The 55,313-nt window shown below is 71.0% G+C and carries 56 protein-coding genes and 2 riboswitches (1 of these 58 only partly in view); of the genes, 28 read left to right on the top strand and 28 right to left on the bottom strand.

The features are described 5' to 3' along the window. Positions 1 to 943, top strand: the 3' portion of a protein-coding gene (locus tag KFLA_RS03200) for a hypothetical protein (protein ID WP_012918321.1). Its footprint begins 299 nt before the window's first position; only the last 943 of its 1,242 coding nucleotides appear in the window; the start codon falls outside the window, past its left edge; the stop codon is at positions 941 to 943. On the opposite strand, the gene KFLA_RS36400 is transcribed toward KFLA_RS03200, so the two are convergent. Further along, positions 847 to 1,359 carry a GNAT family N-acetyltransferase gene (locus tag KFLA_RS36400; RefSeq protein ID WP_158307257.1) on the bottom strand — a complete coding sequence of 171 codons (513 nt, stop codon included), beginning with the start codon at positions 1,357 to 1,359 and terminating at the stop codon, positions 847 to 849. The genes KFLA_RS03200 and KFLA_RS36400 overlap by 97 nt on opposite strands. 227 nt (positions 1,360 to 1,586) lie before the next feature. Between KFLA_RS36400 and KFLA_RS03195 the strand changes: the two genes are divergently transcribed. From KFLA_RS03195 to KFLA_RS03175, 5 genes are all read left to right on the top strand, one after another. Continuing rightward, on the top strand, positions 1,587 to 2,369 hold the full coding sequence (locus KFLA_RS03195; protein ID WP_237706711.1) for a TolB family protein: 783 nt from the start codon (positions 1,587 to 1,589) through the stop codon (positions 2,367 to 2,369). Between the two features lie 9 nt (positions 2,370 to 2,378). Continuing rightward, entirely contained in the window at positions 2,379 to 2,897 is a 519-nt protein-coding gene (locus KFLA_RS03190; protein ID WP_012918318.1) for a GNAT family N-acetyltransferase, read from the top strand. 9 nt (positions 2,898 to 2,906) lie between these two features. Then, complete coding sequence (locus KFLA_RS03185; protein ID WP_012918317.1) at positions 2,907 to 3,197, top strand: DUF6247 family protein; 291 nt, start codon at positions 2,907 to 2,909, stop codon at positions 3,195 to 3,197. Positions 3,198 to 3,205: 8 nt separating this feature from the next. Further along, positions 3,206 to 3,439, top strand: coding sequence for a hypothetical protein (locus KFLA_RS03180; RefSeq protein WP_012918316.1), 234 nt, complete (start codon positions 3,206 to 3,208; stop codon positions 3,437 to 3,439). Positions 3,440 to 3,552: 113 nt separating this feature from the next. After that, positions 3,553 to 4,059: a class I SAM-dependent methyltransferase gene (locus tag KFLA_RS03175; protein WP_237706710.1), complete on the top strand. Its 507-nt coding sequence runs from the start codon at positions 3,553 to 3,555 to the stop codon at positions 4,057 to 4,059. Between the two features lie 132 nt (positions 4,060 to 4,191). Here KFLA_RS03175 and KFLA_RS03170 read toward each other — a convergent pair whose 3' ends face one another. Continuing rightward, positions 4,192 to 5,619, bottom strand: coding sequence for an MFS transporter (locus KFLA_RS03170; protein ID WP_012918314.1), 1,428 nt, complete (start codon positions 5,617 to 5,619; stop codon positions 4,192 to 4,194). Between the two features lie 85 nt (positions 5,620 to 5,704). Here KFLA_RS03170 and KFLA_RS03165 point away from each other — a divergent pair, with 85 nt between their 5' ends. The 3 genes from KFLA_RS03165 to KFLA_RS03155 all read left to right on the top strand — a co-directional run bounded on the left by KFLA_RS03165 (position 5,705) and on the right by KFLA_RS03155 (position 7,250). Beyond that, positions 5,705 to 6,385, top strand: coding sequence for a TetR/AcrR family transcriptional regulator C-terminal domain-containing protein (locus KFLA_RS03165; RefSeq protein WP_012918313.1), 681 nt, complete (start codon positions 5,705 to 5,707; stop codon positions 6,383 to 6,385). Continuing rightward, on the top strand, positions 6,382 to 6,963 hold the full coding sequence (locus KFLA_RS03160) for a GNAT family N-acetyltransferase (RefSeq protein WP_012918312.1): 582 nt from the start codon (positions 6,382 to 6,384) through the stop codon (positions 6,961 to 6,963). The genes KFLA_RS03165 and KFLA_RS03160 overlap by 4 nt, the downstream gene beginning before the upstream one ends. A gap of 104 nt (positions 6,964 to 7,067) precedes the next feature. Beyond that, positions 7,068 to 7,250, top strand: a complete 183-nt coding sequence (locus KFLA_RS03155) for a YegP family protein (protein WP_012918311.1) — start codon at positions 7,068 to 7,070, stop codon at positions 7,248 to 7,250. A 105-nt stretch (positions 7,251 to 7,355) separates the two neighbouring features. Here the strand turns inward: KFLA_RS03155 and KFLA_RS03150 are convergent, their stop codons facing one another. Next, a complete protein-coding gene (locus KFLA_RS03150; RefSeq protein WP_012918310.1) occupies positions 7,356 to 7,718 on the bottom strand; it encodes a YciI family protein in 363 nt (120 codons plus the stop codon). Between the two features lie 182 nt (positions 7,719 to 7,900). On the opposite strand from KFLA_RS03150, the gene KFLA_RS03145 reads away from it, so the two are divergent. Then, positions 7,901 to 8,869 carry a pyridoxal-phosphate dependent enzyme gene (locus tag KFLA_RS03145; RefSeq protein WP_012918309.1) on the top strand — a complete coding sequence of 323 codons (969 nt, stop codon included), beginning with the start codon at positions 7,901 to 7,903 and terminating at the stop codon, positions 8,867 to 8,869. 241 nt (positions 8,870 to 9,110) lie between these two features. Then, positions 9,111 to 9,298: riboswitch (cyclic di-AMP (ydaO/yuaA leader) on the top strand. Then, complete coding sequence (locus tag KFLA_RS36395; protein ID WP_012918308.1) at positions 9,298 to 10,143, top strand: C40 family peptidase; 846 nt, start codon at positions 9,298 to 9,300, stop codon at positions 10,141 to 10,143. Its footprint overlaps the riboswitch before it by 1 nt. A 143-nt stretch (positions 10,144 to 10,286) precedes the next feature. Here the strand turns inward: KFLA_RS36395 and KFLA_RS03135 are convergent, their stop codons facing one another. Beyond that, positions 10,287 to 10,943: a response regulator gene (locus KFLA_RS03135; RefSeq protein WP_012918307.1), complete on the bottom strand. Its 657-nt coding sequence runs from the start codon at positions 10,941 to 10,943 to the stop codon at positions 10,287 to 10,289. Further along, the gene (locus tag KFLA_RS03130) at positions 10,940 to 12,109 is read right to left on the bottom strand and encodes a sensor histidine kinase (RefSeq protein WP_012918306.1); all 1,170 of its coding nucleotides are present in this window, start codon (positions 12,107 to 12,109) and stop codon (positions 10,940 to 10,942) included. Before KFLA_RS03130 ends, KFLA_RS03135 begins: the two co-directional genes overlap by 4 nt. 143 nt (positions 12,110 to 12,252) lie before the next feature. Here KFLA_RS03130 and KFLA_RS03125 point away from each other — a divergent pair, with 143 nt between their 5' ends. From KFLA_RS03125 to KFLA_RS03115, 3 genes are all read left to right on the top strand, one after another. Then, complete coding sequence (locus KFLA_RS03125; protein WP_012918305.1) at positions 12,253 to 13,140, top strand: ABC transporter ATP-binding protein; 888 nt, start codon at positions 12,253 to 12,255, stop codon at positions 13,138 to 13,140. 27 nt (positions 13,141 to 13,167) lie between these two features. Then, positions 13,168 to 13,980, top strand: a complete 813-nt coding sequence (locus tag KFLA_RS03120; protein WP_012918304.1) for an ABC transporter permease — start codon at positions 13,168 to 13,170, stop codon at positions 13,978 to 13,980. Between the two features lie 216 nt (positions 13,981 to 14,196). Further along, positions 14,197 to 14,388 carry a DUF3073 domain-containing protein gene (locus KFLA_RS03115; protein ID WP_012918303.1) on the top strand — a complete coding sequence of 64 codons (192 nt, stop codon included), beginning with the start codon at positions 14,197 to 14,199 and terminating at the stop codon, positions 14,386 to 14,388. Positions 14,389 to 14,714: 326 nt separating this feature from the next. On the opposite strand, the gene purM is transcribed toward KFLA_RS03115, so the two are convergent. Together purM and purF are read right to left on the bottom strand one after the other, a co-directional pair. Further along, positions 14,715 to 15,791, bottom strand: a complete 1,077-nt coding sequence (purM, locus tag KFLA_RS03110) for a phosphoribosylformylglycinamidine cyclo-ligase (RefSeq protein ID WP_012918302.1) — start codon at positions 15,789 to 15,791, stop codon at positions 14,715 to 14,717. A gap of 119 nt (positions 15,792 to 15,910) precedes the next feature. Beyond that, positions 15,911 to 17,473: an amidophosphoribosyltransferase gene (purF, locus tag KFLA_RS03105; RefSeq protein WP_012918301.1), complete on the bottom strand. Its 1,563-nt coding sequence runs from the start codon at positions 17,471 to 17,473 to the stop codon at positions 15,911 to 15,913. Positions 17,474 to 17,915: 442 nt separating this feature from the next. On the opposite strand from purF, the gene KFLA_RS03100 reads away from it, so the two are divergent. After that, positions 17,916 to 18,782, top strand: a complete 867-nt coding sequence (locus tag KFLA_RS03100) for a helix-turn-helix transcriptional regulator (RefSeq protein WP_237706709.1) — start codon at positions 17,916 to 17,918, stop codon at positions 18,780 to 18,782. 892 nt (positions 18,783 to 19,674) lie between these two features. On the opposite strand, the gene KFLA_RS03095 is transcribed toward KFLA_RS03100, so the two are convergent. From KFLA_RS03095 to KFLA_RS03080, 4 genes are all read right to left on the bottom strand, one after another. Next, positions 19,675 to 21,045: an NAD(P)(+) transhydrogenase (Re/Si-specific) subunit beta gene (locus KFLA_RS03095; RefSeq protein ID WP_012918299.1), complete on the bottom strand. Its 1,371-nt coding sequence runs from the start codon at positions 21,043 to 21,045 to the stop codon at positions 19,675 to 19,677. Next, positions 21,042 to 21,347 (bottom strand): NAD(P) transhydrogenase subunit alpha part 2, encoded by a 306-nt coding sequence (locus tag KFLA_RS03090; protein WP_012918298.1) that lies wholly within the window; start codon positions 21,345 to 21,347, stop codon positions 21,042 to 21,044. Before KFLA_RS03090 ends, KFLA_RS03095 begins: the two co-directional genes overlap by 4 nt. Before the next feature lie 273 nt (positions 21,348 to 21,620). Continuing rightward, a complete protein-coding gene (locus tag KFLA_RS03085) occupies positions 21,621 to 22,727 on the bottom strand; it encodes an NAD(P) transhydrogenase subunit alpha (protein WP_237706708.1) in 1,107 nt (368 codons plus the stop codon). 58 nt (positions 22,728 to 22,785) lie between these two features. Then, positions 22,786 to 24,120 (bottom strand): dipeptidase, encoded by a 1,335-nt coding sequence (locus KFLA_RS03080; RefSeq protein WP_012918296.1) that lies wholly within the window; start codon positions 24,118 to 24,120, stop codon positions 22,786 to 22,788. A gap of 120 nt (positions 24,121 to 24,240) precedes the next feature. Between KFLA_RS03080 and KFLA_RS03075 the strand changes: the two genes are divergently transcribed. Beyond that, the gene (locus KFLA_RS03075; RefSeq protein ID WP_012918295.1) at positions 24,241 to 25,188 is read left to right on the top strand and encodes a hypothetical protein; all 948 of its coding nucleotides are present in this window, start codon (positions 24,241 to 24,243) and stop codon (positions 25,186 to 25,188) included. Here the strand turns inward: KFLA_RS03075 and KFLA_RS03070 are convergent. Continuing rightward, entirely contained in the window at positions 25,185 to 26,621 is a 1,437-nt protein-coding gene (locus KFLA_RS03070; RefSeq protein ID WP_012918294.1) for a serine/threonine-protein kinase, read from the bottom strand. The genes KFLA_RS03075 and KFLA_RS03070 overlap by 4 nt on opposite strands. A 168-nt stretch (positions 26,622 to 26,789) precedes the next feature. Between KFLA_RS03070 and KFLA_RS35275 the strand changes: the two genes are divergently transcribed. From KFLA_RS35275 to KFLA_RS03025, 9 genes are all read left to right on the top strand, one after another. Then, positions 26,790 to 28,013 carry a hypothetical protein gene (locus tag KFLA_RS35275; protein WP_012918293.1) on the top strand — a complete coding sequence of 408 codons (1,224 nt, stop codon included), beginning with the start codon at positions 26,790 to 26,792 and terminating at the stop codon, positions 28,011 to 28,013. Between the two features lie 13 nt (positions 28,014 to 28,026). Further along, complete coding sequence (locus tag KFLA_RS03060; protein WP_012918292.1) at positions 28,027 to 29,157, top strand: WD40 repeat domain-containing protein; 1,131 nt, start codon at positions 28,027 to 28,029, stop codon at positions 29,155 to 29,157. Between the two features lie 72 nt (positions 29,158 to 29,229). Next, on the top strand, positions 29,230 to 29,964 hold the full coding sequence (locus KFLA_RS03055; RefSeq protein WP_012918291.1) for a metallophosphoesterase family protein: 735 nt from the start codon (positions 29,230 to 29,232) through the stop codon (positions 29,962 to 29,964). 17 nt (positions 29,965 to 29,981) lie between these two features. Then, a complete protein-coding gene (locus KFLA_RS03050) occupies positions 29,982 to 31,112 on the top strand; it encodes a histidine kinase (protein ID WP_012918290.1) in 1,131 nt (376 codons plus the stop codon). A gap of 45 nt (positions 31,113 to 31,157) precedes the next feature. Beyond that, positions 31,158 to 31,904, top strand: a complete 747-nt coding sequence (locus KFLA_RS03045) for a LytR/AlgR family response regulator transcription factor (protein WP_012918289.1) — start codon at positions 31,158 to 31,160, stop codon at positions 31,902 to 31,904. 34 nt (positions 31,905 to 31,938) lie between these two features. After that, positions 31,939 to 32,286, top strand: a complete 348-nt coding sequence (locus KFLA_RS03040) for a hypothetical protein (protein ID WP_237706707.1) — start codon at positions 31,939 to 31,941, stop codon at positions 32,284 to 32,286. 28 nt (positions 32,287 to 32,314) lie between these two features. Continuing rightward, a complete protein-coding gene (locus tag KFLA_RS03035; protein ID WP_012918287.1) occupies positions 32,315 to 33,883 on the top strand; it encodes a sodium/solute symporter in 1,569 nt (522 codons plus the stop codon). 253 nt (positions 33,884 to 34,136) lie between these two features. Next, on the top strand, positions 34,137 to 34,478 hold the full coding sequence (locus KFLA_RS03030; RefSeq protein ID WP_012918286.1) for a DUF485 domain-containing protein: 342 nt from the start codon (positions 34,137 to 34,139) through the stop codon (positions 34,476 to 34,478). Then, a complete protein-coding gene (locus KFLA_RS03025) occupies positions 34,475 to 36,118 on the top strand; it encodes a solute symporter family protein (RefSeq protein WP_012918285.1) in 1,644 nt (547 codons plus the stop codon). Before KFLA_RS03030 ends, KFLA_RS03025 begins: the two co-directional genes overlap by 4 nt. Before the next feature lie 277 nt (positions 36,119 to 36,395). Here the strand turns inward: KFLA_RS03025 and KFLA_RS03020 are convergent, their stop codons facing one another. Next, positions 36,396 to 36,860 (bottom strand): MarR family winged helix-turn-helix transcriptional regulator, encoded by a 465-nt coding sequence (locus tag KFLA_RS03020; RefSeq protein WP_012918284.1) that lies wholly within the window; start codon positions 36,858 to 36,860, stop codon positions 36,396 to 36,398. A gap of 88 nt (positions 36,861 to 36,948) precedes the next feature. Between KFLA_RS03020 and KFLA_RS03015 the strand changes: the two genes are divergently transcribed. Beyond that, entirely contained in the window at positions 36,949 to 37,302 is a 354-nt protein-coding gene (locus KFLA_RS03015) for a cupin domain-containing protein (RefSeq protein WP_012918283.1), read from the top strand. On the opposite strand, the gene KFLA_RS03010 is transcribed toward KFLA_RS03015, so the two are convergent. Genes KFLA_RS03010 through KFLA_RS03005 form a run of 3 tightly spaced genes read right to left on the bottom strand, consistent with a single transcriptional unit; the run spans position 37,295 to position 39,772 of the window. After that, positions 37,295 to 38,782: a CYTH and CHAD domain-containing protein gene (locus KFLA_RS03010; protein ID WP_012918282.1), complete on the bottom strand. Its 1,488-nt coding sequence runs from the start codon at positions 38,780 to 38,782 to the stop codon at positions 37,295 to 37,297. The two genes, KFLA_RS03015 and KFLA_RS03010, sit on opposite strands and share 8 nt — an antisense overlap. 10 nt (positions 38,783 to 38,792) lie before the next feature. Further along, entirely contained in the window at positions 38,793 to 38,969 is a 177-nt protein-coding gene (locus tag KFLA_RS38175) for a hypothetical protein (RefSeq protein WP_012918281.1), read from the bottom strand. Next, positions 38,966 to 39,772 carry an L-histidine N(alpha)-methyltransferase gene (locus KFLA_RS03005; RefSeq protein ID WP_012918280.1) on the bottom strand — a complete coding sequence of 269 codons (807 nt, stop codon included), beginning with the start codon at positions 39,770 to 39,772 and terminating at the stop codon, positions 38,966 to 38,968. The genes KFLA_RS38175 and KFLA_RS03005 overlap by 4 nt, the downstream gene beginning before the upstream one ends. Before the next feature lie 181 nt (positions 39,773 to 39,953). On the opposite strand from KFLA_RS03005, the gene pdxR reads away from it, so the two are divergent. Continuing rightward, positions 39,954 to 41,462 carry a MocR-like pyridoxine biosynthesis transcription factor PdxR gene (gene pdxR, locus KFLA_RS03000; RefSeq protein ID WP_237706706.1) on the top strand — a complete coding sequence of 503 codons (1,509 nt, stop codon included), beginning with the start codon at positions 39,954 to 39,956 and terminating at the stop codon, positions 41,460 to 41,462. A 27-nt stretch (positions 41,463 to 41,489) separates the two neighbouring features. On the opposite strand, the gene KFLA_RS02995 is transcribed toward pdxR, so the two are convergent. The 8 genes from KFLA_RS02995 to KFLA_RS02960 form a co-directional block, all read right to left on the bottom strand. Then, entirely contained in the window at positions 41,490 to 42,302 is an 813-nt protein-coding gene (locus tag KFLA_RS02995; protein ID WP_012918278.1) for an ABC transporter ATP-binding protein, read from the bottom strand. 2 nt (positions 42,303 to 42,304) lie between these two features. Next, complete coding sequence (locus KFLA_RS02990) at positions 42,305 to 43,366, bottom strand: FecCD family ABC transporter permease (RefSeq protein ID WP_012918277.1); 1,062 nt, start codon at positions 43,364 to 43,366, stop codon at positions 42,305 to 42,307. Beyond that, positions 43,363 to 44,409: a FecCD family ABC transporter permease gene (locus tag KFLA_RS02985; protein WP_237706705.1), complete on the bottom strand. Its 1,047-nt coding sequence runs from the start codon at positions 44,407 to 44,409 to the stop codon at positions 43,363 to 43,365. The genes KFLA_RS02990 and KFLA_RS02985 overlap by 4 nt, the downstream gene beginning before the upstream one ends. Continuing rightward, entirely contained in the window at positions 44,406 to 45,431 is a 1,026-nt protein-coding gene (locus KFLA_RS02980; protein ID WP_012918275.1) for an ABC transporter substrate-binding protein, read from the bottom strand. Before KFLA_RS02980 ends, KFLA_RS02985 begins: the two co-directional genes overlap by 4 nt. A gap of 30 nt (positions 45,432 to 45,461) precedes the next feature. Then, positions 45,462 to 45,653, bottom strand: a riboswitch (cobalamin riboswitch). Between the two features lie 50 nt (positions 45,654 to 45,703). Further along, a complete protein-coding gene (locus KFLA_RS02975) occupies positions 45,704 to 46,675 on the bottom strand; it encodes a hypothetical protein (protein WP_012918274.1) in 972 nt (323 codons plus the stop codon). A gap of 85 nt (positions 46,676 to 46,760) precedes the next feature. Beyond that, the gene (locus KFLA_RS02970; RefSeq protein ID WP_012918273.1) at positions 46,761 to 48,125 is read right to left on the bottom strand and encodes an aldehyde dehydrogenase family protein; all 1,365 of its coding nucleotides are present in this window, start codon (positions 48,123 to 48,125) and stop codon (positions 46,761 to 46,763) included. A gap of 111 nt (positions 48,126 to 48,236) precedes the next feature. Beyond that, on the bottom strand, positions 48,237 to 49,562 hold the full coding sequence (locus tag KFLA_RS02965) for an MFS transporter (RefSeq protein WP_237706704.1): 1,326 nt from the start codon (positions 49,560 to 49,562) through the stop codon (positions 48,237 to 48,239). Between the two features lie 41 nt (positions 49,563 to 49,603). Further along, positions 49,604 to 49,951 carry a sterol carrier family protein gene (locus KFLA_RS02960; protein ID WP_012918271.1) on the bottom strand — a complete coding sequence of 116 codons (348 nt, stop codon included), beginning with the start codon at positions 49,949 to 49,951 and terminating at the stop codon, positions 49,604 to 49,606. A gap of 86 nt (positions 49,952 to 50,037) precedes the next feature. Here KFLA_RS02960 and KFLA_RS02955 point away from each other — a divergent pair, with 86 nt between their 5' ends. Next, a complete protein-coding gene (locus KFLA_RS02955; RefSeq protein WP_012918270.1) occupies positions 50,038 to 50,664 on the top strand; it encodes a hypothetical protein in 627 nt (208 codons plus the stop codon). A gap of 21 nt (positions 50,665 to 50,685) precedes the next feature. Here KFLA_RS02955 and KFLA_RS02950 read toward each other — a convergent pair whose 3' ends face one another. From KFLA_RS02950 to KFLA_RS02935, 4 genes are read right to left on the bottom strand one after another with little or no spacing between them, the layout of a single operon-like run. Next, entirely contained in the window at positions 50,686 to 52,206 is a 1,521-nt protein-coding gene (locus KFLA_RS02950; RefSeq protein WP_237706703.1) for an alpha/beta hydrolase, read from the bottom strand. A gap of 14 nt (positions 52,207 to 52,220) precedes the next feature. After that, the gene (locus KFLA_RS36390; RefSeq protein WP_012918268.1) at positions 52,221 to 53,486 is read right to left on the bottom strand and encodes a PSP1 domain-containing protein; all 1,266 of its coding nucleotides are present in this window, start codon (positions 53,484 to 53,486) and stop codon (positions 52,221 to 52,223) included. 57 nt (positions 53,487 to 53,543) lie between these two features. Next, positions 53,544 to 54,476, bottom strand: a complete 933-nt coding sequence (locus KFLA_RS02940) for a DUF4190 domain-containing protein (RefSeq protein ID WP_012918267.1) — start codon at positions 54,474 to 54,476, stop codon at positions 53,544 to 53,546. Between the two features lie 29 nt (positions 54,477 to 54,505). Beyond that, the gene (locus tag KFLA_RS02935; RefSeq protein ID WP_012918266.1) at positions 54,506 to 55,165 is read right to left on the bottom strand and encodes a DUF4190 domain-containing protein; all 660 of its coding nucleotides are present in this window, start codon (positions 55,163 to 55,165) and stop codon (positions 54,506 to 54,508) included. Positions 55,166 to 55,313 lie beyond the last annotated feature (148 nt).

The following is a 55,313-nucleotide window of genomic DNA, read 5'->3' as shown; positions in this document are numbered from 1 at the left end:
CGACCGGGCCTTCTGGAAAGCCAGCGCCGAGCGGGCGAGCGACCTGAGCATCAAGCGCAACCTCGGGCTGGTCCTGGCCCGGCTGCGCGGCTGGAGCAAGATCCTGTTTGTCGACGACGACATCTCTCAGCTGCGCCCGCGCGATGTCGCGCGGCTGTCCGGTTATCTCGACCGCCACCCGGTCGCGGCGATGGCCAGCAAGCAGTTTCCGGACAACTCGGTGGTGTGTCACGCCCGCCGCCTCGCGGGGTTGGGACAGGACGTGTTCGTCAGCGGCGCGGTGCTGGGCGTCAACACCCAGCACTCGGCCGTGTCGTTCTTTCCGGACGTCTACAACGAGGACTGGTTCTTCTTCGCCCAGCACGCGGCCGCGCGTTCGCTGCCCAAGGTCGGCGAGGTCCGGCAGGACGAGTACGACCCGTACTTCGATCCGCAGCGGGCCGCCCGGGAGGAGTTGGGGGACCTCCTTGCCGAGGGCCTCTATGCGTTGTTCAACGGAACACCTGGGTGGGATCTTTCCGAACAGCTGCGGGCCGCGACCAGTAGCCGTCACTGGCGACTGTTCATCGAGGACCGGCGCCAGATGATTTCCGAGACTGACAATCGTCTGTCAGCCGTTCCGTACACGAGCGAGTCGGGCACGTCGGCGGTCTGCAAAGCGCAGAAGTCGCTCGGCAAAGCTGCTGAGCAACTGGACATCATCACACCAGAACTGTGTGTCGACTTCATTGAGCGATGGCGCGAGGACGATGTTCGCTGGCAGCAGGTGATGCCGCGGAGAGGCACCGCTCTCAGTGAGCGGGAAGCCATGAACGAACTGCAGGTCGAGAAGTGGGTCTCGTGCGGCTACGGCACCGACCCAGGATCGTCCAAGTCGCGCACAGCTGCTTTCGACTCCAGCCTCATCCGTTCCTCCGATCGCCCCAAAGTACTGAGCAGCTGACGCTCGCCGGTGGACGCGAAACCCAACCGTTCGTAGATCGCGCGGGCCTCGTCATTTCCGTCGAGCACCCAGACCAGCCAGCTGCGGACCTCCGGCTCGAGCTCGGCCAAGTGATGGAGCATTGCGCGCAGCACGCCTTGCCGGCGGTGTGCGGGATCAACCCAGATCGACTCGAGATGCCGTTCGTCCGCCGGCCGATCGAGAACCTTGACGGAGCACACCAGGCCTACCGCCCGATGCTGGTTGCGAGCGACGACCCAGCGGTACGCTAGGCAGCGGTGACGCCAGTACTCTTCGCCCGCGGCCGCCTCGGCCTGATAGCTCGACAGGAACGCGGCCGGGGAATCGTCGAGGGCTCGCAGCCGAACCTGTCGCAGAACTGCCCAATCGTCCTCAGCTAGCACTTCGACGTCCAAGGTCGACCCTCCGTCGGCGCGTCTCAGCACAGGCCGTTCAGCCGCCTTCCAGTGTTGGCCATCCGGTACCGGGCGGCAATTGCGCGCTGAGTGTCGCCGAGGTGAGTTGCTCCGGTGGGCTGGCCAGGCCGATGGTGGATAGGTTGGTGGGTATGCCGCGTCGTTTGCGTTCGGGTCAGCTGGCCGAGGTTTTTGTGGTGGATGTGCGGACTGGGAAAAGTCGGCTGGTGCACCGGTCGACGGAGGTGCTGGTGGAGGCGCCGAACTGGACTCCGGACGGCGAGTGGCTGGTGGTCAACGGGGACGGCAAGTTGTTCCGGGTTGCGGTGACCGGCGGAGAGTTGCAGGAGATTCCGCTCGGTGGAGTGCCGCCGGTCAACAACGATCATGTGCTGAGCCCGGACGGGGCGACTGTGTACGTCTCGGCCGAGGACGGACATCTGTACGCCGTGAGCGCAGGCGTGGCGCGGCGGGTGAGCAACGATCGCGGAGAGGGGTTCAAGCACTACCTGCACGGGGTTTCGCCCGATGGGCGGACGCTGGCTTACATCGGGATGGATCGTCGCGGGATCACCAACGTGTGCACGGTTCCGGCGGCCGGTGGCGACGACGTGCAGATCACCGATGACGCATACGCCGGCGACGGGGCGGAGTACAGCGCGGACGGTCGGTGGATCTACTTCAACTCCGAGCGGGCGGCGAGTGTGCCGGGGCATGCGCAGTTGTTCCGCGTGCCGGCGGCGGGTGGGGTGCCGGAGCAGTTGACGGATGACGAGCGGGTGAACTGGTTCCCGCACCCGGCGCCGGACGGGTCGGCGGTGGCGTACGTCAGTTTTCCGCCCGGGACCGTGGGGCATCCGGCCGATGTCGCGGACGTGCGGATTCGGTTGCTGACGGCCGATGGGGGGATCCGGGAGGTTGCCACGGTGTTCGGTGGGCAAGGCACGATGAACGTGCCGAGCTGGTCGCCGGACAGCAATTCCTTCGCGTACGTCGCGTACCCGCTGTAGGTTCGGCGGATGGTTGTGCTGGAACGGCTGCGGGCGGATCACGAGGCCGAGTTGCTCCGGTTCGAGCTCGAGAATCGGGCGTACTTCGCGCGGGTGATCCCCGATCGCGGCGACGCGTACTTCGCCGAGTTCTCCCAACGGCACAAGGCGTTGCTGGAGTTCCAGGCGGCCGGGTCGGACCACTTCCACGTGCTGGTCGACGGTGCCGAGATCGTCGGCCGGGTCAATCTGGTCGAGGTGGTCGACGGGTCGGCCGAACTGGGTTACCGCATCGCCGAGTCCGCCGGCGGCCGCGGGCTGGCGACGTGGGCCGTGCAGGAGGTCGCGCAGCTCGCCAGTACGGCGTACGGGCTGACGCGGCTGACGGCGGTCACCACGGTGGACAACGTCGCCTCCCAGAAGGTCCTCCACCGCGCCGGCTTCACCCCCACCGGCGACCTGCAACTGGACGGCCGCCCGGGCCTCAGCTACGCCTTGGAGCTGGCACCTGTGGACAATCCACAGCCCAGGAGCCGGCCGACCGGTTAACCTGGCTCCATGACCGCGCAACCGCTCCAGGGACCGGGCGACGACCCCGCCGAGATCCTGCGCGTGCTGCCGGCGAAGTGGCACGAACAATTCCTCAGCGAGTACCACCAGGCGCTCGACGCCGCGCACGAGGTCTGGCGGTTCCGGCAATTGCGCGATGTGCTGCACCTGTGGCAGCTACGGGCAGTCGCCTACTCGAATCCTGATTTCGACAAGGCAGCAGCGGCGGCGCGCCAGGGTTGCGACAGCGAGTTCGTGCCGGCCGACCAGGTTCTTCCGGACTGGCCCACCCGGTCGTGAGCGGCCGCGTGGAGTTCCACGCGGCCGCCCTGGCACAGCTCGACGGACTCCCCGCGGAGGCCTTCGACGCGCTGGTGCGCCGCGCGACGGAGCTGGTCGTCGCCCCTTGGGACAGCATGGCGCTGGGCGCCGGCGAGCCGGCGTTCAGGCAGACGACCTTCCATCCGCTGGGCCTGCTCTCCTTCTACGTCGATGACAGTCGGCAGTTGCTGAGGATCTTCGACGTCACGTGGGTGGGTTGACGCTTCGGCGATGTGCCTGCGTGGTGTGATGAGGCATGGGTGTGTTGGATGCGGTGTTGATGAAGGCGTTCGGGCGGCCGGAGGGGGTGGCTGGGCGACTCGGGGGTTGGGTGATGGCTCGGGGGAACGGGCCGACGGAGAAGTACGTGGTGGAGTTGGCCGCAGTGCAGCCGAAAGAGCATGTGGTGGTGCTCGGGCCGGGGCCCGGGGTGGGGCTGCGGGCGGCCGCGCAGTACGCCGGGATCGTGGTGGGGGTGGACCCGTCGGACACGATGTTGCTGGCGGCGCGGCAGCGGTGCGGGGATCTGGTCGAGGCGGGCAAGGTGCAGCTGGTGCGTGGGGAAGCGGCGGACACGCATCAGCCGGACGAGTCGGCGAGCGTCGTGCTGTCGGTGAACAACGTGCAGTTGTGGGCGGATCGGCCGGCGGGCTTCGCGGAGATCCGCCGGATCTTGAAGCCGGGTGGGCGGATGCTGCTGTCGGTGCACGAGAAGTGGGCGCCGGGTGGGCTCGTGGAGGAGATCGAGACCGCGGGGTTCGGCGGCGTGGAGACGGAGAGCTGGCAGCCGCCGACGCGGACCGCCGGTACGGCGATGATCGTCACGGCACGCAAGTCCTAGCAGGCTCGACGACCGGGCGACGAAGGCAGAAGTCGCTGCTGTTCGTTGCCGTTAGCAATCAACTGGGCGACTGCGGAGAGGCGAGGAGCTGGGCGATCCAGCTCCCCGCCGGAGCGGTTCAGGTGCCAGCGGCTAGGCGGCGGCTGCGGCCTCCGCCAGCTGGTCGGCGGTCGGCTGCAGCTGCGGAGTGAGAATCGTGGCGACGACGTTGGCGATCGCGAACAACGCGGCGATCAGGATGCCGCGCTGGAAGCCCTCGACGAGAGCCTGTTGCTGGGCGACTCCCTCGGCCAGCGCGTCCGTCGTCCGGGTGACGGAGAGGGTGGTGACGATCGCCAAACCCAGCGCGCCGCCGACCTGGTACATGGTGGTGACGGCACCGGAGGCCGCGCCGGCTTCGTGGTGCTCGACCTCGGACACGGCAGCAATCTGAGCCGGTACGCCGACCGCGATGATGCCGACGCCGAACAGGACCAGGCCCGGCAGAAGCTGGGTCGAGTAGGCGCCGGTGGCGTCCGCGCGGGACAGGAGCAGCAGTCCGGCGACACTCAGCACCGTGCCGCCGAGCTGGACGGTCCGGGTGCCGAGCTTCTGGACCAGCTGGGACGCGGCGACCGCGCCGAGCACCGCCGCGGCGCCCATCGGCAAGAAGTGGATGCCGGCGTCGAGCGCGGAGTCGCCGCGGACCTGCTGCAGGTAGATCGCGGTGAGGAAGAACATCGACAGGAAGCCCGCGCCGTTCAGTGCCAGCGAGATGCTGGACACGCTCAGCGCACGGGACCGGAAGAGCCGCAGCGGGATCAGCGGCGCCTTCGACCGCGCCTCGACCGCGACGAACACAACGAGCAGCACCGCGCCGCCGACCAGGAAACCCATCACCTCGGCCGAACCCCAGCCCTCGGGCTCGGCGCGGACCACGGCGTACACGATCGCGAGCAGGCCGCCGGTGCCGAGGATGGCGCCGGCGGTGTCGAAGCCACGCGGGCCGTTCTCGTTGTGCCGGGTGTCGGGCACGAAGACCGGGATCACCGCGACCAGCGCGAGCACGATCGGCACGTTGACGAAGAAGACCCACTGCCAACTGAGCGCGTCGACCAGCACGCCGCCGGCCACCACGCCCAGGGTGCCGCCGAGACCGGCCAGACCACCCCAGACACCCATCGCGATGTTGCGCTCGCGGCCGTGTGCGAAGGTGACGGTCAGGATCGCCAGCGCCGCCGGTGACAGCAGCGCACCGCCGAGACCCTGGACCGCCCGGGCGCCGATCAGGAAGCCGGGCGACTCGGCCAGTCCCGCGACCAGCGAGGTGACGCCGAACAGCAGCAGGCCCGCGACGAACACCCGGCGCGGGCCGAGCAGGTCGGCCATCCGGCCGCCGAGCAGGAGGAAGCCGCCGAACAGCAGGGTGTACGCGCTGATCACCCACTGCAGGGTCTCGGCCGAGAAGCCCAGGTCGGCCTGGATGTCGGGCAGCGCGACGTTCACGATCGTCACGTCGAGCACGACGATGAACTGCGCCAGGGCCAGCACCGCCAGGGTGGCCCAAGGACTGCGTCGCATGGCGACTACCTCACTTGTCTACGTTGTATGTATACGCTGTATGCGGACGCCGTCAACGTAAGGTCTACGATGTAAACTTGTCAACATGCCCACGCTCAGCAAGGAGAGTCCGCGACGGCTCGATCCGGCGAAGGTGGTCGACAGCGCGCTGCTGATCGCCGACACCGAAGGGCTGGACGCAGTCACGCTGCGCCGGCTCGCCCAGGTGCACGAGGTCACGCCGATGGCGCTCTACCGGCACTTCAGCGACAAGAGCGACCTGCTCGCCGCGCTCGCCGACCGACTGCTGGCCGACATCACTCTCCCGGAGCCGTCCGCGCAGCCTTGGGACCGCCGGCTGCGCGACATCCTCACCGCCTTCGTCGCCGCCCTCCGCCCGCACCCGAACGTGGCTGGTCTCACGCTGCCCCGGATCTTGGTGACCGAGTCCGGCCTGGAGCTGGCCGAGCGGACGCTGGGGCTGCTCGTCGAGGGCGGCTTCAGTCCCGACCACGCCGCCGAGGTCGGCCGTCAGTCGATCTGCTCACTGGTCTCGCTCGTCACCACCGAGCCGGGCGCCGGCGAGGACCCAGAACCCGCCGTACGCGAGCAGTCCCTGCGCCGGAAGCGCGCGAACCTGGGTGCGCTCGACCCGAAGCGATACCCCTTGGTCACCAGCACGGCTCACGTCCTGGTCTGCCCGACCTCGACCGACGACTACTACACGCTGGGCATCGATCTGGTCGTCGCCGGCATCACCGGCGTCCTCGCCCGGCAGGACGCATGAGCACCAGCACCATCACCTACCTCGAGCAAACCAGCCCGAACGGGGTCCGGCCCGCCAAGGAGCCGCGGCAGCCGGTTGACGTACGGCTGGTCGAGGAGGTGTCGCCGGAGTTCGCCCGGTTCCTGTACGCGTCGGTCGGCGGCGACTGGTACTGGACCGAGAAGCTCAGCTGGACCTGGGATCGCTGGATCGCGTGGCTGACCAGGCCTGCCTTCGAGACCTGGGTCGCGTACGCCGGTGGCGTGCCGGCGGGGTACATCGCACTGAAGGCCGAAGGCACCGAGGTCGAGGTGGAGAACTTCGGCCTGCTGCCCGGCTTCATCGGCCGGGGCATCGGCGGCCACCTGCTGACCGTGGGGCTCCGCAGTGCGTGGTCGTTCCCGCAGCGGCATCCCGAGATCGACCAGGTCACCCGGGTCTGGCTGCACACGAACACCCTGGACGGGCCCAACGCCCTGGGCAACTACGAGGCCCGCGGTCTGCGCCGGTACAAAACAGAGAAGGAGGAGCGGCCGGAGGCCGACGGACCGCCGCCCGGCCCCTGGCCGGGAGCCGCCAAGCCTCCAGCTGCTTCTTGAGCTCGGCTCCATCGAAGCGAGCGTTGTCCCGTGTCGGCCGGACAGCACGCTCGGTGCGGGTTACGCTCCGAAGCGTCGTCACCCCAAACCAACGGGAGGTCCGCATGGCAGCCAAGTTCGAGCTTTACGAGGACAAGTCGGGCGGGTACCGGTTCCGCCTCAAGGCCGGCAACGGTGAGGTGATCGCCAGCAGCGAGAGCTACCAGACCAAGGCCGGCGCGCTGAACGGCATCGAGTCGATCAAGACCAACGCGCCGGGCGCGAACGTCGACGACCAGACCTCCTGATCTACCGGCACCACGCACTCACCGGCCGCGCGCAGCTCTGGCCGTGCGACGACGGCAGGGCACTCCGATCCCGGAAGCCCTGCCGTCGGCCGGTTCAGCCGGTGATCAGCGCTCGAGCTCGAAGACGACCTCGCGGACCTCCACGCCGAGGCCCTCGATCCCGGCGTCCGGAATCATCGCGGCCAACTCCTGGGCCCGCTCCTTGCTCGCGCAGTCCAGCAGGTAGTAGCCGGCCAGGAACTCCTTCGACTCCAGGAACGGCCCGTCGGTCACGGCCGGTACGCCGTCGCGCACCTTGACCACCGACGACTTGGCCGGCTCGGCGAGCGCGACGGTGCTGTGGAACTCGCCGGACTCCTGCACGGTCGCGAGAAACTTCTCGTGCCCGCTGAAGATCGCCTGCTGCTCCTCCTCGGTCAGAGCCTGCAGCACGTCGGGGTTGATGTTCAGCACCACCAGGTACTTCACGGTGTCTCCTCCGGTCCCGGCTCCCCCGGACGGGAGCCACTCGTCTTCAGTACGGAGCCGTTCCGGCCGTCTTGACATCGCGATGCTACGAGTTCCCCCGGCCACAACGGGCGCGCCGAGCAGGGCTCCGGCCGGCCCTCGAAGGCAGCCGAATCCCCTGCGGGAGCGGTAGGTTCGGCCTCATGCTGAGTATCGAGGACGTCAGGGCCGCAGCGAAACGCATCGAAGGAGCAGCGCACCGTACGCCGGTCCTGACGTCGCGCACGCTGGACGAACGGGTCGGGGCCCAGGTCTTCCTGAAGGCGGAGAACTTCCAGCGGGTCGGGGCCTTCAAGTTCCGTGGCGCGTTCAACGCGATCAGCCGGCTGACCGACGAGCAGAAGGCGCGGGGCGTTGCGGCGTTCTCGTCGGGCAACCACGCGCAGGCCGTCGCGCTGGCGGCGGCGCTGGCCGGGACGAGTACGGTGATCCTGATGCCCACCGACGCGCCGCCCACCAAGGTCGCCGCCACCCGGGAGTACGGCGCCGAGGTGGTCACCTACGACCGGTACACCGAGGACCGGGACGCGCTGGCGACGAAGCTGTCGGCGGATCGCGGGCTGACGCTGATCCCGCCGTACGACCACTACGACGTGATGGCCGGACAGGGCACGGTCGCGCTGGAGCTGATCGAGGAGGTCGGCCCGCTCGGGGCGCTGCTGGTCCCGGTCGGCGGGGGCGGACTGCTGGCCGGGTGCGCGACGGTGGCGACCGCCCTGGTGCCTGGGATCCGGATGATCGGCGTCGAGCCGGCCGCGGGCGACGACCACGCCCGGTCGCTGGCGGCCGGGCACCGGGTGGCGATCGAGGTGCCGCGGACGATCGCCGACGGCCAGGCCGTGGCGACCCCGGGCGAGCTGACCTTCGCCGTGAACCAGTCGCTGGTCGAGGCCTTCGCGCTGGTCTCCGACGACGAGATCCGGGCGGCGATGGCGTTCGCCTTCGAACGACTGAAGATCGTGGTGGAGCCGAGCGGCGCGAGCGCGCTGGCGGCACTGCTGTCCGGCCGGGTTCCCGGGCTTCCGGAACGGGTCGGAGTGGTGCTTTCAGGCGGGAACGTGGGCTTGCAGAGGTTTCACGACCTGCTCGGGCCGGGGCGGCCCGAGCACTGACTGTGCCCGTTGTCACAGAGCGCGACTTGCCATTGTGATGCAGATCACGTATCTGAGCTGTGCGGCCGCCTCAGCCCCGCTCAGAAGCGCTCAGGACACCTGATGTTCACCAGGAGTCCCTGACCCGTCAGAGACCCACTGAGGGCCTTTCAAGAGGGTTCCTGCGGATCTGAGGGTTTGCGTCGTGATCGTTCTGTTATACAGTCGGCGGCGGTTCGCCAAATACGACGAACTGCATGTGTGTCAACGCCGAGCCCTGCCAGGCACACATGTTCCCCTCGAACACCATGGCAGGGGTGGGGGACCCAGGAACTCGGGTCTCGACCGTGAGTGGTCGGAACCCTGGGGTGAAGTCCGCGGGAGCGGACCGGGCTAATGACTCTCAGCCCGAACCCGACAGCTAACTCCGCAGGCGTCGGGAGACAACCATGCCCGTCACTGCCCGACGGACAGCGCTTCTGCGCGCCGTCACCACGAGCGAATCCAGTACCCGGCCGACCGGACGGACGCTGGCCAAGCACCGCAAGACCAGCAAGTCGCCGGCCCCCCGTGCCGCGGCCGCCGTCCTCTCGGTCGGCCTGGCCATGTCCGGTGGAGCGGCGCTCAGCGTCGTCACGCCGGCGGAGACCGCGCACGCGGGAACTTCGAAGACCACCTCGGCCGCCTGGGCCCGAGGCAACAAGCCGATCGCCACCAAGCCGCTGCTGCGCTACGCGGACGCCGGCTCGGCCGTCCGGTACGTGCAGAAGTCCCTCGACGTGCCGGCCGGTGGCTGGTACGGCTCGGCGACCCGCACCGCGGTCGCCAACTTCCAGCGCCGGGTGGGCCTGCCCCGCACCGGCACCATGACCGTGAACACCTGGCGCTCGCTCTTCTACGCCGCCAGCCACGGCCTGCTGCACGGCGGCTCCAGCAAGAGCTCGAGCTTCCACGCCCGGGTGCTGAAGGAGGCCGCGAAGCTCAAGGGCACGCCGTACCGGTACGGCGGCACCACGCCGAAGGGCTTCGACTGCTCCGGCTACACCGGCTACGTCTACAAGAAGGCCGGCAAGAAGCTGCCCCGTACGTCGCGCGCGCAGTACAGCGCCACCAAGCGCCTGAGCCGCAAGGCGGCCAAGCCGGGTGACCTGGTGTTCTTCAAGAGCGGCGGCGGCAGCGTCTACCACGTCGGCATCTACGCCGGCGGCAACATGCTGTGGCACTCCTCGAAGCCGGGTCGCCCCATCGGCAAGGCGAAGATCTGGAGCTCGAACGTGGCCTTCGGCCGCAAGTGAGTTCCTAGCCCGTCAGCGAGACCCACTCCCCCCTGGGTCGCTGGCCTGGTAACCGGTCGTGCGTCGCCGCCCCCACCCCTCCGGCGGCGCACGGCCGGTTTCGTCGTGTCCGGGCCGCGCCGTCGGTCGAGGCGGGCCGCGCGTCAGCCGTCGAGCAGCCCGGCCTCGTGCGCCAGGATCGCGACCTGGACCCGGTTGGTGGCGTCCAGCTTCACCAGCACTCGGGAGACATGCGCCTTGACCGTTGCCTCGCTCATGAACAGGCTCCGGCCGATGTCGGCGTTCGACAGGCCGCGCCCGACCGCGACGAGCACTTCCACCTCGCGGTCGGTCAGCCGGCTCAGCCGCTGCTTCGCCAGCCGCTGCCGGTCGGTGCGCTGGTCCGCGGCGAAGTGCCCGATCAGTCGCCGGGTGACCGCCGGGGACAACATCGCGTCGCCGGCGGCGACCACCCGGACCGCCTGCACCAGCTCGCGCGGTGGCGTGTCCTTGAGCAGGAAGCCGCTCGCCCCGGCCTGCAGCGCCCGGAACACGTAGTCGTCGAGGTCGAAGGTGGTCAGCACGACGACCTTCGGCGGCTCGGGCAGCGCCTGGATCTCCCGGGTCGCGGCCAGCCCGTCCAGCCGGGGCATCCGGATGTCCATCAGGACCACGTCCGGCCGGTGCTCGCGGACCATCGCGGCGGCGTCGGCGCCGTCCTCGGCCTCCGCCACCACCTGGAGGTCGTCGGCCGACTCCAGGATCATCTTCAGCCCGGCCCGGACCAGCGCCTCGTCGTCCACGATCAACAGCCGTGTCATAGCTCTCCTTCTCTGCCGTCCGACCAGGGCAACCAGGCCTCGACCCGCCAGCCCCCGTCCTCCGTGGGCCCGGCGGACAACCGTCCGCCGGACAGGGTGACCCGCTCGCGCAGGCCGACCAACCCGGCGCCGGACCCCGGCAGCAGTGAACCAGCCGCGACCGGCCGGATGTTGGTCACCCGGACGGTGACCCCCTCGCCCTCGGCCCCGTGCACCACCACCTCGGTGGTCGCGCCCCGGGCGTGCTTGTGCACGTTGGTCAGCGACTCCTGCACGATCCGGTAGACCGTCCGCCCCACCGACGCCGGTACGTCGTCCGGCAGCGCCAGCTCACTGCGTACGTCGACCCCAGCGGCCCGGGAGTCACCGACCAGCCGGACCAGGTCGGATGCCCGCGGCACCGGTGTCAGGTCGGCTCCGTCCTGGCTCAGGTCGGTCCGTAGGACGCCGAGCACCTCGCGCAGGTCCTCCATCGCCTGCCGGGCGGTCTGCCGGATCAGCCCGGCCGACTCCTCGACCTTCTCCGCGCCCACCGCCGGGTTCACCTCCAGGCCGCCGGCGTGCAGCGCGATCAGCGACACCTTGTGCGCCAGGACGTCGTGCATCTCCTGCGCGATCCGGGCCCGCTCCCCCAGCTTCGCCTGCTCGGCCCGGAGCTCGCGCTCGGCCTCGGCGCGCTCGGCCCGATCCCGCAGCGACACCATCAGGTCCCGCCGGGCGCCGATGTACGCGCCGACCGCGACCCAGGTGCCGACCAGGAAGGGAGCGGTGAACAGCAGCACGAGCAGATCGCCGCTCTGCCGCAGGCCGCTGGCGACGAACGCGGCGGACGCGGCCAGGGTGAGGACCGCGAGCCAGAGGTCGCGGCGGCGGATCGCCAGGGTCAGCAGCGCCAAGCCCATCGGGACGAAGATCTCCGCGCCCGCCATCGCGACGATGCCGATCGCCGTCACGGTTCTGGGGAACCGGCGGCGCCACCACAGCGACAGCGACGCGACCAGGCCGGCCGTGAGCACGAGCCAGCTGTCGGTTCTCCAGCCGCCCTGGGTGGAGGTGCTGGCCGACTGCGCGACGATCGACACCAGGCTGAAGCCGACGTACAGCAGGTCACGCAGTCGCGCGGCATGCCGGACGAACCAGGCGTACCACCGGCGCAACCGCTGCATTCGGTCAGCGTAGTCGCGCTCCGTACCGGTTCTCGTCCCCCGTCCGGGTGGTTCCAGGGTGCGTCCCCGACGACTTTCGTAGGGGGCCGGGCGAGACGGTCGGGCGATGTGGGCGAGGGAGCCGGGCCGGAAGAGTAGCGGTCATGATCACCGTCGAGAACCTGAGCAAGCGGTACGGCAGCACGACCGCCGTCCACGAGGTGTCCTTCACCGTCGAGCCCGGCAGCATCACCGGCTTCCTCGGACCGAACGGCGCCGGCAAGTCGACCACCCTGCGCATGCTGACCGGCCTGACGCCGCCGACCTCCGGCAGCTCGACCATCGCCGGCAGGCGGTACGCCGACCTGCCGAACCCGGGCCGGGTCGTCGGCGTCATGCTCGACGCGGCCGCCCAGCACCCCGGGCGGACCGGCCGGGAGACGCTGCAGCTCAACGCGAGCCTGCTCGGCGTCCCGAAGACCCGTGCCGACGAGATGCTCGAAGCTGTCGGGCTCAGCTCGGCCGCGAAGCGCCGGGTCGGGCAGTACTCGCTGGGCATGCGGCAGCGGCTCGGCATCGCCAGCGCCCTGCTCGGCGACCCCGCCGCGCTGATCCTGGACGAGCCGGCCAACGGCATGGACCCCGAAGGCATCCGCTGGATGCGCGGCCTGCTCCAGGACTTCGCATCCCGTGGCGGCACGGTCATCCTGTCCAGCCACCTGCTCGGCGAGGTCCAGGCGACCGTCGACCGGCTCGTCGTCATCGGCAGTGGCCGGATCGTCGCGAACGGCTCGCTGGAGGAGCTGCTCGCCGGCAGCGGCACCCTGGTCCGCGGGCTGGACCCGGCCGGTCTGCGGCAGGCCCTGACCACCGCCGGCCTGTCCGTGGAGCCGCTGCACGACGGCGCCCTGCGCGTCGACGCCACCGCCGAGCAGGTCGGCCGGGCGGCCGCCGCGGCGAACCAGATCCTGATCGAGCTGCGCGAGAGCGACAGCGCCGGCCTGGAAGAGCTCTTCTTCCAGCTGACCAGCCCGACCGCCGTCGCGGCCTGACCACCACTTTCACCGGGAGCTTCCGACATGACCGTCACCGACCTCACCACCCCGGCCGCCCCCGCGGCAGCCGGCAAGCACCGGGCCGTGGCGTCCAGCTTGCCGCCCGCCCGTGGCCAGTCCTTCCTCCAGCTCGTCACCATCGAGCTGCGCAAGTCAGTGAACACCCGCAGCGGCCAGGTCCTGATCCTCGGCATCCTGGCCCTCGCGATCGCCGCCCTGACCTGGCAGCTCACCCACCTCCCGTCCGGCCCGGCGGCCTTCGACGACTTTCTGGCCGCCGCCTCGACCGGGGTCCAGCTGCTGCTACCGGTGATCGGTGTGATGGCGATGACCAGCGAGTGGACCCAGCGGACCGCGCTGACCACGTTCACGCTGTCGCCGCGCCGGACCCGGGTCCAGCTGGCCAAGTTCGCCGCGGCGATCGTGCTGAGCGTCGTGGTTCTCACCGCGACGACCGCGCTGGCCTTCGGAGCCACGGCCCTCGGGGGAGCCGTCGGCGGCGACGGAGCGACGTACGCCGGACTGGGCGGGTCGCTGGCCGGGGCCTACCTGACCAACGCGCTGAACGTGGTGATGGGCGCCGCCTTCGGGGCCGTGATCGCGCAGACCGCCGTGGCCATCCTGGTCTTCCTGATCGCCCCAACCGCGTGGATGCTGGCCGGACCTGCGCTATTCAAGGACAACGCCGATTGGCTGGACGTGTTCGGCGCCTTCGGCCGGATCGCGGAGCGCGACCTGAACGGCATGGTGCCGGAGACGCTCACCGCGCTCGGCATCTGGATCGTGCTGCCGACGATCGTCGGACTGTGGGCAAGCTCACGTCGCGAGGTGAAGTAACCAGCGCCGTCAGGCGCAAAAGACGGGGTGGGCCTGGCCGGTCAGAGGGGACCGGCTGGCCCATCCGGCTGTCCGGACCGGTTCGGGGACCACTAGGCAGGGGGCGGTGCGTGTGTCGATCCCCCGCTGCAGGTAACCTAGAACCACGATTACTGACGACTGATCCGTGGGCGCCGCGCTGCGTACCCGGTTGACTTGTGCGAGGGGGTCGACGCTATGGGGCGCGGCCGTGCAAAGGCCAAGCAGACGAAGGTCGCTCGCGACCTGAAGTACCGCACCTGGGAAACCGATCTGGAGCAGCTCAAGCGTGAGCTGTCCGGCGGGGCCGAGGGCGGTACTGGTTCTGTGAACGGCGACTACGACGCAGACGCCGGCGATGACGCCGACGACTACCACCCCCGTCGGTAAAGCGACAGCAGCTCGTGTGGCTCGTCCCCGCGCCTGAGGCGTGCGGACGGGCCAGCTGCGCGCGATCGACGGCGTTTTGTCACACCGGTACCGCAGGTCGTGCTGGCCTGCCGTTTTCGTGCCGGGCGGTGCCAGGCCGCGTCGGTGACGTTCACCCGTTGGGTGAGCGTGAACCGGCCGGTGCGGTGCTGGTACCGCGGAAGCTTCGCCGTACCCGCTTCGACCCCGGGTGAGGTCGACCGGCCCGGGATGGTCGGGGCGGATCCGTGCGCCGGACCGGACCAGGTGGCCTGGCCCCTGACGAGTTCGCAGGTGTCCCGGAGCGCTCAGCCGGCGTAGTCGCCGAGCAGCTCGACACCGGTCTTTTCGCCGGCGGTGCCGACCTCGCCGCAGACCCAGGCCGGGATGTCCCGCTCGGCGAGCACCGCGATCGCGCGGTCCGCGGCGGCCGGGTCGAGCACCGCGACCATGCCGACGCCCATGTTCAGCGTCTTCTCCAGCTCCAGCTGCGGGACGTCGCCGAGCTGCCCGACCAGGCCGAACACCGGCGCCGGCGTCCAGGTCGACCGGTCGATCCGGACCGCGAGCTCGGCCGGGATCACCCGGGCCAGGTTCGCCGCGAAACCGCCGCCGGTGATGTGCGACATCGCGTGCAGCGGCCGGTCCCCGTCCAGGTTCAGCGCCCGGATCAGCTCCAGGCAGTGCTTGGCGTAGACCCGGGTCGGGGTGAGCAGCGTCTCCCCCAGCGTGCCGCCGAGCTCGGGGACCTCGCGGTCCAGCTGCCAGCCGGCCCGGTCGAAGAACACATGCCGGACCAGGGAGTACCCGTTCGAGTGCAGACCGGACGAGGCCATCGCGAGCACCACGTCACCCGCCGCCACCCGCTCGGCGCCGAGCAGCTCGTCGGCCTCGACGACTCCGGTCGACGCCCCGGCCACGTCGTACTCGTCCGGCTCCAGCAGGCCCGGGTGCTCGGCCGTCTCGCCGCCGACCAGCGCCGTACCGGCTTCCACGCACGCCTCGGCGATGCCCTTGACGATCTGCGCGATCGTCTCCGGGACCACCTTGCCGGTGCAGATGTAGTCGGTCATGAACAGCGGCTCGGCGCCGCAGACGACCAGGTCGTCGACGACCATGCCGACCAGGTCGAACCCGATCGTGTCGTGCCGGTCCATCTTCTGCGCGATCGCGACCTTCGTACCGACCCCGTCGGTCGAGGTGGCCAGCAACGGCCGCCGGTACGCCGTCAGCGCGCCGGCGTCGAACAGCCCGGCGAACCCGCCGAGCCCCCCGACCACCTCGGGGCGGGTCGCCTTGGCCACCCACTCCTTCATCAGCTCGACGGCCCGGTCACCGGCCTCGATGTCGACTCCGGCGGCGGCGTAGCTGGCGCCCTGGCTCACGGTGTTCTCCTTCGTCGGCGGGACGGCGTCCCGGAAGTTCGTACGGCGGGACGCTGCCGCGGCGCCGACGCGACCGCCCGGCCGGGCTGGGTCGGGACCGCGGTCATCGGACGAGCCCGTTACGGACGGGACAGGGCGTCCGCGGCGCCGGCACCGCCGGAGACCGTGGCGAGACCGTCGACGTCGGTGCTGACCGGCAGCTCGAGCAGGTGCTTGCCCAGCCGCTCCGGGTCGGGCAGCTCGACCGGGTAGACCCCGTCGAAGCAGGCCCGGCACAGCTTGTCCTTCGGCACCGTGGTGGCTTCGATCAGCCCGTCCAGGCTGATGTAGCCGAGCGAGTCCGCGCCGATCGAGCGGCAGATCTCCTCGGTGTTCAGGCCGTTGGCGATCAGTTCGGCGCGGCTGGCGAAGTCGATGCCGTAGAAGCACGGCCACTTCACCGGCGGCGACGAGATCCGGACGTGGATCTCGGCCGCGCCGGACTCGCGCAGCATCCGGATCACCGCGCGCTGGGTGTTGCCGCGCACGATCGAGTCGTCGACCACGACCAGCCGTTTGCCCTCGATGACCTCGCGCAGCGGGTTCAGCTTGAGCCGGATGCCGAGCTGGCGGATCGTCTGGCTGGGCTGGATGAAGGTGCGGCCGACGTAAGCGTTCTTGACCAGGCCGGAGCCGTACGGGATGCCGGACTCCTCGGCGTACCCGATGGCGCCCGGTGTACCGGACTCCGGGGTGGCGATCACCAGGTCGGCCTCGACCGGGTGCTCGCGGGCCAACTGACGGCCGACCTGGACCCGGGTGGAGTGGATCCGCTGGCCGGAGATCTGGGTGTCCGGGCGGGCCAGGTAGACGAACTCGAACAGGCAGCCCTTCGGGTCCGGCTCGGCGAACCGGGTGGAGCGCAGGCCGTCCTCGTCGATCGCGACGATCTCGCCCGGCTCGACCTCCCGGATGAAGCTGGCACCGACGATGTCCAGCGCCGCGGTCTCGCTGGCGACCACCCAGCCCCGTTCGAGCCGGCCCAGCACCAGCGGACGGATGCCCTGCGGGTCGCGGGCGGCGTACAGGGTAGACTCGTCCATGAAGATCAGGCTGAACGCGCCCTTGACCTTCGGCAGCACCTTGGCGGCCGCCTGCTCGACGTCGAGGTCGGGGTAGCCGGCCAGCATCGAGGTGAGGATGTCGGTGTCCGAGGAGGCGCCGTGCTTGGCGTTTGCCTTGGCGTGCTCCACCTCGAGGTCGAGGCCGAGGTCCAGGTCGTCGCTGCCGTCCAGGGTGGCCGCGAGGTCACCGGTGTTGGTCAGGTTGCCGTTGTGCGCGAGCGCCACCGACCCGGTCGCGGTGGACCGGAAGGTCGGTTGCGCGTTCGCCCAGACGCTGGAGCCGGTCGTCGAGTAGCGGCAGTGGCCGACGGCGATGTGCCCCCGCAACGATGCCAGCGTCGCCTCGTCGAAGGCCTGGCTGACCAGCCCCATGTCCTTGTAGACCAGGATCTGGCTCCCGTTGCCGACCGCGATCCCGGCCGACTCCTGCCCTCGGTGCTGCAGAGCGTAGAGCCCGAAATAGGTGAGTTTGGCGACCTCTTCCCCAGGAGCCCAGACTCCGAAGACGCCACAGGCGTCCTGCGGACCCAGATCCTGCGGGTCGAGATCATGAGTGAGCCGACCATCGCCACGAGCCACGGGCAACAGTCTACGGGAGCGCTCGACAGCCTCGAACCGGCCTCACCCCGGGCCGGGCCTCACCCCGGGACCGGAGCTACCAGCAGGGGCCGGCGACGCAGACCCCGTTCGGGTCGTCGCTCACGGTGGGATCTTCACCCGCAGTCGTCGCCGAGCCCTGAAGTGCCGCACCCAGAGCGAACAAGGCGGTAGAACCCACCACGGCGAGAAATCTCTTGATCACAGCTGGTCCCCTCGAAATAATCCGAATCCGTCCGCGAAGCGCGCCAAATGGACGCACGCTGTATATGGTCGGTTCCAAACGAGCGTTCGAAGGGTGTGGATGGTGCTGGAACCGCTAGGTCTCGATGACGACACTTCAGCGGTCTACCACGCCCTCTTGCGCGCGCCCGAGGCTACGCCGGAAGAGATTGCCGCGCTAGTGAAGCTTCCACTCCGGGAAGTGCACGACCGAATGGACGAGCTGCGCAAACTCGACCTGCTCGTTCCGACCTGGAGCAATCCGGACGTCGAGCACGCGGTGCACCCCCGGGTCGGGCTGACCGGCCTGGCCGAGCGCCGGCGCAGCGAGCTGAACAAGCTGCTCGGCGAGGTCGCCGCCGCCCAGGCCTACGTCGAGACGATGGCCGAGCAGTACAACGAGCTGCTCACCGCCCGCACCAGCGGCGACGTCGAGATCCTCAAGGGCCGCGCGAACGCCTCCCGGCGGATCGAGGAGCTCGGTGCGCAGACCAAGGAAAGCTTCTGGGGCCTGATCCCCGCCCACGTCGACGACATCGTCGCCCCGGCCGAGGAGTCTCCCGACCTGCCCCTGCTCGAGCGCGGCATCAAGATGCGCACCGTCTACCTGCAGAGCATGACCGTCTCCAAGCAGGGCCTCGAGTTCGCCGCGTACATGTACAAGCAGGGCAACGAGGTCCGGGCCACGCCCACCCTGCCCATGCGCCTGCTGATCATCGACCAGAAGATCGCGATCATGCCGCTCAACCCCCAGCAGGAGAGCGCCGGCGCCGTCATCCACCGCAGCCCCGCCGTCGTGGCCCTGGCCCTCGCCCTCTTCGACGCCTACTGGTCCCGCGCCATCGAACTGTTCTCCCCCGAGGACCGCCCCGACACCTCCCCGCTCACCCCCCACGAGGCCGAGGTCCTGCGCCTGCTGGCCGGCGGCGCCAAGGACGAGCAGGTCGCGCGGCTGCTGGGGATCTCGCTGCGTACCGCGCGCCGCATCACCGCCAATTTGTCCGACCGTTTGGACGCTACGTCGCGGTTCGAGCTGGGGGTGGCCGCGGCGAAGCGCGGATGGGTTTGATTTCGCGGGCGGTAGGCAGTTCGGGTGGCTTGCGGGCAGAAATCCGAGGCTCGGCTGTATTTGACCAATCCACTCGATCAGCTTCGCGCCGAACATTCGGGTGCAGCGAATCTTTCCCACTGATCGAGTGGCGGTGCTGCTCATTTGATATTCAGGCAGCCAACGGTTTGCACCACAGTGTGAATGGCACCGTTCGCGGTGAAATACCTGCATGAGCACAACCACCAGCGCTGCGGCGGAGCGGCGAACCCGTCGCCCTGACAACGAGATCAGCACCCAGGGCACCCAGTCGCTCGGCAGGTCGATGCAGTGGGCAACCGATCGGCCATTAGGCGGGTCGGACTTCGATCTGCGGGTTCGGGCGGCTCAGCGTGGAGGGTGGGATTGGCGAGCGCTTTCCTCGCTTGATTTTTGGACTGGACCGGATGGTGGGCCGCAGCAGCGGTGGCGAGAAGATGCCAAAGGGTTGTGCTCGCACCGAAAGAGTGTTTAGCCGGAGGAGCATTCGGTGGCGCCCGGAAATGAGGCGGCGACCAGGAAAGCGTCGAGCCACGGTGAGCGGGGCGAAGCGGCTGCCCAGTCAAGCTGACACGATCGTCAAGTCCTTTCGGACATGACGAACAGCACAAATATCGCCGGAGTGCACGGTCAATTGCCCCGGCGTATTGAGCTGCGGAGCCGGTGCCCGAGCCCTGCCACTGACCGCTCCTACCCGCCCGTTGCCGGCATCGCTCAGCGTCAGCCCGTCCACCCACCCCGATGGCGCGATTCATCACCGCTGACCTCGTACACGGCCCCACCGGTGACCTTCGCTGTCAGTGGTCGCGGCAGGGCGCCTTCAGCAACCACCTCGGGGCGGCCCAGCCGTGACCGCCGGCACGCCCCGAAAGCGTCAGACCGTCTTGACCGAAGCGAGCAGCTTGGCCAGCGACTCCCGCGCGTCGCCGAAGAGCAGGGTGGTCCGCGGGTCGTACAGCAACTCGTTCTCGATGCCTGCGAAACCCGGGCGCATGGAGCGCTTGAGGAAGATGACGCGCTGGGCCTCGTCGGCGTTCAGGATCGGCATGCCGTAGATCGGCGCGCTGGGGGTGGTTCGGGCGGCCGGGTTGACGACGTCGTTGGCGCCGACGACCAGGACGACGTCGGTGGACTTGAAGTCGCCGTTGATCTCGTCCATCTCGCGCAGCTGCTCGTACGGGACCTGGGCCTCGGCGAGCAGGACGTTCATGTGGCCGGGCATCCGGCCGGCGACGGGGTGGATGGCGTAGTCGACCTTGACGCCGCGGCCCTGCAGTTCCTCGACCAGGTCGCGCAGGGTGTGCTGGGCCTGGGCGACGGCCAGGCCGTAGCCGGGCACGATGATGACGCGCTGCGCGTAGCCGAGCAGGATCGCGACGTCCTCGGCGCTGCCGGAGATGACCGGGCGCTCGGACGCCGTACCGCCGCCGAGGGTCGAGCCGCCGCGGACGGCGCCGAAGAGGATGTTGAAGACGGACCGGCCCATCGCGTCGGCCATCAGCTTGGTCAGCAACGTACCGGCCGCGCCGACGAGGGTTCCGGCGACCAGGAGCAGGGTGTTGCCGAGCACGTAGCCGCCCGCGGCGACGGTGAGGCCGGTGAAGGCGTTCAGCAGCGAGATGACGATCGGTACGTCGGCGCCGCCGACCGGCAGCACCAGCATGACGCCGACCGCGAGGCCCAGCAGACAGAGCAGTACGCCGACCCAGACGCGCGGCTCGGACACCAGCCACGCCGAGACGGCGACGCCACCGAGCAGCCCGGCGACGAACAGGACCGGCAGGCCCGGGAAGGTGACCGGCCGGGTGGTCATCAGTTCCTGCAGCTTGGCGAACGTCACGATCGAGCCGGAGAAGGAGATCGCGCCGACCAGGATGGTGAACGCGGTGGCGATCGCGGCGACGGTCTCGCCGTCGTGCACCTCGCCGAGCTCCATCAGCGCGACCAGCGCGGCAGCGCCACCACCGACACCGTTGAACAGGGCAACGAGCTGCGGCATGTGCGTCATCTGCACCCGGCGCGACCCGACCACACCACCGACGGTGCCGATCAGCAGGGCGATCAGGATCGCGACCAGGTTGTCCGGCTTGTAGGCGATGAACGTGATCACCACCGCCAGGACGGCACCGGCCGCGCCGAGCGCGTTGCCGGTGCGCGCGGTCTTCGGCGAGGACAGGCCCTTCAGCGCGACGATGAAGCAGACCGCCGCGACCAGGTAGCCGATCTGGGCCCAGGTGGCGATCACTTGTTCAGCTCCTTCTTGCGCCCGCCCGGACCGCGGAACATCTCCAGCATCCGGTCGGTGACGACAAAACCGCCGACCATGTTCACCGTCGCCAGCACGACCGCCAGCAGCCCGACGACCACCACCAGCGTCGACTCGGCCTGCCCGGTGACGATGATCGCGCCGACCAGGATGACGCCGTGGATCGCGTTGGCGCCGGACATCAGCGGGGTGTGCAGGGTCGCCGACACCTTGCTGATCACCTCGACACCGACGAACGCCGCGAGCACGAAAATCGTCAGCAGAGCAATCGATTCGGTCATGCGGCCTCCCGGCCTGGACTGAGGAGCGGAAAGCGCCCGGTCATGGGGCCTCCTGGCCTGGACTGAGGAGTGGAGGGAGCCCGGTCATGGGGCCTCCCGGCCTGGACTGAGGAGCGGAGGGAGCGAAGCGACCGGAGCGACGAGGGAAGGGCGGGAGTTCCAGCCCCATGACCCGCCGTGCCGGAGGCGCGGCAAATGGCACAGCGACCGCAGCGACGAGGGAAGGGCGGGAGTTCCAGCCCCATGACCACGCCGGCGCCGAAGGCCCGGCCATCAGTACTGTCCTTCCAGGAGTTCGCGGGTCGGCTCGTGCAGCACCTTGCCGTCGTGGGTGACGCAGCAGCCGGCCACGATCTCGTCGCTGAAGTCCGGGTCGAAGGCCGCGTTGCGGGTCATCAGCGTGATCAGGTTGGCGACGTTCTGGCCGTACAGCCGGCTCGCCGGACCGGCCAGCTGGCTGGGCACGTTCGAGCCGCCCCAGACCAGCGCGTTGCCGATCATCAGCTCGGTCCCGGCAACCGAGCCCTCGACGTTGCCGCCCTGCTCGGAGGCCAGGTCGACGACCACCGAACCGGGCTTCATCCGCTCGACCATCTCGCGGGTGACCAGCATCGGCGCCGTCCGCCCGGGAACCGCCGCGGTGGTGATCAGCGCGTCCGCGCCCGCCACGTACGGCGCCAGCAGGTCGCGCTGGAGCTGGGCCCGTTCCGGCGTCATCTCGCGGGCGTAGCCGCCCGGGCCGTCCAAGGTGCCGAGCTCGAGCTCGATCGGCTGCGCGCCCATCGAGGCGATCTCCTCGGCGGCGGCGGTGCGCACGTCGTACGCCTTGACCACGGCGCCGAGGCGTTTGGCGGTCGCGATCGCCTGCAGACCGGCAACGCCGGCGCCGAGCACGAGCACCTGGGCCGGCGGCACCGTGCCGGCGGCGGTCATGTTCAGCGGGAAGAACCGCGGCAGCCGTTCGGCCGCGACGATCGCGGCGCGGTAGCCGGCCACCAGCGCCTGCGAGGACAGCGCGTCCATCGCCTGCGCCCGGGAGATCCGCGGGATCAGTTCCATCGCGAACGCCGTCAGCCGGGCCCGGGTCGCGGCCCGGACCACGTCCGGCGGGTTGGTCGGCAGGAACGACATCAGCGCGGTGCCGGCGTGCAGCCGTTGCAGGCGTTCGCGTTCCAGCGGCTGCACCGAGGCGACCACCGTGGCCGCGTGGTCGGCGCCCCAGGCCACTTCGGCGCCGGCCTCCCGGTAGGCGTCGTCGGAGTACAGCGCCCGCTCGCCGGCCGCGGGCTCGACCGCGACCTCGTAGCCGAGCTGGACGAGCTTGGCGACTTGCTCGGGCACCAGCGCCACCCGGCGCTCGGCCGGTCTGGTCTCTCGCACGACTGCGATCTTCACTCGCCGAAACCTATGCCAAACTCTGGGTCGCCGGAAAGCCCGCTCACGCTTGTTCGGCCAAGTTCTGCAACAGTTGGGCCTCGGCGTGGCAGACCTTGGCGAATTCGGCCAGGTGCAGGCCCTCGTCGATGCCGTGCGCCCGGGTGTCGGGATCCTCCACCCCGGTCACCAGAACGGCCGCCTGCGGGAAGGCCTGCTGGAACTCGGCAATGAACGGGATCGAGCCGCCCATGCCGGTGTCCACCGGCTCGACGCCCCAGGCCGCGGCGAACGCCGACCGGGCCGCGTCGTACGCCGGGCCGCGGGCGTCGATCGAGCAGGGCTGGCCGACGTCGCCGTCGGTCACGGTGACCTGCGCACCCCACGGGGCGTTCTGCTCCAAATGGTTGCGCAGGGCCTGCAACGCCTTGGTCGCGTCGTCGCCGGGCGCGACCCGCAGGCTCACCTTGGCCCGCGCGACCGGCACCAGCGTGTTGCTCGCGTCCGCGACCCGCGGCGCGTCGATGGCCAGCACCGAGATCGCCGGCCGGGTCCACAGCCGGTCGACCAGCGAGCCGGTGCCGATCAGGCGGACCGAGTCCAGCACGCTCGACTCGGCGCGGAACCGGTCCTCGGGGTACTCGAGGTCGGCCGCGCGGCTCGCGTGCAACCCGTCCACGGCGACGTCACCGTTGTCGGTGTGCAGCGTCGAGAGCAGCCGGCACAGCGCTGTCAGCGCGTCCGGCACGGCGCCGCCGAACAGGCCGGAGTGCACGGCGTGGTCGAGGGTGCGGAGCTCCACGTAGCAGTCCACCAGGCCCCGCAGCGACACCGTCAGCGCCGGCTGGCCGACCGCCCAGTTGCCCGAGTCGGCGATTACGATGGCGTCGGCGGTCAGCTCGTCGGCGTACTCGTCCAGCAACTGCAGCAGGGTCGGTGAGCCGATCTCCTCCTCGCCTTCGACGAACACCGTCACCCCGACCGGCAGGTCGTTGCCAAAGGCCCGTACCGCGGCCAGGTGGGCGGCGATGCCGGCCTTGTCGTCGGCCGCGCCCCGGGCGTACAGCCGGTCGCCACGCTCGGTCGGCTCGAACGGCTCCGAGGTCCACTCCTCGACCGCCCCGGTCGGCTGGACGTCGTGGTGCGCGTAGAGCAGCACGGTCGGCTTGCCCGCCGGGGCCGGCTTCTTCGCGATCACCGCCGGCGCGCCCTGGCCGGCGCGCACGATCTTCACCGCGAACCCCTCGGCCTCGAAGAGCGCGGCGGTGGCCTCGGCGGAGCGCTGGACGTCGGCCGCACGGGCGGGGTCCGCACTGACCGAGGGAATCCGGATGAGGTCCTCGAGGTCGGCACGGACAGAGGGCAGAACGCGGTCGATCGCCGCGGACAGGTCGGTCATGGGGCCTACGGTACGGCGTGCGCGCAGGTCCGGCGGCGCCACCCGAGCCAGTACCGGTAAAGAAGTCACGGTCTACTCTGAAAGTCCCGAAGGTTACCGCCCCAACCGGAGAGGACCCCGATGACCCGCCCCCTCGCACTGCTGACGGCGCTGCTCAGCACAGCCACTGTCCTAACCGCCGTCGCCACCCCGCCGACCGCCCACGCCGCGATCAGCTGCGACACCGACACCACCGGCGGCAGTACCTTCTACGACGGGCCGTCGGCGTCGCGCAAGTACGACGCCCGGTTCAGCAACAGCCACAGCATTCCCAACCTCGGCACCCACACCCCGCAAGGCGCCGGCACTTGGTACAACTGGGACGGCGCCGGCCGGAACCTGCTGCTGGTCTCGTCCTACCGCGGCGGCGCGAACGCGCAGATCTACGGCATCGACCCGGCCACCGGCGCGACCGTCGGCGTGGTCGCGATCGCCGAGTCGCACGTCGGCGGCATCACCACCAGCAAGGGCTGGGCGTTCGTCTCGGGTGGATCCGGCTCGGTCCGCAAGTACCGGCTGTCGGACCTGCGGACCGCGCTGAAGGCCGCCGGTACGCCGTACCTGGCGCAGGTCGGGACCGCGCGGGCGGTGACCGGGTCGTCGTTCCTGACCAGCTACGGCGACTCGCTGTGGTCGGGCACGTTCAACGAGACCGGCCGCGGCACGATGTACGAGTACAAGATCGCCGACGACGGCACGCTGACCACGGTCGCCGGCGCGTGGGAGGTCCCGACCAAGGCCCAAGGCCTGATGGTCACGGCGAACCACTTCGTCTACAGCACGTCGTACGGGCGCGGGAACCGCAGCAACCTGTACGTCGTACGCCGCGGGCAGAGGGATCTGGACGCGGCCGCGCTGAGCTGCTTCCGCGCGCCGAGCATGACCGAGGGCATCACCGAGTACAACGGGACCGCCTACCTGGTCTACGAGTCCGGCAGCCACCTGTACGCCGGTGACCCGGCAACGCTGAACGTCATCCCACGCATGCACAAGGCCGCGGTCACCTCGCTGACATCTCTGGTGCCCTAGCTTCTGTACGACACCGAGTTCAGGACCTCGGTGAGCTCCTGCGAGTCCTTGCTGCGCACTTGGGCTCGCAGGACCTGGGTGTCGGAGATGCGCAGGTAGCGCTCGACGACCGCGGCGTTGTCGCCGCAGGAGTAGCTGAAGGTCACCGCGGGTAACTCACCGGCGGCCGAGGTGTCGGGCGGCAACGGGGTGCAGCCGGTCGGCGGCGTCGCGGTCGTCGGCAGCGTGGTGCGGTCGAGCACGCCGAGAAAGATGCCGGGCATGTTCGCGTCGGCCTGCCAGCGGGCGGTGTCCTCGCTGACCAGCAGCGCGGGCGGCGCCTCCTGGGTGGACTTCTGGTCCCAGTTGCGGGGCACCTTGACGGAGAGCTCGCCGTGCTCGACCGTGACCGGCCGGCGCATCACCAGCTCGTAGCCGCCGTACCCGCCGCCCGCGGCGAGCAGAACGGCCAGCACAGCGGCGACCGCCCGAGACCGCGATCTGCGGATCGGCGCCGTCTCCGCGGCGACGGCGACGGTCGGGCGGTCGGCGGCGGCCAGCTCGGTCTCCTGGTCGACCGCGCCCGGTCCGGTCGGCACCGGCAGCTCCTCGGCCGGCACCAGCCCGGCCGGGATCTTGCCCGTGGTGTGCGCCTCGTGCAGCGCGGTGAGGAAGCTGTTCAGGTCGGGCCAGCGCTTGTCCCGGTCGGGCTCCAGCGCACGGCGTACGACGACGTCGACGGCGTCCGGGATGTCGGCGCGCAGGGTGGTCATCGACGGCGGCGGGGCGTCGATCCGCATCACCGCGCCCAGGCTCAGCACGCCGTGCGGCGCCTGCCCGGTGAAGGCGGCGTACGCGACGGCGCCGAGCGAGTAGAGGTCCGCCCGGTGGTCCAGCCGGTCGCCCATCACCTGCTCCGGCGCGACGTACGCCGGGGTGCCGCCGGGCATCGTCAGCTGGGACACCGTCTCCAGCGACTTGCCGAGACCGAGGTCGCCGAGCATCGCGCGGTCGCCGGCCGGGTCGGTCCGGAACAGCACGTTCGCGGGCTTCACGTCGCGGTGCAGGACGCCCCGGGCGTGCAGCTGCTTCAGCCCGCTGCCGACCTGAGCGACGATCTGGACGACGTCGGCGATCTCCAGCGGGCCGGCCTTGATCCGGTCCGCCAGCGAGCCGCCGTCGGCGTAGGTCAGCACCAGGTACGGCCGGCCGTCCTCGGACTCGCCGACGTCGTGCACGCCGACCACGTGCGGCGAGTCGACCCGGCGCAGGAACCGTCCCTCGGCCAGGAACCGCCGGCGGACGTCGTGCTCGTCGATCCAGTTGTCGGACAGGATCTTGACCGCGACCTCGGCGTCCAGCTGCTCGTCGCGGGCCAGCCAGACGGTCGCGAAACCCCCGGCACCCACCCGGCGGACCAGGGAGTACCGGCCGATCCGGGGTGGCTGGTCCATCCCCGCATTATGCTCGATCGCTCCTGCGACCGCGTCGCCGGAGCGAACAAAACACCCAGTTGTGACGTCACACCGGGGACCGGACACGCCCGGTCGCGCGGGTCCGCGCGCCGAACCGGCCGTGCCGCACACTGCAGGAGTTCACGAACGCTGGTTAGGAGCCCGTTGATGAGGCAGCTGAACCCCCGGCTGACCGTCGTCGTCGCCGCGGTCGCGGTCGCGGCCGTGGTGATCGGTGGCGTCGTCGCCTCTCGACAGAGCCCTCGGTCGATCGACAGCGACGCGGCTCCGCTTGGCGGCTCACCCAGCAGCCCGGCACCGTCGGTCGCGCCGTCTCCGGCTCCGTCGGCCACGCCGTCGGGCGCGAAGCCACCGGCCAAGCCGACGGGCACTCCGACGAGCGCCCCGGTGAGTACGCCGGAGAGCACGCCGGTGACCAAGACGCCCGGCCAGACCGGACAGGCGGTCGTCCCGCTGACCCTGGACAAGCTCGGCGAGGGCCGGACACCGCAGCTCGCGCACGTGGTCGGTCGCGAGCTGCGCGGAGGTCCTGGCGCGGCGCTGAAGATCCCCGGCACCGGGACGATCGTCGAGGCCGTCCGGGTCGGCGACACGGCCCTGGCCCTCCAGGACGGGCAAGGCTCGCTCAAGCTGGTCCGCGGCGGGTACGTCGGCGACTCGACCGAGGTCCCGGACGTGACGACGCTGGTGGCCAGCCCGGACGGGAGGGCCGCGGCCTACGCCAGCCAGCGGCAGAGCTCGACCGGCGAGCAGCTCAAGGGCGGCGTCGTCTACGCCGAGGACACCTCCTCGCCGGTCCGGAAGCTGCCGCTGCCGGACGCGCTCGACCTCGAGGTGCTCGCCTACGCGGCCAACCGGGTCTTCTACTCGGCCAAGTCCTCGGCGCGGGGCACTGCGAAGCTCTACGCGTGGACGCCGGGCCGCTCGTCGGCCAGCCTGGTGAAGGGCGTGCTGGACCCGACGGCGGTCTCCGCCGACGGCCGGCTGGCCGCGTCGATCGAGGCCTGGAGCAACTCCGGCACCTGCTCGTTCGTGGTCGAGATCGCCACCGGCAAGAAGCTCTGGCGCGCCTGCGACCACATGGTGCTGGGCTTCACCCCCGACAAGTCCTCGGTGATCGCCGGCCCGACGTACGCCGACGGGTACGCGCCGCTGTCGACCTGGATCCTGGACGGCAGCACCGGCGCGGTCCGGCGGGAATGGACCGGGCTGGCGTTCAAGCGGGTCCGGGCCGAGGACGACGAGCACCTGCTGATGCAGGTCGACGAGGGGCCGGAGACCAAGGGCGCGATCGTCCGCTGTGCGATCAGCACCGGCGAGTGCGAGCGGGCCACGCCGCTCACGTCAGGTCAGCTCAAGCTCGGCGGCTGAGGATGAGTGGCTGATGGCCCGGGGAAACACCCGGCTGGTCGTCCTGGTCTCCGCTGTTGCCGTGGCGGCGGTGGCCGTCGGTGGGGTGGTGGCGAACCGGCAGGCGCCGCGGTCCGACGACGGCGCGGCGGCTTCGCCGCTGTCCGGCCGCAGCGGTTCGGTGGGAACCGCCGGCCCGCCCGACGGACCGGAGTACACGGGACCGGTCAAGGTTCGGCTGCCGCTGAAGACGCTGAAGCGGGGGCGGGAGCCGCAGGTGCCGCACAGCGTCGGCCGGGCGGTACGTGGTGGTGCGGGGGGCGAGATCGGCGTTCCGGGCACGGCGCCGGTGCTGGAGTTCAGCCGGACGGGGGATGCGGTGTTCGCGATCCTGTCGGAGGGCGACGGCGCTTCGACCGTGCTGCTGAAGCTCAAGGCCGACGGCAGCCAGGAGCGGGTCCGCGACGTCATCAGCGTGCGGGGGACCGAGGACGAGTCGGCGGTCGCGTACGCGACGCAGCCCCGGGCCCAGGACGGCACGAACCGGCGCGGCAGCGTCGTGTTCGCGGAGACCGCCGACGGCACGGTCCGGCAGCTGAAGGTGCCCAACCAGTACGACGTCCGCATGCTCGCCTACGTCGGCGACGCGGTCTACTTCCGGGGCAGCGCGGCCCCCGACGCCGGGTCGTGGAAGCTGTGGCGCTGGGTGCCGGGCGAGAGCCGGGCGCGGCAGGTCCCGACGCACGGTTCGGCCACCGCGATCAGCCCGGACGGGAAGCTGGTCGCCCTGCGGACTGCGGCCGGCGACCACCGGGCCTGCTCGACGGTGAACGAACTGGCCACCGGCCGCAGCCTGTGGCGCACGTGCGACCACGAGATCAGGAGCTTCACGCCCGACGGGCGGATCGCGATCGCCGGACCGGCCTACGCCGACGGCTGGGCGGCAAGCTCGGTCAGCGCGCTCGACGTCGCCGACGGGAACCTGCTGCGCCAGTGGACCGGCGCAGCCTTCGTCGCGAGCCGGGCCGAGGACGACCAGCACGTGCTGCTGCTGATCGACGACAAGGAGTCGATGCCGCGCGGCGTCCTGCGCTGTGCGGTGCCGACCGGGACGTGTGAGCTGGCGGTGCCGCTCGGAGGCTTCCGGGTCGGGCTCGGCACCTGAACGCCACCCACCCGCCTTCTGCTGGCAGCGAAGCTTGCTTCGGGCGTCGGGAAGAGGCGCGAGACTGTTCGGATGGGACAGATTGCGGTGCTCGCGGACGTCCACGGCGTACTGCCGGCTCTCGAGGCGGTCCTGGCCGAGCCGGACGTGCAGCAGGCGGACGTCATCGTGCTGGCCGGCGACCTCGCGAGCGGGCCACAGCCGGTCGAGACGCTGGATCTCCTGGTGGCGTTGGGGAATCGGGCCGTCTGGGTGCGTGGCAATGCCGACCGTGAGCTGGTGACGCTGGCCCGGGGCGGGCAGCTCGACCCGCCCGACGACGTGACGCCGTGGGCCGCCAACCAGCTCCGGCCGGACCAGGTTGAACTGCTGGCAGACCTGCCGACCAGCGTGACCATCGGCGACACCCTGTTCTGCCACGCGACCCCGCGGGACGACGAGGAGGTTGTGCTCGTGGACAGCCCGATCAGCCGCTGGGCCGACGTGCTCGGCGGCGTACCGGAGCAGGTGCGGACGATCGTCTGCGGGCACACGCACATGCCGTTCGCCCGCCAGGTCGACCGGCGGCTGGTGGTGAACGCCGGCAGCGTCGGCATGCCGTACGGCGCCCCCGGTCCGAGCTGGGCGCTGCTCACCCCCGACGGCGTCCAGCTCCGGCGCTCCACCCTGGACGCCGGGGCCGCCGCGGACCGCGTCGTCCAGCAGTCCACCTACCCCGGACGAGCCGCCTGGGCCGACGAGTACCTGCGCACCAACTACAGCGACACCGAAGCCCTCGCCGCGTTCCGTCCCCGCGCGGAGGCCTGACCGGCTACCGTCGGGGCATGTTCGCGCGGCGGCGGAAGCATTTCGGGACTCCGGCTGACAAGGCGACGTATGCCACCCTGCATACCGCCTCGCTGGCCTCGCCGTACCTGCGCGAAGGACTGACTCCGGCGGCGGCCGGCAAGGCGAGCAAGCATCTCCGCGACCTGCTCGGTACGGCGGCGATCGCGATCTGCGACTCCTCGGGCGTGCTCGCCTGGGACGGGGTCGGCGGCGCGTACGAGAGCAACCACCGGGTCGACGCGAAGGCGATCGCCGCGATGACGCTGCGCAGCGGGCGAACGGCCGTGCTCGGCGCGCACGACGTGGCCTGCGGCGATCCCCAGTGCCCGGTCCGGACGGCGGTGGTCGCGCCGATCGTCACCGAAGACCGCGTGGTCGCCGTCCTGGTCGCGTACAGCCCGCGGTCGTCGGCGGCGCTCGTCCGGGCCACCGAGGAGGTCGCTCGCTGGGTCTCGGGCCAGGTCGAGCTGGCCGAGCTGAACAAGGAACGCACCCGCGCGATGGAGGCCGAGCTGCGCGCGCTGCGGGCCCAGATCAGCCCGCACTTCATCTACAACGCGCTCGCGGCGATCGCGTCGTTCGTGCGGACGGACCCGGAGCGGGCGCGGGAGCTGCTGCTGGAGTTCGCCGACTTCTCCCGCTACGCGCTGCGCCGCGGCGGCGAGTTCACCACGCTCTCGGACGAGCTGCGCAACGTCGAGCGGTACCTGGTGCTGGAGCAGGCGCGGTTCGGGGAGCGGCTGAAGGTGTCCCTGCTGATCGCGCCGGAGGTGCTGTCGGTGGCGATCCCGTTCCTGGTCGTCCAGCCGCTGGTGGAGAACGCCGTACGGCACGGGCTGGAGGGCACCACCGGCGTCGGGCAGCTCACCATCCGGGCAATGGACCGTGGCTCGGAGGCCGAGATCAGCGTCGAGGACGACGGCGTCGGCAGCGACCCGGAGGTGATCCGGGCGGTGCTGGCCGGCGAGTCCGGCAACGACTCGGTCGGCCTCGGCAACGTCGACGCCCGGCTCCGCCAGGTGTACGGCGACGCCTACGGCCTGGTCGTCGAGACCGAGGTGGAAGCCGGCACCAAGGTCAGCTTCCGGGTGCCGAAGTACGCCTCCGGAGTGCACGCGTCGGCTTGAGGTCGGAACCGTGCCAGGCCGCGCACCGGGCATTAGTGTGTGGCCATGGCCGAGACTCCCTTGCGCGCGCTGGTGGCCGACGACGAGGAGCCGGCGCTGGCGGAGCTGGTGTACCTGCTGTCGCGGGACGAGCGGATCGGTGAGATCCGGACCGCCGCCAACGGGCCGGACGCCCTCAAGATCCTGCAGGCCACCGACCTGGACGTGGTGTTCTGCGACATCAAGATGCCGGGGCTGGACGGCATCGACCTGGCCCGGGTGCTGTCGAAGTTCGCCAGCCGGCCGCAGATCGTCTTCGTCACGGCGTACGACGAGCACGCGGTCGCGGCCTTCGACCTGGACGCGACCGACTACGTGATGAAGCCGGTCCGGGCGGAGCGGCTGGCCGAGGCGGTCCGCCGGGTGGTCAGCGCGGGCGGTCCGCAGGCCGTGCAGTCGCCGGAGGTGACCGACGACGAGGTGATCCCGGTCGAGCTGGCGGGCGTGACCCGGTTCGTGCAGCGCTCCACCGTCCGGTACGTCGAGGCGCAGGGCGACTACGCCCGCCTGCACACCGGGCAGAACTCGCACCTGGTCCGGGTTCCACTGAGCACGCTGGAAGAGCGCTGGCGCGACGCGGGCTTCACCCGGATCCACCGCAGCACGCTCGTCGCGCTCGCCCACGTCGACGAGATGCGGGTGGACAGTGGCCGGTGTGCCGTCCGGGTCGGCGACGACTGGCTCCCGGTCAGCCGCCGGCACACCCGCGAGCTGCGTGACCTGCTGGTCCGCTCGACCTCGCTGCGCGGCTGACATGTCGACCCCGGACGGGCCCCGGCGGGTGCGGGTGACGAGTCCGCGGACGAGCGCGGCGCGCCGTAGTACGGGGCACACGGGCACCCGGGAGATCGACGAGCAGACGAGGGTCGGCGAGGTCTACATGCACTCGCTGATCCAGTCGCAGCTGCGGCTCGCGCTCGTGGTGATCGCCGGCACCGCGGTCTGCCTCGGCAGCCTGCCGCTGCTGTTCTTCCTGGTCCCGGCGACCCGCACGGCCGGCGTGTTCGGTGTCCCGCTGCCCTGGCTGCTGCTGGGCGTCGTGATCTACCCGGTCGTGTACGTCGCCGCCCGGATCTACGTGCGCAACGCGGAGCGGATCGAGACCGAGTTCACCGAGTTCGTGGGACGGCAGTAGTGTCCGCCCGCGCCGACGGGGACCCGCGATGTCGCCGGCGATGAGCCTGACCGCGATCGGGCTGGTGATCGCGGCGACCATCGGGATCGGCCTGTTCGGGTTGCGGATCTCCCGCACCACCAGCGACTTCTACGTGGCGAGCCGGGCCGTCAGCCCGCGCTGGAACGCGTCCGCGATCAGCGGCGAGTACCTGTCGGCCGCCTCCTTCCTCGGCGTCGCCGGACTGCTGGTGGTGAACGGCGCCGATATGCTGTGGTTCTCCGTCGGGTACACCGTCGGCTACCTGATGCTGCTGGTCCTGATCGCCGCCCCGCTGCGACGGTCCGGCGCGTACACGCTGCCCGACTTCGCCGAGACCCGCTTCGAGTCGGCGGTGGTCCGGCGGATCTGCTCGGCCCTGGTCGCGGGAATCGGCACGCTGTACCTGCTGCCCCAGCTGCGCGGCGCCGGCCTCACCGTGCAGACCGTGACCGGCGCTCCACCCGCCGTCGGCGCCGCCCTGGTCGCGATCATCGTGGTGATCAACGTCGCCGCGGGTGGGATGCGCTCGATCACCTTCGTGCAGGCGTTCCAGTACTGGCTGAAGCTGACCGCGCTGGCCGCGCCGGTGTTCGTCATCCTGATCGCCTGGCGGTCGATGGACCACCCCGTCGGCGTACTGCAGTCGCTGCAGGGCGCCGGGTCGGAGTGGGCCGAACCGCTGTCCCAGGCCAACGGCCGCGACCACCCGCTGTACGCGACGTACTCGTTGCTGCTGGCCCTTTGTTTCGGAACGATGGGCCTGCCGCACGTGCTGGTCCGGTTCTACACCAATCCCGACGGCCGCGCGGCCCGCCGTACGACGGTCGTGGTGCTCGCCCTGCTCGGCGTCTTCTACCTCTTCCCCCCCGTGTACGCCGTGCTCGGCCGGTCGTTCGCACCCGACCTGGTCGCGGGCGCCGCCGACACCGTCGTCCTGGAACTGCCCGGCCGGATCTTCCCCGGGACCGTCGGCGACCTGCTCGGCGCACTGGTCGCCGCCGGGGCCTTCGCCGCGTTCCTGTCGACGTCGTCCGGCCTGACCGTCGCGATCGCCGGCGTGATCGACCAGGACCTGCTGCGCAACCGCCTGCACCGGTTGACCGGCGGCGACTACCTGGCCGTGAACAGCTTCCGGATCGCGGCGGTGCTGGCGATCGTCGTACCGTTCGTCGGCTGGAACTTCACCGGTTCCCTCAGCCTCGCCGACACCGTCGGCCTGGCCTTCGCCGTCGCGGCCTCGACGTTCTGCCCGCTGCTCGTGCTGGGCATCTGGTGGCGCCGGATGTCGACGGTCGGCGCCGCGGCCGGCCTGCTCGTCGGCGGGGTCGCCGCCATCGCCGCCGTTCTGGTGAACGTGATCAGCCCGCCCGCCGGCGGCTGGGCCGGCGCGCTGTTCGGCCAGCCCGCCGCGTGGACGATGCCGCTCGCCTTTCTCACCGTCATCGTCGTCTCCAAGCTCACGCCGCAGAAGATCCCGGCCGGCACCGCGCGCAGCATGGTCCGCCTGCACACCCCCGAAGCGGTCGACGTCGACCGCGGGCTGAACCCGCACCACTCACCAAGCTCCGGTCCCTGATCCCCGGCTCGCCGAGCCCGGCGGGCCGTCGCCCGGCGGCCGGTGATGGTGAGTGGTGCACGTCCGGCCGTTCGTCGTCCGGATGCGACCGCTCGTCGCAGGTGCGCTTCCCGCCGGTCGAAGGGTGCCGTCCGCTGGGCGCTCGATGCGGGTCAGTGCTGTCGGCTCCGGGGTGAGCTGGACCACAGTACGAACCGTCAACGCCCACGCGCGCCGGTCCCGCCCGGCCCGAATCACGTCTGGAGGTCCCGCGATGAGTGAACCGCGCCGCGCGGGCGAACCGGAGCTCACGACGTACCGGGATGTCCAGCTGTCACCGGACTTCACCGAACTACGTCGCCGGTTCCGGCGCTTCGTGTTCCCGATGACCGGCCTGTTCCTGGCCTGGTACTTCCTCTACGTCCTGCTCGCCGACTACGCCCACGGCTTCATGTCGTACCGGCTGTTCGGCAACATCAACGTCGCTCTGCTGCTCGGCTTCGGCCAGTTCGTGTCGACGTTCGCGATCACGATGATCTACGTCCGCTGGGCCGACAAGCAGGTCGACCCGGCCGCCGACCGGATGCGGCAGCTGATCGAAGGTGAGGACCAGTGAGCACACCCCTGCTGATCCCGCAGGCCACCGACATCGGCAACCCCACGGTCAACATCGCCATCTTCGCGCTGTTCGTGGTGGCCACGCTGGCGATCGTGATCCGGGCCTCGCGCAACAACCGGACCGCGGCCGACTACTACGCCGGCGGCCGCTCGTTCACCGGCCCGCAGAACGGCGTCGCGATCGCCGGTGACTACCTGTCCGCCGCGTCGTTCCTCGGCATCGCCGGCGCGATCGCGCTGAACGGCTACGACGGCTTCCTCTACTCGATCGGCTTCCTGGTCGCCTGGCTGGTCGCGCTGCTGCTGGTCGCCGAGCTGCTGCGCAACACCGGCCGGTTCACGATGGCCGACGTGCTGTCGTTCCGGCTGAAACAGCGCCCGGTCCGGATGGCCGCGGCGATCTCGACCCTGGTGGTCAGCTTCTTCTACCTGCTCGCGCAGATGGCCGGTGCCGGTGGTCTGGTCGCGCTGCTGCTGGGCATCGACGGCCGCGCCGGGCAGAACCTGGTGATCGCGGTGGTCGGCCTGATCATGATCACCTACGTGCTCGTCGGCGGCATGAAGGGCACCACCTGGGTGCAGATCGTCAAGGCGGTGCTGCTGGTCATCGGCGCCGGCCTGATGACGCTGTGGGTGCTGGCGAAGTACAGCTTCAACCTGTCCGGCCTGCTCGGCGCGGCGGTCGAGAAGAGCCCGGTCGGCGAACGACTGCTCGAGCCGGGCCTCCAGTACGGCGTGAGCGGGATCAGCAAGCTCGACTTCATCTCGCTGGGTCTGGCCCTGGTGCTCGGTACGGCGGGCCTGCCGCACGTGCTGATGCGGTTCTACACGGTCCCGAACTCCAAGGAAGCCCGCCGCAGCGTCAGCTGGGCGATCTGGATCATCGGCATCTTCTACCTGTTCACGCTGGTGCTCGGGTACGGCGCGGCCGCGCTCGTCGGCCCCGACGTGATCCGCGCCGCGCCCGGCCGGGCGAACTCGGCGGCGCCACTGCTGGCCTTCGAGCTCGGCGGGGAGATCCTGCTGGGCGTGATCTCGGCGGTCGCCTTCGCCACCATTCTCGCGGTGGTCGCCGGACTGACCATCACCGCCAGCGCGTCGTTCGCGCACGACATCTACGGCCAGGTGATCAAGAAGGGCCAGATCAGCGGCGACGGGGAGGTCCGGGTGGCCCGGATCACCGTGCTGGTGATCGGGGTCGTCGCGATCATCGGCGGCATCTTCGCCAACGGCCAGAACGTCGCCTTCCTGGTGGCGCTCGCCTTCGCGGTCGCGGCCAGCGCGAACCTGCCGACCATCCTGTACTCCCTGTTCTGGCGGCGGTTCAACACCCGCGGCGCGCTCTGGAGCATCTACGGCGGTCTGGGCTCGTCGATCCTGCTGATCGCGTTCTCCCCGGTCGTGTCCGGCAAGGTCGACGCCAAGACCGGCGCCAGCCTGTCGATGATCACCGACCCGTCGATCGACTTCCACTGGTTCCCGCTGGACAACCCCGGCCTGGTGTCGATCCCGCTGGCGTTCTTGCTCGGCTGGCTCGGCACGGTGACCAGCAAGGAGGGCACCGACGTCGACAAGTTCGCCGAGATGGAGGTCCGCTCCCTCACCGGCGCCGGCGCCGAGAAGGCGGTGAAGCACTAGGGCTGCCCTTCCGAACCCTGTCAGGCAGGTCCTGCTGAACACACCGCGAACCTGCCTGACAGACCCACCCGCCCCGACGGGCCCAGCAACCAGCTGGGCCCGTCCGGCGTTTCCGGACGTACTGCGGGGACCGTGAACACCAAGCGGGGACCGTGCACAAGGCAGAACCTGTTCGAGGTCCTCGCAGGGTGTTCACGGACCCGGGCCGGCGCTGGGTTGCGGCGCCCCAGTTGCCCCAGCTGCCCCAGCTGCCCCAGTACGGCGTACCGGATGGGCCTCAGTGGAACCAGCCGGGGAGGTCGGCCAGCGGGGTGGGGGTGTTGCTGGGAGTGAGCTTGGGAAGATCGTCTTCGAGGGCCTGCAGGCGGGTCGGGCCCAGCGACTCGCGCCACTCCCGGTGGAGGTCCTCGAAGATCCGGGCGGCGGCGGTCAGGGACGCCCGGCCGTGCGGTGTGAGCGTGATCAGGACGGCACGGGCATCGGTGGGGTCCTGGCCGCGGGTGACGTAGCCGAGATCGGTGAGCTTGCCGAGGGTTTTGGTCGCCGCTTGCTTGGAGACGCCCAGCCGGCGGCCGAGCTCGGACACCGTCGCGCCGTCGCGACCGATCGCCTGCAACGCGAACCCGTACGCCGGGCGCAGGTCGGGATGGCCCTGCTCGGCCAGGCGGCGGTGCAACTCGTCGATGATCCGGCGGAACGCGCCGGCCAGCAGCAGCGGGAGTTCGTAGCCGTGCCTGTCCATGCGCGCATCATGGCGGACCCCTGGACATATCGACAACCCGGTGTACTATTTCGTCAACCCGGTTGACCAGCTAGGAAGGAGACAGCGCATGCAGCGCATCACGGAGACCCCGAACGCGGTGATGACGACGTACGCCTCACCCACCCAGGGCAGCCAGGAGCTGAGCGTGTGGCGGGTGGACATGAAGCAGGGCGCGCAGGGCCCGTGGCACTCGATGGACAGCGAGCAGGTGTGGACCGGCCTCGCCGGAGCCGCGACCGTGCAACTCGGTGACGAGCAGGTCGAGCTTCGGGCGGGCAGCGCTGTGGTGTTGCCCGCAGGCGTCGAGCGACGGATCTCAGCGACCGAGCAGTTCACCGCGATCGTCGCCGGCTACGGGCACGCCAAGGCCAGCGTCCGCGGCGAGGACGCCGACCGCGGCACCCCGGCGTGGATCAGCTGAGCTTGATGGTCGGCCACAGCTCCAGGAACGCGACCCGCGACCGCTCGCCCCGGTTCTCCTCGGCCGCGTGCAGCCGGCCGAAGGTGAACGCGTTGCCGCCGTCCAGGTGGTGCTGCACGGCCAGTCGGCGGAGCAGGTCGCGGGCGACCACGCTGTCCTGGTGGTCGCCGAGCACTTCCTGGACCTGCTGAGCCCGGGCCACCAGGTCCGTCGCCGACTCCCCGAGCACGGGCTCGGCCGACTCGGCGGCGTACCGCAGGCGCTTGGCCGCCTTCCGGGTCTCGTGCAGCTCGTGGTCCTGCTCCGCCAGCGTCTCGGCCTTCTGCATCCGGCGGACCGACTTCTGCATCCGCTTCAGGTCATGCTTCAGCAGCTCGGGCACCTGCTTCTTCGCCTTGCTGCTGGTGTCGGTCACCGGCGGCGAGGCGATCAGCTCGTCGAGCAGGTCGAGCAGCCGGAAGTACCGCTCGCTCTCCAGCGCGGCCAGCGCCTCGACCCGCGCCTTCTTGTACGTCGCGCGCAGGTGGTCGTCGATGTAGCCGGCGATCCGGCCCATCACCAGTTCCTGCGGCTGCTCGGACACCGCGACCAGGAAGTGCTCGCGCAGCACCTCCGCGTCCCGCGCGCCGCCGAGCTCACCGGCCAGCCACTTCAGCTCACCGCGGATCCGGTCCGCGGCCTCGCGATCCACCACCGGCCGGTACGTCGCCAGCGCCGACCGCAGCCGCCGGGTGGCGACCCGCATCTTGTGCACCGCGTCGGGCAGGTCGCGCCGGACCTCCGGGTCGCGCCGGCGGATCGCCTCGACCTGCGCGGCGGCGTACGCGCGGAACAGGTCGGCGGTCGTCGGCTTCGACGGCAGCTCCCACGCGTCGCGCACCGGCACGCGGTCACCGAGCGCCCGAGCCAACTTGCTCGGCCCGGCCGCCGGGGTCGCGCCGGCGGCCCGCAGGACGGGCTCGGCGGCTTCGAGCAGCTCGGTCGTGCCGTTGACCAGCTCGATCTCCCACTCCCGCCAGCTCTCGGGCTCGCTGCCGTCAACCGTCGCGGTGACGTGGTCGTCGCTGACCTCGGCCAGCACCTCGCCGTCCGCGGAGAGCAGCCGATGCACGATGCGGCGCGTCGCCAGCGTCACCACCGGCACGAGCTCCTTGTCGCGCACGTGCACCCGTACCGCACGGACGACCTGGATCGGTACGTTGCGCACCGACCGGCCGAGCGGGTGCTGGATCTCCAGCCGGCCGCGGGCGGCCGGCAGCTTGAGGTGCCAGCCGTCGTCCTCGCCGCCGGTCCGCCGGCGCAGGGTGACCTTGTTCGCCGCCAGGTCGAGCCCCGCGGTGTCGAAGTAGACGGCTTCCAGCCCGAGCTCGACCGGTTGCTCGACCCGGTCCACCCCGGGCAGCTCGTGCAACGCCGGCAGCATCGCGTGCTCGTCGACGTCGTACTTGGTCTCGATCTCCACCTGCTCGGTCGGCGACATGCCCTCCTGTCTACCAGCTCGAACAAGCTCGGTCAGCCGCTGCCCGCAGGTCGTCCCGCAGCCGCTGCAGGTCCCGGTCCGGTACGCCGGTCCGCGAGCCGGCGGGGATCGCCGGCGAGCGCTGGCGACGGCGGTTCCACTCCAGCGCGGCGATCAGCAGCGCGACGAGGACCAGCAACGCGATCATCGCACCCCGACCACCTTGAAGGAGGTGTAGTGAAAGGTGCCGCCCGGCTCGGCAGTCCGTTCCAGGTCGGCGATGCCCTGCGCCCAGGCGGCCGGCGTACTGAGGCCGGCGGCGATCGACCGTTCGCGGACCGAGCCGACCATCGCGATGAAGGTCCTGCGGGTGAAACCGTCGACGAGGTGCGGCACGGTCTCGTCGGCGTACACGGTGCGGGGGTGGGTGGCGACGTTCCGGAAGCCGGCCGCGGCCAGCAGCGGCTGGACCCGGCGGCCGATCAACGCGTCGCCGCCGGAGTCGGCCTGGGAGACGGTGAGGCACTCGATCACGGCCTGAGCGGCCGGGCTCTGCGGATGGTAGAGGGCTGACCCGTGGTCGCCTTCGATGACGGTGATCGTGCCGCCCGGACGGAGCAGGCTGCGGAGGGTGCGGAGGGCGGCGACTGGTTCCGGCAGGTGCTCGAGCACGAAGCAGACGAAGAGGTGGTCGAACGACGCGTCGGCGTACGGGAGGTCGCGCAGGTCGCCGTGATGCCACTCCACCCGCGCGTCCGGCGCCTCGGCGGCGACGCGTTGCTTCGCCTGCGCGAGCGACTCCTCGGAGATGTCGGCCGCGACCAGCTCGATTCCCGGGCTGCGCGTCACCAGCTGCACGGTCTGCGCGCCCACACCGCAGCCGGCCTCCAGGACCCGACTGCCCGGCTCGTACTGCGTGTCGCCGTGCAGGAGGTCGGCGAGCGTCTCCGCCTGCTCGGCCAGCCGGCGGGTCTCGGTATCGGTGTAGCCGTGCACGTAGTCAGTTCTCATAACTCCACGGTGCGGTCACAATGGACCAGTGAACAGGTCCAATCAGGCGAAGATTGGCAGGTCCAAACCGCCGCCGTCGGGATACGCCATGGATGCGGGGCGGGATTCCCGGAGTGGGGTGGGGGCGGACTTTCTGCAGCTAGTGCCTGGAGATGCCCCGGTGGGTGGGTTGGCGGGTTGGTTGGCAGATCAGTTGCGGGCGGCGATCGCCGACGGTCGGCTCCCGCTCGGCAGCCGTCTGCCGGCCAGTCGGGTGCTCGCCGCCGAACTGCGGGTCTCCCGCGGCGTCGTCACCGAGGCCTACCAGCGCCTCACCGAAGACGGCCACGTCGTCGGCCGCGGCCGCGCCGGAACCATCGTCGTCGCTCCGGCCTTCATCGCCTCCCCGCCGGCCAAGCCCGGGGTCGGCGAGGGTGGGGAGGGGGACGGCGCGGGGGTGCCACGCGGCGTACAGGCCGCGTCGCGGCGGGAACCACCCGCGGCGGCGCAGGCAACGGACCCGGCGCAGGTGACAGACCCGACCCAGGCGGCGAACCCGACCCAAGCGGCGGACGAGGCGCAGGTGATGAACGTCGCGCCGGGGCTTGCGGTGTTCGACGTGATGCGGGCGGTGCCGGCTCGGGTGGATCTGACGCCGGGGGTGCCTGATCTGGCGGCGTTTCCGCGGGCGGCTTGGGTGAAGGCGGAGCGGGCGGTGCTGGACGGGTTGTCGGCGGCGGCGTTCGGGTACGGCGATCCGTCCGGTACGCCCGCGTTGCGGGTGGCTGTGGCGCGCTGGCTCGCGCGATACCGCGGGATCCACGCGGACCCGCAGGACGTGATCGTCGTGGCGGGTGTCGCGCAGGCGCTCGGACTGATCGCGCGGGTGTTCAGCGCCGAGGGGATCGACGAGCTCGCGACCGAGGATCCCGGCTCGCTCGGCTCCCGGCAGCACCTGCAGCAGTGGGGTCTGCGCACTCCCCCGATCCCGGTCGACGCCGGCGGTCTCCGCGTCGACGTACTGCGGGACAGCGGCACCCGAGCCGTCATCCTGACCCCGGCCCACCAGTTCCCGACCGGCGTCGTCCTGGAAGGTGAACGACGCCGCGCTCTGATCCAGTGGGCCACCGAGGGCGGACTGATCGTGGAAGACGACTACGACGCCGAACACCGCTACGACCGACCACCCGTACCGGCGCTGCGCGCGATGCTGCCCGAGCAGGTGATCTACGCCGGCAGCGTGTCCAAGCTGCTCGCCCCGGCCCTGCGCATCGGCTGGATGCTCGCCCCCGCCCGGTACCGCGACGCCCTCGTCGACGCCAAGCGGCTCGCCGACCTCGGCAATGCCGCCCTGCCACAGCTCGTCCTTGCCCAGCTGATGGAGTCCGGCGCACTGGAACGCCAGCTTCGCCTCGTCCGCCGTCGCCACCGGCACCGCCGGGACGCGATGATCGATGCCATCAGCAACCACCTCCCGCAGGCGACCGTGTACGGCGCGGCCGCCGGCCTGCACCTCACCATCACCTTCGACCACCACGACCTCGACGACGCCGCACTCGCCGAGAAGGCCCTCCACCACGGAGTGAAAACCCAGCCTCTCAGCTGGCACTGCCAACGCCCGCATCCACCCGGCCTCGTCCTCGGCTACGCCGCCCGCACCCCGACGGAGATCACCGAAGCCATCATGACCCTCGGCACCCTGCTGCGCTGAACACCGACCCAGCACTGACCAGCTATCTCACTGATGGCTGCGCGCCGAAGCATCCGGTACGCCGGTACGTCGCGGCCGGGGCAAGACCAGCGGGGTGCCGGTCAGCGGGTCCGGGATGACCGCACACGGTAGCCCGAAGACCTTCTCGACCACGTCCGCCGTGATCACCTGCTCGGGCGTCCCGGTCGCCACCACCGCCCCGTGCTTGAGGGCGATCAGGTGGTCGGCGTAGCGGCAGGCCAGGTTGAGGTCGTGCAGCACGAGCACGACGGTCTTGCCGTGGTCGCGGTTCAGGTCGTGCACCAGGTCGAGGATCTCCAGCTGGTGGGCCAGGTCGAGGAACGTAGTCGGTTCGTCGAGCAGCATCGTGTCCGCGTCCTGGGCCAGCGCGAGCGCGATCCAGACGCGTTGCCGCTGGCCGCCGGAGAGCTGGTCGAGCGAGCGGTTCGCCAGGTCCGCCGTACCGGTCGCGGCGAGCGCCTCGGTGACCACCCGCTCGTCCTCGACGGACCACTGGCGGAACCACCGCTGGTGGGGATGCCGCCCGCGGCCGACCAGGTCGGCGACCGTGATGCCGTCCGGGGCGACCGGCTGCTGCGGCAGCAGGCCGAGCCGGGTCGCGAGCTCGCCGCCGGGGATGCGGCGCAGGTCGACGCCGTCCAGGGTGACGCCGCCGCCGCGCGGCGCGAGCAGCCGGGCGAGGCCGCGCAGCAGGGTCGACTTGCCGCTCGCGTTGGCGCCGACGACCGCGGTGATCCGCCCGGCCGGTACGGCGATCGACAAGTCCCGCACGACCGGCTCCTCGGCGTACCCGAGGGTGAGGTTCTCGGTGCGCAACATGGTCATCCTCCTCGGCCGACCCGGTTGGCCCGGGCCATCAGCAGCAGTAGGTACGGCGCTCCGAGGAACGCCGTGACGACGCCGACCGGAAGCGGGGTCGGGGCGAACAGCTGCCGCGCGACCAGGTCGGCGGCGACGACCAGCAGGGCGCCGAGGGCCCCGGCCGCGAGCAGGCCGGCGCCGCGTTCGGCGAGCAGCCGGCGGGCGATCTGCGGGGCGACCAGAGCGACGAAGGCGATCGGCCCGGCGGCGGCCGTCGCCAGCGCGGCCAAACCGACACCGACCGCGATCAGCAGCCCGCGGGAGAGCTCGACCCGGCCGGCCAGCGTCCGGGCGAGGTCGTCACCGAGCTCGAGCAGGCGAAGCTGCCGGGACGCGGCCAGCGCGGCGGGGACCAGGACGAGCAGGGTGAGGCCGATCATCGTTGCCTCCGGCCATGAACGCCCGGCCAAACTGCCGGAAAGCCACATCAGTGCGTTTTTGGCGGTGTAGATGTCGGCCAGCGTCAGCAGGTACGCGGTGAGGGAGCCGATGATCGCGGTGACGCCGATGCCGACCAGGACCAGTCGCGAGCCCGCGATCCCCCGCCGGTAGGCGAGCAAGTAGACGGCGACTGCTGTCAGCAACGAGCCGGTCAGTGCACCGGCCGGCAGCCAGCCGCTGCCCGCACCGGCCACGGTGATCAGGACGACCGCAGCCAGCGCGGCGCCGGCGTTGATGCCGATCAGGTCCGGGCTGACCAACGGGTTCCGCGCCAGCCGCTGGAAGATCGCCCCCGAGATCGCGAACGCCGCTCCGACCCCGAGTCCGACCAGGACGCGGGGCAACCGGTTGTCGACCACCACGTCGGTCAGGATCAACGACTCCTGCCCCGCCAGCGTTCGCAGCACCTGCCCGAACGGGATCTCGAAGTCGCCCACGGTCAGCGAGAACGCCCCCACGGCCACCGCGAGCACCAGCGCCACCACCGTCACGCCGACCGCGCGCAGGTCGAGCCGCGCCGAGAGCCCGGCGATCCGCACCGCGTGCGCCGCCGTACGGTCTCTGCGCGGGGACCGGCTCACAGGTCCGCCAAGGTTCGGCGGCGGACGAGCATGATGAAGAGTGGAGCTCCGACGAGCGCGGTGATGATGCCGGCCTGCAGTTCGTCCGGGCGGGCCACCAGACGGCCCAGGACGTCGGCCAGCAGGACAAGAGTCGGAGCCAGGACGAGCGAGAAGGGCAGGATCCAGCGGTAGTCGGCGCCGACCAGCGCCCGGGCGGCGTGCGGAACGGCCAGGCCGACGAAGCCGATCGGTCCGGCCAGGGCGGTCGCCGTACCGGCCAGCAGCACGATCGCCGCGCCGGCCAGGACGCGGAGGACGGCGACCCGGGTGCCCAGGGTGACCGCCAGGTCGTCGCCCAAGGCCAGCTGATTCAGGGATCGACCCAGGACGAGTGCGAGAAAGATGCCCACGGCAATGAAAGGGACTGCCTGGGTCACGATCTCGCCGTTGGCCAGGGTGAGGGAGCCGACGACCCAGAAGCGGAACTCGTTGAGGGTGGACAGGTCCAGCAGGGTGGCGGCCGAGGTGACCGAGCCGAGCATGGCCGACAGGGCCGCGCCGGCGAGCGCGAGCTTGACCGGCGTCGCGCCGCCGCGGCCGATCGCGCCGACCAGGTAGACCACGACCGTGGCGACCAGCGCCCCGCCCATCGCGAACCACACGTACCCGGTCAGGCTCTGGATCCCCAGCACCCCGATCGCCGCGACCACAGCGGCCGCCGCGCCGGCGTTCACGCCGAGGATGCCGGGATCGGCGAGCACGTTGCGGGTGACGCCCTGCATCAACGCCCCGGCCAGTCCCAGTGCAGCGCCCGCCAGCAGCCCGGTCGCTGTCCGCGGCAGCCGCAGGTAGCGGATCACCCGGTCGGTGTCGGACCCGGTGAAGTCGGCCGCGGCGAGGTAGACGTCCCGCGGACCGAACCACTGGTTGCCCGCCAGCAACGACAGCAGCACAACGCCGAGCAGCACGACCACCGCGAGCACCAGCCCGCCGGTCCTCGACATCCCCTGCCGGAGAAGGCCACGCCGCTCAGCAGGCGGTACGACGGCCTCGGCTGTCACTTGACCAGGTCGGGATGGATGATCTTCGCGATCAGCTCGGTCGAGCTCGCTCCCCGCACGCCGGCCGAGTGGTGCGCGAACAGCCAGGGCACGACGCGCTTGTTCCGCACGGCTTTCAGGTTCGCCAGCGCCGGGTTGCCGAGGATCTTCTGCACCTCCGGCTGCACCTGCGCTTCGGTCAGCGACGCGTCGCAGCAGCCGCTGACCAGGATGTAGTCGGGATCGGTCCGAATGAACTGCTCGACGCTGAGCTTCACGTTGCGCTTCGAGGTCAGCCCGGCGAACGCGTTCACGCCGCCGGCCTGCCTGATCAGCACACTGCCGAAGTCCGGTCCCGCGGAGACGGTCATCCCGCCGCCTTCGAGACCTGGCCGCAGGATCGCCACCGTCGGCCGGGGCGCGTTCTGCACCTTCGCCTGCACGGCCGCGATCCGGGCCTGCTGGTCGGCGATCACCTGCTCGGCCCGGTCGCTCACCCCGAACAGCCGGCCGAGGTCGCGCAGGTCGGCGTACACGTTGTCCATCGAGACCGTCGACGGGTCGATCGCCTCGTCGCCCTTGCCGTCCGCGGTCGGGCAGAGCGGGCTGAAGATCCAGGTCTGCACGCCGAGCTGCGCCAGGCTGCCCCGGGTGCCGAAGCTGGAGTCGCTGCCGGCGGAGCTGAAGACGTCGTTGAAGCCGGACAGCACGAAGTCCGGGTTCAGGCTGAGCAGTTCCTCGCGGCTGGGCAGGTTCTTGTAGTACTTGCGGTCGCGCTGGGCCTCGGCGTACGGCGGCAGCACCTGCGCGTCCAGGTACGCCGTACCGACCAGGCGGTCGGAGATGCCGAGCGCGTGCGCCAGCTCGACGGCCGGCTGGTACGCCGCGAACACCCGCTCGGGTGGACCGTCGACGCCGATGTCGAGACCGCAGTTCTTGACCGTAGTCGAGGCTGCACGCGGACCGGCCTCGGCAGCGGCGCCGCACGCGGCGATCAGGGACAGCAGGACGGCAGCAAGCACTGCCTTGGGTACGACGGCCATGGCTGGACCGCTCCTCCAACACCTCGTGGACGGGTCTGACGCGCCGTGGCCGGTCTCCTGGCTGACGGGACGTACCGCGTCCGACGGGCTGACCTTCCCGGCCCCGGGTGGGGCCAGTGGTCTCACGAGGTGTGAACGCCCGGTGGACAATCCCGATCACAGTGGCGAGGGCCGCGCCGGTTTTGAACCGACTTCCCGAGCACCACGGCGCCCACACGGTAACCCACCTTGCGACCCGGTCGCAGCACCAGGTCCAGCCGTCCCTGGTGCCGTCAGCGGGTGTACAGCGGGGAGATGGCGAGGGCGAAGGCGACCATGTCGTCGGTCTTGGCCTTGCCGGCGGGCAGCGGGACCAGGTCGGCGATCTTGTCGGTGCCGACGCGGAGGGTGCCGCGGCCGGTGGCAGTGTCGATGTAGCCCTCGTCGCCGAGCGGCACCGACTGCGAGGTCGGCGCCTTGCGGACCGGCGTCATCGCCGTCTCCGCGTCCGTCACCCGGCGGGCGGTCGTGGAGAGCACGCTCGTCGCGGTGATCCAGCCGCACACCACATCCCCGGCGGCGGTCTGCCCGTCGCGGCGCGCCATCGCCTCGGCGCCCATCACCTTCGCCGCCGCCGACGTCCCCCGCTCGCACTCCGGCCGCGTCACCAGCGGCGCCGCCTCGGTCAGCCCGGGAGCCTGCCGGGCCGCCTCCTGCGCCAGCGCCACGTACTTCGTCGGCGTCGCGGCCGGCCCGGCGACCTTGATCAGCCGGGTGTCGAACAGGAAGACCGCGAACCGGCTGGTCACGTAACCGCCTTGACCCACGGCGATCGGTTTGGCCGGCTCGCCCTTCGTCGCGGCGTACGCCTTCTGCGCGGCGCTGAGATCGGCCTTGGTCGCCGGCAGCACGGACACCCCGACCCGCAGGACCGGCCCGGACGGACTCGTGCTCAGCGCCAGCTCGCAGAGGTCGTAGCTGGGCAGCCCGATCTCCGCCGGCACCGCCTTCGGCTGGATCGTCACCACCGGCACCGCGAGCGTGCTCTGTACCAGCGCCTGGTCCATCCGCACGCACAACGTGTCCGCGACCTTTGCCGTGGCCGGGCCACTGGGCGTCGCGGACGGAGTCTCGCTCGGCGTCTCGGTCGGCGTGGTGCTCACCGACACCAGCGGCGGAACGTCCGGCGAGTTCTCACCCCCCGCACTGGTGCAACCGGCCAGGGCCAGTACGGCGACGACGGCGACGGCCGGGCGGATCCGCATCCCAACTCCTGGTGACTGCTCGGTGACAAGGTCTCCGACTGTAGACGGTGCCACCGACTGCCGCGCCGGAAAGGCAGACCACCCGTCAGCGCCCCGGAGCCGGTTCCCAGTGCACGACCTTGACCTGGCTCATCTCGTCCAGCAGTTCGGGCCCGTAGCCGAATCCAGCGCCACTGGCCGCCCGAGGCTGCGCAGCACCTCCAGGAGCACCGCCGAAGACCGCGTTGATCTTCACCGTCCCGACCGGCAGCTCCCGCCAGGCGCGCTGAGCGTTCGCCTGCGAGCCGGTCAGCACCGTCGCGGCCAGCCCGTACTCGTCGTCCGCGGCCAGCCGCAACGCTTCGTCGAAGCTGTCGACCACCGCGACCGGAGCGACCGGGCCGAAGGTCTCGGTGCGCATCACGTCGAGGTTCGGACCGCAGGAGCTGAGCACCGTGGCCGGGTAGTGCGCGCCGGGCCCGTCGGGCACTTCGCCGCCGGTGAGCAGTTCGGCCCCGCTCTCGACGGCCTGCCGCACCTGCCCGTGCACGGACTCCCGGTGCCGCCGGTCGACCAGGGGCGCGAGGACCCGCGACTGTGCCTCCGCGACCAGCGCCGACAGGAAGGGCTCGGCGACCGCACGGTGAACGTAGATCCGCTCGACGGCGACACAGATCTGGCCGGAGTTCGCGAACGCGCCGAGCGCCGCCTGCCCGGCCGCCCAGACCGGGTCGACGTCCTCGTCCACGATCAGCGGGTCGTTGCCGCCGTTCTCGAGCAGCGCCTTGGCGCCCGTCGCGGCGGTGGCGGCGGCGATCGAGCGGCCGGTCGCCGTGCTGCCGACGTGCGCGATCACGTCCACATCGGCGCGCGCTGCGAGGCCGGCACCGACCTCACCGTCGCCCTGCACCGTCTGCAGCACACCCTCCGGCAGGGCCTGGGTCAACAACTGCCCGAGCCGCGCACCGGTGTGCGGGCAGCGCTCGCTGGGCTTGTGGATCACGGTGTTGCCCGTGACCAGCGCGGCGCCGATCAGTCCGCAGGCGACCGCGACCGGGTCGTTCCACGGTGTCAGGGCGACGACCACGCCGCGAGGTTCCGGGACCATCAGGTCCGTGGCGTTGTGGTTGCCGAGCAGCGTCCGGCCGCCGCGCAGCGGACAGAGCTCGGCGTACTGCTCCAGGGTGCCGGCACCCGCGAGCACGCCGCCGAGGCTCTCCTCGACCGGCTTGCCCGTCTCCGAGCAGTTGATCCGAGCGAGGTCGTCGGCCCGCGCGCGGATCGCCGCGGCCGCCTCGCGCAGGGCGGCTCCGCGCTCCGCCGCCGGGGTCCGGGCCCAGTCGGTGCTCAGCCGGCGCGCGGTGCCGACCGCCTCGTCGACCTCCTCGGCGGTCGCGACCGGGATCGTGCCGACCGGCGATCCGTCGGCCGGGTCGTGGATCTGCAACGCGCGCTCGGTACCGGTGATCACCTGGTCGCTCCCTCCTGGGTCCTGGGCAGAATCGCCCGCCCGGTTCCCCGGGGCGGCCTCTTCACACCTCCCGCGGCGAACCGCTCCACCCCCGCCCGGGTCGTCGAAGGATCAGCCGGCCGAGCCGCGGAGCTCCCGTTCGCGTACGGCGTGCTCGTCGGTGCGCGCGTCGTACCGCCAGAAGTCCTTCAGCCAGACCGCCGTACCGATCACCCCGGCCACGCACAGCACGCCGCCGCTGACGATCGACGTGCGCACGCTGGTCAGGTCGGCCACCAGCCCGGACCGCGACTGACCACCGAGCGGTCCGAGCGAGTACGACAGCATCTCGATCCCGGCCAGCCGGCCGCGCATCTCGTCCGGGATCGTCTGGTTCCAGATCACCGCGCGGAACAGGCCGGAGATCATGTCCGCGCCACCGGCGACGGCGAAGAAGGCGATCGCGAACCAGATGTTCGGCGCCAGCCCGGCCACTCCGACCGACGCGCCCCAGGTGATGGTCGCGATCACCACCGCCCGGCCGTGGTGGTGCACCCGGCGAGCCCAGCCGCTGGTCAGCGTCGCCAGCATCGCGCCGGCCGCCTCCGCGCTGTAGAGCAGGCCGAGCAGCTTCGGCTCCTTCAGCACCTCGGTCGCGAAGGCGGGGAACAGCACGATCGGCATCGCCAGGAACATGCCGACCATGTCCACGGCGTACGTGCCGAGCAGGTCGCGGCGGCGGAACGCGTACTTGATCCCGTCGCCGATCGCGCGCAGGCTCGGCGGCGTACTGTGCTCACTGGTCTTGTACGAGCCGAGCAGCATGAACAGCAACGTCGCGGCCACCAGTCCGACCAGCTCGATCCCGAACGCCCAGGCCACCCCCGCCGTGCCGACCAGTACGCCGCCCAGCGCGGGTCCGGCGAGCTGGCCGACCTGCAGGGTGAGCGAGTTCAGCGTGACCGCGGCGGGCATGTCCTCGTGCCGGACCACCCGCGGGAACAACGCCTCCCGGCTCGGCCGCTGCAGCGACGACGCGATCGCGTTCAGCGCGCCGCAGACGTAGATCAGCCAGACCTGCGGGCTGGCCAGCAGCGTGTTGGCGAGCAGCAGCGCGCAGATGGCCACCTGCGCGATCCCGGTGACGATCAGCATCTTGCGCCGGTCGACGTGGTCGGCCAGCGCCCCGCCGTACAGGCCGAAGACGACCAGCGGCGCGATCGTCACCAGGCCCATCACGCCGACCGCGAAGTTCGATCCGGTCAGCTGGTAGAGCTGGAACGGCAGCGCCACGTAGCCGACCATGGCGCCGAGATAGAACACCGTGCCGGAGATCACCAGGATCCGGAAGTCGCGGGAGCTGCGCCACGGGGTCAGATCGACCCGGAGCCGCGCCAGCCGGCCGCGGATTCCGGGCTTCTCGCCGTCGGCCGGACGTCCGCCAGAGCTTGTTGCCACTGGCACATGGTGGCACCCGACCGGTGAAGCCGACGACCCTATTACCGGTCGGGACCGTCGGCTACCAGCGGCAGCAGGCCGCTGAGGTCGGTGCGTTCCCCGCTGGCGCGGACCTTGCCCGTACTGCGTGCTTCGGCCCAGGTCGTCCGGCCCAGCGCGAGGTCGATCCACAGCTCGGCCGGCAGCTCGACCACCGCGCCCGGCGTACCCCGGGTGTGCCGCGGACCCTCGATGCACTGCACCGCGCCGTACGGCGGCACTCGGACCTCGACGGCATGACCGGGGGCTTTGGCGACCAGCAGTTTCAGCAGCTGTTTGACCAGCAGTTTGAGATCCGCCCGCTCCGCTTCACCCGCGGTGTACCGGCCCAGTGCCTGTTCGAACTCCACGACGGGCCAGCGTAGCGCCGGTTTCGCCGACGCCCCCTTCGTGGTCGATAATCAGTCAGCGACCGAGAACGGATGCGGAGGTCCGGATGCTCACGCCGAGGCACCAGGCGTTGCTGGCGACACTGGCGGGGATGACCGTCGGGGTGGCCGTTTTCGGCACCGTTCTGGCCGTCAACGGCGCGCTGAGCAACAACAGCGCGGCGCAGACCGTGGTCACCACCACGACGACGCCGACCCCGACTCCGATCGCCTCCGACGGGCTGGATCCGGCAGTGCTGCAGTACGTCGTCGCAACGTTCGGCTCCGAGAAGTCGCCGATCAGCGCGGAGGTTCCGGCGTCCTGGCCGGCCACCCAGAGCGGCACCCGCGCCCGGTACGCCGATCCGACCGGTCTGTGGCAGCTCCGCTTCGACGCGCGCGGCAGCAAGCAGTCGCCCGCCGAGCTGCTCGACACCCGCTCCGGCAGCATCGACGAGCAGGAGTACAAGGTGCTCAGCACCGACAACTCGACCCTCGTCTACACCTACCTGGACAAGGAGCGCGGGCACCGGATGGGCATGTCCCGCTGGATCGCCGCCGAGGGCGGCAAGCGGTCGGTGCTGGAGATCACCGTCGGTGGACGCCCGCAGGACGAAGCAGGTCTGCGGGCGGTGCTGGAGCGCGCCACCGAGACCGTGCAGCTGCCGCCCACCGGCGACGACCGCCCGAGCTGATTCACCTGTCGCTGTTGCCGGTCAGCACTTGAGGTCGGCGGTGGGGGCGGTGCCCTGCAGGAGGTAGGTCTCGACGGCGTTGTCGACGCAGTCGTTGCCTTCGTTGTAGCCGGTGTGCCCGTCGCCGTCGCGGGAGACCAGTACCCCGCTCTCCAGCTGGCCCGCCAGCCCGACCGCCCACTCGTACGGCGTGGCCGGGTCGCGCGTCGTACCGACCACGACGATCGGCTTCGCGCCGGGCGCCTTGATCGGGTGCGGCTTGTCCTCCGCCTTCACCGGCCAGTTCGCGCAGGCCAGCGATCCCCAGAGCAGGAACGCCCCGAACCGCGGCGACGCCGCCTGGTACTTGGCCGCGTCCGCCTTCGCGTCCGCGATCGAGGTGATGTCCTGGCGGTCCACGCAGTTCACCGCGTAGATCACCTCGTTCGCGTTGGTGGTGTAGCCCCGCGGAGTCCGGTCGGTGTACTCGTCGGCGAGCGCGAGCAGCCGGGAGCCGTTGCCGGCCAGGCCGTCCACGACGGCGTCCTCGAGCCGCGGCCAGTAGTCCTTCAGGTACAGCGGGAAAATCACGCCGAGCACGACGAGGGCCTGCGGCACGTTGCGGTCGCCGTTGCCGGGCAGTGGAGTGGCGTCGCTCTCGGTGAGCAGCTTGTCGACCTTGGCGAGCACCTCTTCCTTGCTGCCGCCCAGCCGGCAGGACCGCGCCGCGCAGTCCGCCGCGAACGCCTCCAGCGCGGTGTCGAAGCCCTTGGCCTGGGCCATGTTGTTCTGCTCGGCCGTGTTCGACGGGTCGACCGCGCCGTCGAGCACCAGCCGGCCGACGTTCTTCGGGAACAGCTCGGCGTAGGTGGCGCCGAGGTAGGTGCCGTACGACATGCCGAGGTAGTACAGCTCGGAGTCGCCGACGATGCCGCGCAGGACGTCGATGTCGCGGGCGGCGTCCTTGGTCGAGACGTGCGGCAGCAGCTTGCCGGAGCGCTGCCGGCAGCCCTCGGCGAGGGTCTTGGCCTGGGTGTTCAGCGCGGTGATCTCGGCCTCGTCGTCCGGGCTGCCGTCCGCCGCGATGAACGCGTCCAGCTGCTCGGTGTCCAGGCACTTCACCGGCGTGGAGTCACCGACCCCGCGCGGGTCCCAGCCGACCACGTCGAACTTGCGCAGTAGCGACGACCCGAGCACGAACGACGCCGCACCGGCGAACTCGACGCCCGAGGCGCCCGGGCCGCCGGGGTTGATGAACAGGGTGCCGATCTTGCCGGTCCGGTCCCGCGCGGGCACCTTGCGGGCCCGCAGCTCGATCGTCTCGCCGGCCGGCTTGCTGTAGTCCAGCGGCACGGTGATCGTCGCGCACTGGCTGCCCGAACCACACCGCTCCCAGTCCGGCTGCTGCTGGTAGAACTTTTCCAGCCCGGCCGGCACCGGCCCCGCCGGACCCTTGCTCGGGTTGGCGCCGGGCTGTGCCGATCCACCGTCCCCGGCGTCCTGGGCCCGGCTGGCCACTCCACACCCAGCCGCGAGCGCCACCGAAACCAGTACCGCGGTCACCCTGCGCACCATCACTACGAGCCGTCTCCCGTGTCGTCTTCCCGGACCCCCGGTGCCCGCTGGACGGGCGGATCACTCAGCCGGTCCGGCGCGCTGCTGCTGGGCCGTGCCTCGCCCGGATCCCCGGCGGTCGGCTCGGTGCCGGTCGACTCGGTGCCGGTCGACTCGCTCAGGCGGCGACGCCGGCGAGGCTTCTTCCGGCGTACGGCCGGCTCGTCCCCGGACGCCGCTCCTGCCTCGGTCACCGTCCCGGCCTCGGTCGCCCCACCTTCGGCCATCGCCCTTCCTTCGGTCGCCGCTCCACGGTCGGTCACCGCTCCACGGTCGGTCACCGCTCCACGGTCGGTCGCCGGCGCGGAATCGGTCCGCGCAGCGCCGTCCCGCCCGGGAGTGGCCTTCGCCACGGCAGGCGCCGGGGTGGGCAGGTCGACGGGCAGCGGGGCGTCCGGCGTGGTGGTGCTGGAGGCTTCGTACTGCTGCCGCGGCGAGCACACGTCGGCCCGGCTGCACGCGCACCGGCGCCCCGACGCCGCCAGCCGGACGACGACGGTGTCGCTCGGCACGTTGTGCCCGACGACCACCCCGTCGCCCGCGGGCGTCTCGACCGGCGTACCGACCGACGGCGCCTTGGCGTTGAACTCCTGGTAGAGCGGGTGCTCGTACTTCAGGCAGCACATCAGCCGCCCGCACGCACCCGAGATCTTCAGCGGATTGAGCGGCAGGTCCTGGTCCTTGGCCATCCGGACGCTGACCGGCTCGAAGTCCTTGAGGAACGTCGCACAGCACAGGTCCCGCCCGCACGGCCCGATGCCGCCCTGCAACCGGGCTTCGTCGCGCGCGCCGACCTGCCGCAGCTCGATCCGCGCCCGCAGTCCGCGGGCCAGGTCCCGCACCAGCTCCCGGAAGTCGACCCGGTGCGGCGCGGAGAAGTACACGATCACCAGCTGGTCCACGTCCGGCCGCCGGTCGACGAAGTCGATGCCGACCACCTTCATCGGCAGCCCGTGCCGGCGGATCAGCCGCTTTGCGGTCAGCCGCGCGTCGGCCCGGCGCTGCCGGTTCTGCTCGTCACGGTCCAGGTCGTCGCTCGTCGCGATGCCCGCGCACAGCGGCAGCCCGCCGATCTCCTCGGTCACGTACTGCGGCGCCCACACGCACTCCGCGACCTCCGGCCCGTCGTCGGTCGGGACCAGCACCTTGTCCCCGACCCGCGGCCGGTGCGGGCCGGGGTCCAGGTAGTACAGCCGTCCGTACCGCTCGAACGACACCGCCATCACCATGCCCACGCGGCCAGACTAGGGCATGTCTGGTAAAGGGCAGGGCGTCGCGCGGGTGGGTCAGCGCTTGCTGTCCTTGACCGTGCGGTCGAGGCGGTCTTCGTCGGGGCCGTAGGTCGTGCAGTAGACGTCGTGGTCGCCGCCGCGCCAGCCCGCCGCGTCGGGGAACCAGCTGACCGGCTCCAGCTCGGACTCGTCGGCGCTGATCCCCACGTACTGCTCGAACCGCTCGTCGCACGCGGCCTCGGCCTGGTCGCCCATCCTCCGGTCGCCCGGCCAGGCGTGGTCCGGCAGCGTCACCACCGCGTACAGCTCCCCGTCGTGCGGACCGTTGCAGGGCTGCCGCTTGACCTCGTCCTCGACGCCGGTGTCGTCGAAGCACTCACCGACGACCAGCCCGTCGATGTAGATGCCGTCCGGGTCGCTCGCGCCGGTGGCGCTGCTCGAGGGCTGCGGGATCCCTGCCGAGTAGCTGTCGTCGTCGGTGAGACCGAAGACGATCATCGCGACGACGAGCCCGCCGGCGACCAGCGTGACGAGGCCGCCGACGACGAGTCCGACGACCGCCTGCGCGGTGCCGGTCTCGTTGCGCCGCTTGATCTGCACCAGCGCGGCGATGCCCAGCCCGACCGCGACCGGCGCGGCGATCGTGAACAGGACGCTGGCCAGCCCGGTCGCCATCGCCGCGACCGCCAGCCCGTTGGTGGCCCGGCTCGGCACCCCCGGGAACCCGTACCCGTACCCGTACGGCGGCTGCCCGTGCACCGGCGGGTAGCGCGGATCGAGCTGCTGGGGAAACGGCTGCTGGTGCGATGGCTGCTGCTGGAAGGGGGGCTGGTGGAACGGCTGCCCCGGGGGCTGCTGCGGCGGCGAGTACGGCGGCACGAACGGCGCCGGGGTGTCCTGCAGCCGCGGCCGGCCGGACTCCGTGTACGACGGAAAGCTCCGTGGCGTGTCCTGCGGCCGGTCGCCCCCGGACGGCGGTTGTGTCATCTGCGTTCCCCCAGTCGTTCGCGCGCGAGTCAGCGCTGCGATCCGCGCATGGTCCCCGTCAGGCGTTCGCCGCCCACCATGCACAGCACGTTGCCGTCAGCAACAGCCTGATCCTCCAGCACGACGTAGTACATGTCCAGTGCCGACTGCTCGTACGACGTGCCGACGAACTCGCGGAAGGCGGTCGCGCAGTGCTGGGTCGCCGACGCGCCCTTCTGCTGCGTCGACAACCCGGTCATCGCCGCCCGCACCTTCGCGTACGCCTCGCCGGAGTGCGCCGCGGCGCAGTCGGCGAGGCGGACCACCCGCAGCGTCTCGGCCGCCAGGTCCGCGTCGAAGCACTGCGCGACCCGTACCTCGGCGATCGCCACCGACCGCCCGATGCCGGCCTGCCGTTCGCCGTACAGGCCGAGCGCGGCGGCGACGGCGATCGCGATCACCCAGCAGCCACTGATCGCCAGCGCCGCGAGGGCCGCCGGCCGGCCCCGGCTGCCGTTGCGGCGGATCCGCCGGAGCGCGACCGCCGCCAGCGTCAGCCCGACCGGAACCAGCCCCGGCAGGCTGAAGGCCAGCGCCGCGACCGCGAACCGGTCGAGCCGGCGTTGCGCGGGCACAGGCACGCCGTCCAGCCAGGACTCAGCCGACGGCAGCAACCGCGCAGGCTCGAGCGGCACGGGCGGTTGGGTCATCGAGTTCCTTCGGGGAGGGCACCACGGCTGAGCAGTCCAGCCAGCCACCACATCGGCCGCACCTTCGGCTTCGTTACACCCAGTCCGTACCGCAGACCGACGTCTCACGCCTCGAACCGGCAGAACCACAGCCGGTGACCCGCCCGCC

Source organism: Kribbella flavida DSM 17836 (assembly GCF_000024345.1).
Taxonomy (GTDB): domain Bacteria; phylum Actinomycetota; class Actinomycetes; order Propionibacteriales; family Kribbellaceae; genus Kribbella; species Kribbella flavida.
The sequence above is the reverse complement of the archived record's forward strand: the minus strand, read 5'-3'. Positions and strand labels throughout refer to the sequence as shown.

What these genes read in the sequence shown, in the direction of transcription:
- KFLA_RS03190 (WP_012918318.1), top strand. Translation starts at nt 2,379, where the DNA reads ATGGTTGTGCTGGAACGGCTGCGGGCGGATCACGAGGCCGAGTTGCTC.
- KFLA_RS03185 (WP_012918317.1), top strand. Translation starts at nt 2,907, where the DNA reads ATGACCGCGCAACCGCTCCAGGGACCGGGCGACGACCCCGCCGAGATC.
- KFLA_RS03175 (WP_237706710.1), top strand. Translation starts at nt 3,553, where the DNA reads ATGGCTCGGGGGAACGGGCCGACGGAGAAGTACGTGGTGGAGTTGGCC.
- KFLA_RS03170 (WP_012918314.1), bottom strand. Translation starts at nt 5,619, where the DNA reads ATGCGACGCAGTCCTTGGGCCACCCTGGCGGTGCTGGCCCTGGCGCAG.
- KFLA_RS03165 (WP_012918313.1), top strand. Translation starts at nt 5,705, where the DNA reads ATGCCCACGCTCAGCAAGGAGAGTCCGCGACGGCTCGATCCGGCGAAG.
- KFLA_RS03160 (WP_012918312.1), top strand. Translation starts at nt 6,382, where the DNA reads ATGAGCACCAGCACCATCACCTACCTCGAGCAAACCAGCCCGAACGGG.
- KFLA_RS03155 (WP_012918311.1), top strand. Translation starts at nt 7,068, where the DNA reads ATGGCAGCCAAGTTCGAGCTTTACGAGGACAAGTCGGGCGGGTACCGG.
- KFLA_RS03145 (WP_012918309.1), top strand. Translation starts at nt 7,901, where the DNA reads ATGCTGAGTATCGAGGACGTCAGGGCCGCAGCGAAACGCATCGAAGGA.
- KFLA_RS36395 (WP_012918308.1), top strand. Translation starts at nt 9,298, where the DNA reads ATGCCCGTCACTGCCCGACGGACAGCGCTTCTGCGCGCCGTCACCACG.
- KFLA_RS03135 (WP_012918307.1), bottom strand. Translation starts at nt 10,943, where the DNA reads ATGACACGGCTGTTGATCGTGGACGACGAGGCGCTGGTCCGGGCCGGG.
- KFLA_RS03130 (WP_012918306.1), bottom strand. Translation starts at nt 12,109, where the DNA reads ATGCAGCGGTTGCGCCGGTGGTACGCCTGGTTCGTCCGGCATGCCGCG.
- KFLA_RS03125 (WP_012918305.1), top strand. Translation starts at nt 12,253, where the DNA reads ATGATCACCGTCGAGAACCTGAGCAAGCGGTACGGCAGCACGACCGCC.
- KFLA_RS03120 (WP_012918304.1), top strand. Translation starts at nt 13,168, where the DNA reads ATGACCGTCACCGACCTCACCACCCCGGCCGCCCCCGCGGCAGCCGGC.
- KFLA_RS03115 (WP_012918303.1), top strand. Translation starts at nt 14,197, where the DNA reads ATGGGGCGCGGCCGTGCAAAGGCCAAGCAGACGAAGGTCGCTCGCGAC.
- KFLA_RS03090 (WP_012918298.1), bottom strand. Translation starts at nt 21,347, where the DNA reads ATGACCGAATCGATTGCTCTGCTGACGATTTTCGTGCTCGCGGCGTTC.
- KFLA_RS03080 (WP_012918296.1), bottom strand. Translation starts at nt 24,120, where the DNA reads ATGACCGACCTGTCCGCGGCGATCGACCGCGTTCTGCCCTCTGTCCGT.
- KFLA_RS03075 (WP_012918295.1), top strand. Translation starts at nt 24,241, where the DNA reads ATGACCCGCCCCCTCGCACTGCTGACGGCGCTGCTCAGCACAGCCACT.
- KFLA_RS03070 (WP_012918294.1), bottom strand. Translation starts at nt 26,621, where the DNA reads ATGGACCAGCCACCCCGGATCGGCCGGTACTCCCTGGTCCGCCGGGTG.
- KFLA_RS35275 (WP_012918293.1), top strand. Translation starts at nt 26,790, where the DNA reads ATGAGGCAGCTGAACCCCCGGCTGACCGTCGTCGTCGCCGCGGTCGCG.
- KFLA_RS03060 (WP_012918292.1), top strand. Translation starts at nt 28,027, where the DNA reads ATGGCCCGGGGAAACACCCGGCTGGTCGTCCTGGTCTCCGCTGTTGCC.
- KFLA_RS03055 (WP_012918291.1), top strand. Translation starts at nt 29,230, where the DNA reads ATGGGACAGATTGCGGTGCTCGCGGACGTCCACGGCGTACTGCCGGCT.
- KFLA_RS03050 (WP_012918290.1), top strand. Translation starts at nt 29,982, where the DNA reads ATGTTCGCGCGGCGGCGGAAGCATTTCGGGACTCCGGCTGACAAGGCG.
- KFLA_RS03045 (WP_012918289.1), top strand. Translation starts at nt 31,158, where the DNA reads ATGGCCGAGACTCCCTTGCGCGCGCTGGTGGCCGACGACGAGGAGCCG.
- KFLA_RS03035 (WP_012918287.1), top strand. Translation starts at nt 32,315, where the DNA reads ATGTCGCCGGCGATGAGCCTGACCGCGATCGGGCTGGTGATCGCGGCG.
- KFLA_RS03030 (WP_012918286.1), top strand. Translation starts at nt 34,137, where the DNA reads ATGAGTGAACCGCGCCGCGCGGGCGAACCGGAGCTCACGACGTACCGG.
- KFLA_RS03020 (WP_012918284.1), bottom strand. Translation starts at nt 36,860, where the DNA reads ATGGACAGGCACGGCTACGAACTCCCGCTGCTGCTGGCCGGCGCGTTC.
- KFLA_RS03015 (WP_012918283.1), top strand. Translation starts at nt 36,949, where the DNA reads ATGCAGCGCATCACGGAGACCCCGAACGCGGTGATGACGACGTACGCC.
- KFLA_RS03010 (WP_012918282.1), bottom strand. Translation starts at nt 38,782, where the DNA reads ATGTCGCCGACCGAGCAGGTGGAGATCGAGACCAAGTACGACGTCGAC.
- KFLA_RS38175 (WP_012918281.1), bottom strand. Translation starts at nt 38,969, where the DNA reads ATGATCGCGTTGCTGGTCCTCGTCGCGCTGCTGATCGCCGCGCTGGAG.
- KFLA_RS03005 (WP_012918280.1), bottom strand. Translation starts at nt 39,772, where the DNA reads ATGAGAACTGACTACGTGCACGGCTACACCGATACCGAGACCCGCCGG.
- KFLA_RS02995 (WP_012918278.1), bottom strand. Translation starts at nt 42,302, where the DNA reads ATGTTGCGCACCGAGAACCTCACCCTCGGGTACGCCGAGGAGCCGGTC.
- KFLA_RS02980 (WP_012918275.1), bottom strand. Translation starts at nt 45,431, where the DNA reads ATGGCCGTCGTACCCAAGGCAGTGCTTGCTGCCGTCCTGCTGTCCCTG.
- KFLA_RS02975 (WP_012918274.1), bottom strand. Translation starts at nt 46,675, where the DNA reads ATGCGGATCCGCCCGGCCGTCGCCGTCGTCGCCGTACTGGCCCTGGCC.
- KFLA_RS02955 (WP_012918270.1), top strand. Translation starts at nt 50,038, where the DNA reads ATGCTCACGCCGAGGCACCAGGCGTTGCTGGCGACACTGGCGGGGATG.
- KFLA_RS36390 (WP_012918268.1), bottom strand. Translation starts at nt 53,486, where the DNA reads ATGGTGATGGCGGTGTCGTTCGAGCGGTACGGACGGCTGTACTACCTG.
- KFLA_RS02940 (WP_012918267.1), bottom strand. Translation starts at nt 54,476, where the DNA reads ATGACACAACCGCCGTCCGGGGGCGACCGGCCGCAGGACACGCCACGG.
- KFLA_RS02935 (WP_012918266.1), bottom strand. Translation starts at nt 55,165, where the DNA reads ATGACCCAACCGCCCGTGCCGCTCGAGCCTGCGCGGTTGCTGCCGTCG.